The sequence below is a fragment of the Bradyrhizobium sp. 26S5 genome, assembly GCF_036923295.1.
GTDB classification, from domain to species: Bacteria; Pseudomonadota; Alphaproteobacteria; order Rhizobiales; family Xanthobacteraceae; genus Bradyrhizobium; species Bradyrhizobium septentrionale.
Genome location: NZ_CP145948.1, coordinates 6,047,982 through 6,105,652 on the forward strand (window position 1 = coordinate 6,047,982; position 57,671 = coordinate 6,105,652).

Genomic DNA, 57,671 nt, shown 5'->3' on the forward strand with positions numbered 1-57,671 from the left:
GGCGCGGGCATATTCTCCGGAAAGATTAAGCGAAAGTGCCCAGAAGTGCGGTGGCGTCCAAAGGAAGATGATCAGGAACAGGATGAGCGGCTCGAGCCCAACATTTCCGGTGACCGCAACCCAGCCGATCACCGGAGGGAGCGCACCGGCGGCACCGCCAATGACGATGTTTTGCGGTGTTCGGCGCTTGAGCCACATCGTGTAGACGACGACGTAGAAGAAAATTGTGAAAGCAAGCAGTGCAGCAGCGGCCATGTTCAGCAAAGTGCCGAGGGCCAGGACGGCGCACGCGCCGAGCATCAATCCGAAAACCAATGCTTCCGAGCGCGATACGCGGCCGCTAGGAATTGGACGGATGGCGGTACGCGCCATCACCGCATCGATGTCGGCGTCGTACCACATATTGAGCGCAGCCGCGGCGCCGGCTCCGGCAGCAATGCAAACCAGAGCAGCGACGCCGGTGACGGGATCGATGCCGCCTGGTGCGACCATGAGACCGACCAGGGCGGTAAAGACGACCAGCGACATGACGCGCGGTTTCGTCAGTGCGACGTAGTCTCCGATGTTGGCATAGCTCCGGCGAAGAATTGAACGATTGATTTGCACGAGATTGATTCCTCGTCAGTTCGATACTCAAAAGGCCATCGGTTGAAGGCCTTGTTCGCAGCACAACCGTCCTGCTTCTAGCTCGCTGACGCGAAAAACATGACCCGAAGCAGATGCGTATAGTCGGATTCGAACACCATGATCGCTACAAAAACCAGCACCAGCACCGGCGGCAACAGGATGGCGTAGGCCAACGCCAACCGCTCCCAGGCCATGTGCATGAACACAGCAACGATCAGGCCGGCCTTCAGCACCATGAACAGCAGGATCAATGACCAACGGAGATGGCCATGGATGCCAAAGAAGTCGACAAGGTATGAGCAGGTGCTGAGCACGAACAACCATCCCCAGACCACGAGATAGAGCTTGATCGGGTGCTGCTGGCCCTCGGCGTGCGTGGCTCCCGATGCGACTGCGTCATGCACATAAGTGTGGAGCGCATGTTGCGTTGCCTGCCCTTCCACATGTACCGCTGCGTTTGTCATGCGCTTACCTCACCAGAGATAGAAGAAGGCAAAGATGAACACCCACACGAGATCGACGAAGTGCCAGTACAGGCCCATGATCTCGACGATCTCGTAATGCCCCTTCCGGCTCGTGAAGAAGCCACGCCGCTCGACGTCGAAATCGCCCCGCCAGACCTTTCGCGCAATCGCGATCAGGAAGATCACGCCGATCGTCACGTGCGTGCCGTGGAAGCCGGTTATCATGAAGAAGCATGAACCAAACTGCGCCGCGCCCCACGGGTTGCCCCATGGCCGCACGCCCTCCATGATCAGCTTGGTCCATTCGAAGGCCTGCATTCCGACGAAGGTTGCGCCGAACGCTGCGGTGGCCAGCATCAAGGCCGCCGTTTTGACGCGATCGCGGCGATAACCGAAATTGACCGCCATCGCCATCGTCCCGCTGCTCGAGATCAGGATGAAGGTCATGATGGCGATCAGGATCAGCGGGATGTGCTGGCCCGCGATATTGAGGGCGAAGACTTCGCTCGGGTTCGGCCACGGCACGGTCGTCGACATCCGCGCGGTCATGTACGACAGCAGGAAGCAGCTGAAGATGAACGTGTCGCTCAAGAGGAAGATCCACATCATGGCCTTGCCCCAGGACACGTGCTTGAAGGCACGCTGGTCCGAGGCCCAGTCGGCGGCGATGCCGCGCCATCCGGGTAGCGTTCCGGGCGGCGCGTTGGGGGTTGCCAGTGTGGTTTCCGTCATCGCTTCCTGCCCTCGCTAGCTGAGCAACTGGCGACAGATGTCGACGATATTGTCGGTCCAGCCCGTCAGCAGACCGAGCAAGACCAGCCAGACCAACAACAGGAAATGCCAATAGATCGCGCACAGCTCGACGCTCAGGCGCACCTGCATCATCGGCGCGCCGCGCCACACCTTTGCGGTCGTCCTGCCGAGCGCCACCAGTCCGCCCGTCAGATGCAGTCCGTGCACCGCGGTGATCAGGTAGAAGAAGGAATTGGCAGGATTGGACGCCACGAAATACCCGGCGACGTTCAGTTGCTGCCACACCCATAACTGCCCAACCAGGAAGGTTACAGCGGACGCGCCGCCGATCAGCAGGCCGACGATCAAGCCGTCAATGTCGTCGCGTCGCGCGGCGATCAGCGCCCATTGCAGCGCCACACTGCTTATGACCAGGACGCCGGTATTGAACCACAACAGTCTGGGCAGGGGCAGCTCCCGCCAGTCCACCATGCTGTTGCGCATGGAGTAGGCGCTGATCAGGAGCGCGAACAACGAGCCGACGACCGCGAGAAACACGCCCAGTCCGATCTTCGCCGTCGGCACCGACGAACCGCGCTCACCGCGAAGATCGACGTCCACGCCTTGCTCCAGCCACGGCTTGGCCGCCAGCCGCTGCTGCGAGAGCCACCATCCCGCGATCGCTGCAATTGTAGCAATGAACAGGATGATGGCGCTCACGGGTGGGCTCCCTGCGCCACCAATCCGGCCGGTGGTTCATTCTGCGGCACAAAGTCCCTGGCAGCACCGGGCACGCTGTAATCGTAGGCCCAGCGATAGACGATCGGGAGTTCTTTTCCCCAGTTGCCATGTCCCGGCGGGGTTTCCGGTGTCTGCCATTCCAGCGAGGCGGCTCCCCACGGATTGCCGCCAGCCTCTTTTCCTTTGAACAGGCTCCAGATCATATTGAACAGGAAGACAAGCTGGGCGAAGCCGACGATCAGCGCCGCCACGCTCATGAACGCATTGAGGTCATGGGCGGATGCCGGGACGAAGGTTGTCTCGCCGATGTCGTGATAGCGGCGGGGCATCCCGAGCAGGCCGAGATAGTGCATCGGGAAGAACACGGCATAGGCCCCGATGAACGTCACCCAGAAATGGAATCGCCCAAGCGCCTCGTTGAGCATGCGTCCGGTGATTTTGGGATACCAGTGATAGATTCCGCCAAACACGGCCATGATCGGCGCGATACCCATCACCATGTGGAAGTGCGCGACGACGAACATCGTGTCGGACAGCGGAACGTCCACGACCACGTTGCCGAGAAACAGCCCGGTGAGACCGCCATTGACGAATGTGATGATGAACGCGAGGGCGAACAGCATCGGCGTCGTGAGATGGATGTCGCCGCGCCACAACGTCAGCACCCAGTTGTAGACCTTGATGGCGGTGGGGACCGCGATGATGAGCGTCGTGGTGGCGAAGAAGAACCCGAAATACGGGTTCATGCCGCTCACATACATGTGGTGCGCCCACACGACGAAGCTGAGCGCACCGATGGCCACGATCGCCCAAACCATCATGCGATAGCCGAAGATGTTTTTTCGCGCGTGGACGCTGATCAGATCGGAAATGATGCCGAAGGCCGGCAAGGCGACGATGTAGACTTCGGGGTGGCCGAAGAACCAGAACAGATGCTGGAACAGGATCGGGCTGCCGCCGCCATACTTCGTCAGCTGGCCCATCTCGACCAGCGTCGGCATGAAGAAGCTGGTTCCCAGCAGGCGGTCCAGCAACAGCATCACTGAGGCGACGAACAGCGCCGGGAAGGCCAACAGCGCCATCACGGTGGCCGTGAAGATGCCCCACACCGTCAGAGGCATGCGCATCAACGTCATGCCGCGCGTACGCGCCTGCAGCACCGTCACGACGTAATTGAGCCCGCCCATCGTGAAGCCGATGATGAACAGGATCAGCGAGGCCAGCATGAGAACGATGCCCCAGTCCTGCCCGGGGGTGCCGGAGAGAATCGCCTGCGGCGGATAGAGCGTCCAGCCGGCGCCGGTCGGCCCGCCCGGCACGAAGAACGTCGCGGCCAGCACCAGCACGGCGAGCAGGTAGACCCAGTAGCTCAGCATGTTCACGTAGGGGAAGACCATATCCCGCGCGCCGACCATCAGCGGGATGAGGTAGTTGCCGAAGCCGCCAAGGAACAAGGCGGTGAGCAGGTAGATCACCATGATCATGCCGTGCATGGTGATGAACTGAAGGTACTCATTGGCATCGATAAAGGAGAATGTACCGGGAAATCCCAGTTGCAGGCGCATCATCCACGACAGCACCAGCGCCACCATTCCGATCGACATTGCCGTGATCGAATACTGGACGGCGATCACCTTGGCGTCCTGCGAAAAGACGTACCTCGTCCACCAGCTCTTCGGGTGATAGAGCTCGACCTCACTCACTTCGGCGGGCGGTATACCTGCGACCTGATCAAACGGGATATCGACCATCGGAATTCCCTCCTTGGTCTTCTGCTCAGCGACGAGTTCGCTTCACAATATCCGGCGCATCCGCGTCGGCATGTTCATTCGCTACCGGTCTTGTACGCGGCCTTCGCGACGTCGCGCTGGCCTGACAATTCCGCGAACGTCCGCTGCTTCTCGAGCCACGCGTGATATTCCTTCTCTTCCTCCACGACGACCTTGCTCCGCATTTGCGCGTGCGCGGCGCCGCACAGCTCCGCACAGAGGACGTCGAATGTTCCGGTACGCGTGGGCGTGAGCCAGTAATACGTCACCGAGCCCGGGATCATGTCCATCTTCGCCCGGAACTCGGGCACATAGAAATCATGCAGAACGTCGATCGAGCGGAGCAGCACCTTCACCGGCTTTCCAATCGGCAGATGCAGATCCTCGTTTTGAACGACGACGTCGTCCTGTCCGTTCGGATCATTGGGATTCAACCCGAGTGGATTGTCGGAACTGATCAGGCGCGCATCTGACGTGCCGAGCCGGCCGTCCTTTCCGGGAAGCCGATAACTCCACGTCCACTGTTGTCCAACGACCTCGACGTCGGTCGCGTCGTCGGGAACGGTGACGAACTGGTGCCAGACGACCAGGCCGGGCGCCAACATGGCGGCGACGCCGACCGCCGTCACGATGCTGAGCCACCATTCGAGCTTCTTGTTTTCGGGATTGTAGGCGGCCCGCCGTCCCTCCTTGTGGTGGAAGCGGAACACGCAGTAAGCCATGAACGCGATGACCGCGCAGAAAACCGCCCCGGTGATCCAGAACGTCAGGTTGATCGTGTCGTCGATGTAGCGCCAGTTCGAGGCGATCGGCGTCCACCACCACGGGCTGTAGATGTGAAACAGCACCGAGGCGACTGCAACCAGGAGCAGTACGAGCGCGACAGCCATCCCTCATTCCTCCTTGCCATTTAAGGCTGCGGAGACGAACGAAAGGGCGGAGCTCACGTCAAAGGTATGGTGTCAAGGTATGGTGTCACGTACACCATCACCGTGCCTTTTGCCTCGCCCATTCTGCCGGTCGCGACGCTGGGACATCATGACAAAGGGTCAACGTCACGACCGCAATCTCATCGGAGCTTGGGGGCGTTCAGTGCATTCAAGATGGTACTCGTCGAGCCCGGCGTCAATAGAGGAGTATGCCCCGCCTCGGTCCGGCGCGTGTTGGCGCGAATGCGTTGCATGCCGGAGAGCACCGATCGGGACCCACCATCAGATGGTGCATCGCAAAACCTGGCTTTGTGCGATTGCACAATTCTCCCGACGCGTTCGCCATCTTGCTTCTGCTGCATATCGGACTAGTTTGATTGGACCGGTTGCGACAGATGTCGTCCGGCAAGCTCCTTCTGGTTGAATCTGATTTGCCGGACTCGGTCGCGATTTTCGCGCATGAGGCGGATGTGCGTGTTTTGAGGGCGCTCCGTTCCCCTGCGACCACCAGCAAGGAGGCCGGAACCATGACCACAGTATTCGCACGGCCCAAACTGCAATTGTTTGGCGTCTCTACCGCCTTTGTCGTACGCAAGATCAGCCTTTCCGATTTGGGCGACGCGCTGCGCCTCGGCTGGGAAGACTTCAAAGCCATCCCGACCCACGCAATCGTCCTGTGCGTGATGTATCCCGTCCTCGGACTTTTCCTGTTCAGACTTGTGATCGGCTATTCGGTGCTGCCGCTGCTGTTTCCGCTCGCCGCCGGCTTCGCCCTGATCGGTCCTTTCGCCGGACTCGGCCTCTACGAACTGAGCCGCCGCCGCGAGCGGGGAGAGGAGCCGGGAGCCTGGGACGCAATGCAGGTGCTGCGCGCGCCGTCGTTCGGCGCCATGCTCGAACTTGGGTTTCTCCTGTTCGTTCTGTTCGGGGTCTGGATCGCCGCCGCGAACGCGATCTACGTTGCGACTTTCGGCTATGCTCCGGCTGCGAGCATCCCTGATTTCGCACAGCGCGTGTTGACGACGCCCGAAGGCTGGTCGCTCATCATCATCGGATGCGGCGTCGGCTTCCTTTTCGCCCTGATTGCCCTGTGCGTCAGCGTCGTCTCATTTCCACTGATGCTCGACCGCCATGCAACAGCGATCGATGCGATCCGCACCTCGATACGGGCCGTGAAGATGAATCCAGTTGAGATGGCTGCGTGGGGATTGATCGTTGCGGTACTGCTGGCCGTGGGCTCACTGCCATTCTTCGTCGGTCTCTGCGTCGTTCTGCCGGTGCTTGGTCATGCGACCTGGCATCTTTACAGGAAGGTGGTCGAGCCTGACCCGAATCCCCCGCAAGAAGAGCCCCGCCCGCCGATCGGTCACCGCTACGCGGCTGATTTCCCGGCCTCTCTCTTCCCGTGGAGCCGTGAGCGTTAGTGATACCGGCGCGAGCCAGAGATTCGCGAACCGCCTCACATGCATGCCCGCTTGTCGGATCAATGCGGGGCGCAAATCCGCTTGGCTTCACGATCGCGCCAGCATTCCGTCATTTCCCGGGCATAGCCGTCCGAAGGACGGCGTCGCTTGCGCTCGCCTATGCCCGGGCATGACGGCCGGTAGCTTACGTTTGCTTCAACAATGCCGGGTCGACCGGCATCTTTCGCAGCCGCTTGCCGGTCGCCGCGAAGATCGCATTGCCGATCGCAGGCACGATGCCCGATGTCCCGGTCTCACCCATGCCGCCGGGCGGCTCCGAACTCGGCACGATGTGGACCTCGATGGCCGGGGCCTGATCGATGCGCAACATCTGGTAGCTGTCGAAGTTGGTCTGCTCGATGCGCCCGTCCTTCAGCGTGATCTCGCCATAGAGTGCGGCAGTGACGCCGAAATTGATGCCGCTTTGAAGCTGCGCCTGCACCGTGTCGGGATTGACCACGGTGCCGCAATCCATCGCGCAGACGACGCGGTGGACGCGAACCGAACCGTCCTTGGCAACCTCAACCTCGGCAACCTGCGCAAGGTAGCTGCCGAACACGAATTGCAGCGACACGCCGCGTCCGCGCCCGGCAGGTAGCTTCCCGTCCCAGCCGGCCTTGGCCGCCGCAAGTTCCAGCGCCGCCTTGGCGCGCGGCGACTTGCCCAGCAGCGCCTTGCGATAGTCGACCGGATCCTGCTTGGCGGCCGCCGCCATCTCGTCGATCACGCTTTCGGTGACGAACACATTGTGCGAGGGACCGACGCTGCGCCAGAACGCGGTCGGAATGCCGGGCGGCTCGACCCGGACATATTCGACGTGGAAATTCGGGATGTCGTAGACGAGATCGATCGCGCCCTCGGTCGTGTCGGGATCGAGACCATTGCGGAACGCCGGCGGCGCCCATCGCGCCAGCACCGACGAGCCGGCGAAGCGGTTGTTCCAGGCGATCGGCTTGCCGGATGCATCGAGTCCGACCGCAATCCGGTCGCACCAGTAGGGACGATACATGTCGTGCTGGATGTCCTCCTCGCGGGTCCACACCAGCTTGACCGGCGCATCGACCTGCTTTGCGATTTGCACGGCGCGAATGACACCATCGACCTCGAGCCTGCGGCCAAAGCCGCCGCCGAGCAGATGATTGTGCACCACGACGTTCTCCGGCGGCAGGTCCAGTACCTTCGCGGCCACCGCCTGGGCGCGCGAAAGCGCCTGGCTGCCGACCCAGATCTCGCAAGCATCGGGGCGCACGTGCACGGTGCAGTTCATCGGCTCCATCGTCGCATGGGCGAGGAACGGCAGCTGATAGGTCGCCTCGACTTTCGTCACAGCGCCCGCCATCGCCTTGTCGGCGTCACCGATGTTTTGCGCGACCGTGCCCGGCTTGGTGGTGGCGGCTTCGAGCTCGCGCGCGATATCTGACGTGGCGAGCTTGGCGTGGGGCCCCTCGTCCCACTCGATCACGAGCGCCGCGAGACCTTTCTTCGCCGCTCCCATATGATCGGCCACCACGGCGACTGCGTCATCGAGCTTCACGATCTGGCGCACGCCGTTGACGGCTTTTGCCGCTGCGTCATCCACGCGCTTCACCCGCCCGCCGAACACCGGCGACTGCGCCAGCGTCGCGATCTTCACCCCGGGCGGCCGTGCGTCGATGCCGTAGACCGCCGAGCCGTCGATCTTGGAGGGTGTGTCGAGCCGCCTGGCCGGCGTGCCGATCAGCTTGAACTCGGCCGGGCTCTTCAGCGTCACATTCTCCGGCACAGGCATCTGCGCCGCGTCAGTCGCCAGCTCGCCGTAACCCAGCTTGCGTCCGGAGGCTGCATGATGCACCTCGCCGTTCTCGGCGCGACACGAAGCGGGCTCGACGTTCCAGCGTTTCGCCGCGGCTGCGACCAGCATCGCCTTCGCGGTGGCGCCGGCTTTCCGCATCGGCTGCCAGCCGCCGCGCATCGCGTTCGAATTGCCGGTGGCCTGCACGCCGAGCAGCGGGTTGGCATAGAGCTTGTCGCTCGGCGGCGCGTGCTCGAGTTGCACCTGCTTCAGGCCGATCTCGAGCTCCTCGGCGATCAGCATCGGGATCGAGGTGTAGGTGCCCTGCCCCATCTCGACATAGGGCATGGTCAGCACGACCTTGCCGTCGCCGCCGATCCGGATGAAGGCATTCGGCGCGAAGCCATCGGCGGCCGCGGCTTCGCTCTCGCGGCCCGCGAACGGCAGGCTCACGCTGAGCAGCAGGCCTCCGCCTGCGATCGCGCTCGCGCGGAGGAAGTTGCGCCGCGACAGATCGGCGGAGCGCTCAGACACATTGTCCATCAGCGTCATGATCAACCTCCCGACTGCGCGGCTTGCTTGATGGCTTCGCGAATGCGGACATAGGTGCCGCAGCGGCAGATGTTGCCCGACATCGCGTCGTCGATATCGGCGTCGGTCGGCTTCGGCTTGCTTGCGAGCAAGGCGGAGGCGGACATGATCTGCCCGGATTGGCAGTAGCCGCATTGCGGCACCTCATGCGCAAGCCAGGCGTCCTGGATCTTCTTGCCGGCGGGCGTGGTGCCGACCGCCTCGATGGTCGTGATCTTGGAGTCCCCGACGCTGTCGATCGTCGTGATGCAGGAGCGCACCGCCGCGTCGTCGAGATGCACCGTGCAGGCGCCGCACAGCGCCATGCCGCAGCCGAACTTGGTGCCGGTCATGCCGAGCACGTCGCGCAGCACCCACAGCAGCGGCGTATCGCCGTCGGCGTCGACCGAATGGCTGGTCCCATTGATGGTGAGCTGGAAAGGCATCGTGACACTCCTGTCCTGGTTCGAGACCTCGCGCGGACTGCGCCCCTCCGGGCGCAACCGGCCACATTCCAAAGCGATCGCACGCGCATTCGCGCTGATTGCTCACTCGTGGTAATAAATACAAATGCCACGCCCTATAAGCGGCGCTTTGATCCGCAATGAAATAACCATTGGTTTATAATCATGGACCGACTGACCAGCATGTCCGTGTTCGCCCGCGTCGCCGATCTCGGCTCCTTCACCGCGGCCGCCAAGGAGTTGCGGATGTCGCCGACCATGATCGGCAAGCATATCCGCTTTCTCGAGGATCGGCTCGGCTCGCAATTGATCAACCGGTCGACGCGGCGGCAGGGCCTCACCGAGCTTGGCCGCAGCTATCTCGATCACTGCAAGCATTTGCTGGAACAGGCCGAGGCCGGCGATGCGCTGGTCGAGGAGGCCTTGAGCGCGCCGCGCGGCAAGCTCCGCGTGGCGACCTCGGTCGCCTTCGGGTCGTACAGCCTGGCGCCCGCGCTCGTCCGCTTCATGAAGAGATATCCGGAAGTCTCGGTCGACCTCATCCTCAGCGACAGGATGGTCGATCTGCTCGAGGAAGGGCTGGATGCCGCGATCCGGGTCGGCACGCTGACCGACTCCACCATGATGTCGCGCTCGCTGTCGCCCTATACCGGCGTGGTTTGCGCCGCGCCGGGCTATCTCGCCGAACACGGCACGCCGACCCATCCGGCGGATCTCGCCAGCCATGAGTGCCTGCGTTATCCCGGCTGGTCGGACGGACAGCGATGGACCTTCTTCGGGCCGGAGGGCGAGGTGCATGTCGATGTCGAGAGCCGCCTCTTCATCAACAGCGCATTCGGCATCCGCTATGCGGCGCTCGCCGGCGCAGGCATCGTGCTGATGCGCGACGAGTTGCTCGCCGACGATATCGCCGCGGGGCGGCTGCAACTGCTGCTGCCGAACTACACGACGCAAAGCCGGGCGCGCCAGATCCTGTGGCCGAAGAACCGCAAAATGACCCCGAAGCTGCGGGCGCTGATCGACTTCATCGTCGAGACGTATGGGTGACCGGTGCGGCATGCCGAGTGCGCCCCGCGAATTCAATCACTGAGTTGCCCGACGGCGCAAGCTCGCTCCACAAAAATATTTCGATTTTTCGGAAGCACAACTTGGTGTATGGTCCGCTCGTCTCACCCGATCGAGGGGCGCTTCGCGATCGTCACGGGTGTTGTGGTGAGATGCGGTGGACGCCCAGCGTGCGACTGACGAGAGCACGTGAGGCGGACGGTGAAGTCGTGTGGTCCTGACGCCCTAGTGGCCGGTGTCCCCTTGGAAGACGCAATTGCGTCTTACGAAGGCGGTGACAAAAAAGCCAAGTCTCGCCGGGGAGAGCACGAAGTAAGCCGTAACCCATCGCGCAGGGAAAGCCGGAGTTCCCGGTTACACCTGTGGTCCTACCCCCGTGCTTTCTACTTTTGCACGGGGCCCATGGGTGCGATCGGCACCCGGCTTTCCCTGCGCCCTCTGCTCAAGATGAGGGCGGAACGAGATGCAAAACTCGGACGCTTCATGTCGCGAGAACGCGAAGCTACGTCCCCACCCACACCTGTCATCGCCCGCGAAGGCGGGCGATCCAGTACGCCGCGGCTTATCCGTTCGAGTACCATCGTCTCTGGAATACTGGATCGCCCGGTCCCGTCTACGCCAAGGCTTCGACGAGGCCACGAATCCCAGGCACGCCGAAGCTTTAGCGAAGGCGGCAAGCCGGGCGATGACAGCGAGAATGCGGATGTTTGACTTTTGATGCCGCAACACATTCGATGTCGTCCTGGCGAAAACCAGGACCCATTACCCCAAATGGAAATTGTTGCGCGACGCCGGGGCCACGGTCACGTTCACAATCAAATTTGGTGGTTATGGGTCATGGCTCCCGTGCGCAATTGCGTACTAGGCCAGGACGACGACAACATTTGCAGCGGACAGCGCAATCCACGCAGCCATCCCCCTCACCTCATCAGCGCCTCTGCCTCCTTGCGGAACGCCTGGCGGGAGCCGTCGCGGGAGTAGAACATGTGGCCGCCGGGATAGACCACGAGCCTGGTGCGGCTCGGACCGGCAAAAGCCGGCAGCTGGTCGAGGATGATCTTCGAGGCGAAGTATGGCGTGGCGAGATCGAACAGGCCGTGGCCGATCAGAAGCTTCAGCTTCGGGTCGAGCGCCAGCATCTGGCGCAGCTGCGTCACCGACTCCGCCGGGCTGATGCCGTGACCGAACTCCCAGGCCTTGTTCACGCTCTCGCTGAGCAGATGATAGGAGCCGTCCGGCCGCCAGTTCAGCTTGCGCGTGGTGAGGTCGACGGCGGCGCTGGTCAAGGGCGCCATCAAGGGATCGCCGGACGGATCGTTGAAATGGAAGTAGCTGGAATCCGGATAGGGATCGAAGCCCTCGACCGAGGCGTCGTAGCGGCCGGTCACCTTGCCGTTCTTGCGATCGAACTCGCGGCGGAATTCGCCGATGTCGAAACGGCCGGCCAGCCTGCGGCTCACCGCCTGATCGATGCCGGTCAGGCTCGCGACCCTGTCGGCGAGCCGCGTGGTGGCCTCGGCATCGGCCTGGCCCTTGACGAGATCGAGCAGGAAATCGCTCTGCGCGTAGCGCTCGACGTCGGCGAGATCCTCCCGCGTCACCGCTCCCTTGGCCTGCCGCGCGACCGCCGTCATGGTCGGCAGGCTTGCGACATATTGCAGGAGGCTGGAGCCGGTATATTCGCGGAAATCGAGCACCGGCGAGATCAGGATCAGGCCGCGCGGGCCGACGCCCTGCTGCATTTGCAGGTTGCGCACCACCTTGGGCCCGCGAATGCCGCCATAGCTTTCGCCGACGATATATTTCGGCGAGGTCAGCCGGTCGTATTTCTCCAGCCAGCGGCGGATCACCAGCGCGACCGAATTGGCGTCGCCGTCGACCGTGAAGAAGCGCTTGCGCGCATCCTCGGACGTGGTGACGAAGCGGCTGTAGCCGGTGCCGACCGGATCGATGAAGACGAGATCGGTGAAATCGAGCCAGGTGTCGGCATTCGCCTGCAGCTCGGGCGAGGCCGAGGACACCGCGCCGTCGCCATCGAACGGCAGCCGCCACGGCCCGACATTGCCGAATTGCAGCCAGGCCGACGCCGAGCCCGGACCGCCATTGAACAGGAAGGTCACCGGACGGCTCGCCTTCTCGGCGCCGTCGAGCTGGTAGGAGGTGTAGGCGATGTCGGCGAGCGGCTCGCCCTTGTCGTCGAACACGCGGATCGAGCCCGCGGTCGCGCTGAAGGCAAGCATGCGGCCGGGCAGCGCGACGGATTGCTTTGTGGTGGAGTCCGGCGGCAGGCGGTGCTGCTCGGCGGCGGGCGTGCTGGCCGCGGCGTTGGCGCCGGAGCCGGCCTCGCCGCGTCCTCCCCGGCCCTTCTGGCCGCTGGGAGCCTGCGCGCTCGGCGACGGCGAAGGCTGCGGGGTCTCGTCATCGGCCCGCGCCGCGGTCGCAAGACAGGCCACCAACAGCGCCGCAGCACACCGTGTCGCAAAACTGTTAGCCATGTCGTTCACTCCCTGGGCCGGCGTTTACGCATTCCACCTGGAAATTGCGCTAGCTTGGCGGCACCTGTGGGGCATGCGGTCCTTTTCCGGACCATCTCGACAAGGCCGCCGGGGATGTATAGACGAGCGCGGCGTATTCCGTGCCAAACGAGTTCGTGAGCGATGGCCAGCCCCAAGCGGTATGACAAGATCGCCTTCGTCGCCAGCGCAAGCGCGGAAGCGCAGTCGGCGCTCGAGGCGCTGACCGCGATGTACGGCAACCTTCCACCCGCCGATGCCGACGTCGTGGTTGCGCTCGGCGGCGACGGATTGATGCTGCAGACGCTGCACGCCAACATGCGCAGCGGCAAGCCGATCTACGGCATGCACCGCGGCACCGTCGGCTTCCTGATGAACGAATACTCGACGCATGATCTGCGCACGCGGCTGGCGGCCTCGCGGGAGTCGCTGATCAATCCGCTCCTGATGCGCGCGACCGACATCCACGGCGCGGTGCACCTGCATCATGCCATCAACGAGGTCGCGCTGTTCCGGCAGACCTACCAGGTCGCCAAGCTGCGCATCCTGATCGACGAGCATGAGCGGATGGCGGAGCTGATGGCCGACGGCATTTTGGTGGCGACGCCGGCCGGATCGACCGCCTACAACCTGTCCGCCCAGGGTCCGATCCTGCCGATCAACGCGGCGCTGTTGGCGCTGACCCCGATCAGCGCGTTCCGGCCGCGGCGCTGGCGCGGCGCGCTGTTGCCGAATTCCGCCTTCGTCGTGATCGAGGTGATCGAGGGCGAGAAGCGCCCGGTCGCGGCGGTGGCCGACCATGACGAGGTCCGCGACGTCCGCCGGGTCGAGGTCTTGTCCGACAAGACGATCGCGATGCGGATGCTGTTCGACCCCGGCCACTCCTTGGAAGAGCGCATCCTGCGCGAGCAGTTCGGCTACTGAGGACGGCGGCTTGCCCCTTGCTCCCCTTACCCGGCAACCAATCATTAACCCCGGGCAGGATATGGTTAACGTCGGGTAATACCGCGTTGGCCCGGTATGCCCTTTCGGGACCGGACCATGTATCGCATCGATTTCAACAAGCTGCGATTTTTGATTTGCGACGACAATCCGCACATGCGCCGCATCCTGCGGACGCTTTTGCATTCGTTCGGCGCGCGCGAGGTGTATGAGGCCGAGGACGGCGCCACCGCGCTCGAGATGTATACCCATTACGTGCCCGACATCGTCATCACCGACTGGTCGATGCCGATCTTCGACGGGCTCGAGCTCGCGCAGATGATCCGGCAGCCGGAATCCAAGGGCAATCCCTACGCGCCGATCATCATGCTGACCGGGCATTCCGAGAAGCGCCGTGTCACGGTGGCGCGCGACGCCGGGGTCACCGAGTTTTTGGCCAAGCCGATCTCGGCCAAGGGCCTCTACCAGCGGATCATGAACGTGGTCGCCAATCCGCGCCCGTTCATCAAGACCAAGACCTATTTCGGCCCCGACCGCCGCCGCAACACCACCAACACCTATATCGGCCCCGAGCGCCGCGGCAGCGGCGAGGTCGAGGTGCTGCAACAGCCGTCGCTGCTCGAAAAGGCGCGCTCGACCATCTAGGACACCGTCATGGCGAAAGACAAACCCGGGACGATCGAGGTCAAGAGCTTCGGCACGCACCATGTCATCACGCAGCCGAACCCGCTGCGCAAGATGCTGCTGCGCGTCCCCGAGAGCGATCTCGACGATCCGGTCGGCCGCGCCGAGAAGGCGCTCGCCGGGCTGTCGGGCGAGTTCAAGGAATGGATGACGATCGAGGCCGACCGCCTCTCCGCCGCGCACGCCGCGGTGCAGCGCGAGGGCTTCAACGACAAGACGCGCGAGGAGCTGTTCTGCGCCGCGCACGACATCAAGGGCGATGCCGCGACATTCGGTTATCCGTCGGCGGCCGTAGCCGCCGAGAGCCTGTGCCGCATCATCGAGCACGCGCCTGACCTAAGCGCGGTGCCGCCGCAGCTGATTTCCCACCACATCAACGCGGTGCAGGCGATCGTGCGCGAGCGCACCAAGCTCGACACCGCGGTCGTCGCCGGCGTGCTGAGCAAGCAGCTCCGCGGCATCACCGATGAATTCCTGACCCACGCCAACCGCGACCGGCCCGAGCATCTCGAGGCGATCCTCGCGCCGAGCATCGCACCGAGCGAATAGCCGCGCGGCCGGCTGCCGCGCCGCGGCAACCTCTCAAGCTTCCATCAATCGCTGGAAACGCAGCCCTCAGGCCGCGACGAGATCGTCGTAAGGCAGCACCGCGACCGCGTCTTCCGCGGCGAGCTCCTCGCAGAACATCCGCGCATCCTCGCGCGCCGATTCCGTCGCGAAGCGGCGGAGCAGGATCAAGAGCGGCTCGGCCGCCGAATGGTCGGTCTCGCAATGGGTCAGCACGCGCTCGACCATACGGCGATGCAACCGCGCTGCGCCGTCGCCGCTGTCGACATAGCCGACCTCGTGGCTGGCCTCGAGCGCGACGCGGAACGCGACATAGGTGGATTCCGGCAACCCCGCGCGACGTAGCAGCGCCTGCAGGCCGTTGCCGCCGCGGTCGTTCACAAGCGCGGAGACGCGGCCATAGGGCAGTCCGGACAGTTCGGCGAGCGCAGCCCCGAACAGATCGAGATTGCCCGACAGCAGCGCGCGCAGGATCAGGCCTGCGGTCAGTTGCCCGGTGGCGCGCAGATGCGTGATCAGGCCATGCATATCGTCGCCGAAGGCGCGCGCGGCGATATTCACCGTGGAACGCTCGCGCGCCTCGCCGGCGATCCGGTCGGCCCGGTCGGCGCCGAGCCAGTTTCGCGCGACGACGAACTGCGCCAGCGTGTCGGAGAGCTTTGCGACCAGAGCCAGCCGTGTCGCGGACGGCAGGTCTTCGAGCTGCAGCATCGATTCCCGGATGGCCGCGAGATGGCCGTGGCGCTCGACGATGCGGTCCCAGGAGAACGGCGCGAGGCCCGCATACGGGTTCTCGATCAGCTCCAGCGCGGCTGCCGCCGAGCCGACCTCGGCAATCGCGGCGGCGACGGAGGCCGGCAGGTTGATGCGGCGCGCGATCGCGCACTGCATCTCGTCCGAGCCGGTCGCGACGATGTCGACGAGGTCGGCATCGATCAGGAGCGGTGAATGTTCCAGCACCGGCAGCGCGATCGCCGGCTGGTCGGCCGACAGCGCCTGGACGATCGCAGCCGGCGCTTCCGCGCTGCGTGCAAACACCTCGGCCATCGCCTGCCGCACCAGCGGCGACGGGTCGTCGAGCAGCATCAGCAGCGCGCCTTCGGCTGCGATGCGATCCTCCTCGGCGAGATCCGAAATGAGCCAGGCCCGGGCCAACGCCCGCGTCGCCTCTGCCCGCTCGCCTGCCGGAGCGGTCCTAATCCAACTAATGAACTGCCGAACGATCATGGTCCTTCCGGCTTACGCAACGAAACGGCATCGACTTACGACGCCAACTACAAGGAAAAATAAACCATGACGCTTAACAAAGGGTTCACCATAAACGTTTGGGATTATTGACGTTTCGTTAAGACGGCCGAGGCGCCACGACTTCGCGCGCGCAGCAAGGCGGTGCTAGCCGCTGCTGTAGGTGCCGTTGGGATCGCTGAACAGATCCAGCCGCCCCGGCGCGCGGACCTTCGGCGTCGCCGAGCTGGTCAGCGCGGAGGAACTGCCCCACAGCTCCTGCACCGCCGGCGAGATCGGCTGTGAGCGGTCGCCGCCCTGATAGAGCGAGCGAAACGCTGGCGCCGGCTGCGCGGATGCGACGGTCGAGGTCGCACTGACCGTCGTGGCCGAACGGGCGTCCGGGAAGGTCGAGAGATAGGACGCGGTGTCCATGGTCAGCGCCGGTGTCGGCGCCGCGCTTGCGATCGCGTAGGGACTCATCGTGTCGCCGCCCGCCGCGGCAAACGCGGTGCGCGTATCCGTCGAATCCGCGGCCGCGGCGTAGCGCGTGGTCAACACCGAATAGACCTGCGAGACGCTGCGCGCGCTGCCCGACTTGTCGTAGAAGATCGACTGGTTCGCCGCCGCCGCCTTTGGAAACATCGCAGCCGCACTGGCGCTCGGACTATCCTCGGCACTCGAGATCAGCTTGCCGGCGCCGCCCACCCCCATGAAGTGAGCCATATAGAGTTCGGCATCGGTCGGGCGACGGCCGAGCTTGCCGGTGAGCTTGAAGCTGTTGGATTGCGTCAGCACCGCCGCCATCGAGGACGCCGCATCGGGATCGTCGCGCAGCTTCATGATCGCATTGCGCGCGGTGGGATCGCTGACCGAATAGCTGCCGTCGGAATTCTTGGTGATGGCGTCGGCATACTGGCCGTAGCCGAGCTGGCTTCCGGCCTCCTTGACGGTGCCGAGCCAGGTCTGGTCGATGAATTGATAAAGCCCATGCGCCGACGAGGTGGTGGCGCCGGCCCGCGGATTGAAATTGGATTCCATCTTCGCGGTCGTGAGCAGATATTCGAAGCTCGTGCCGGTGGTCGCGGCCGCCTGCTTGATCGAGCTTGCAACTTTCAGGCGCGAGGAATCGACACCTGCCGCAGCCGTGGCATTGTAGAGGTCGACCGCCATCGATCCGGTGCCTTGCAGGCGCCGGCAATCGGCACCCATGTCATGTCAACCTGCCGTAATTATGGTTAACGGCACGTTAACATCCCGCTCAGGGCTGGGCCTCGTAGTAGTGCGCGACCTGGTCGATCTCCTCGGCCGTCATCTGGCGGGCGATGTTGCGCATCTGCTGGCTGATGTCGTTGCGCCGGGTGCCCGACGCGAAGGCGTCGAGCTGCGCCTTGATGTAGACCGCCGACTGGCCGCCGAGCCAAGGGCTCCCCGCCTTGTTGTCGATATCGCCGTGGCAGGAGCCGCAGGGCGGGATGTTACGCATCGGGGCGCCTGTCACCACGATCGCCGGCGCAGGACGGCCAGTATCCAGATTGTTCGAGGGCACGCGCGGCAGATAGGCGTAATAGGCCGCAACGTCCTTCATGTCCTGATCGCTCATCGTCGCCGCGAACGGGCTCATCACCACGCTCACTCGCGCGCCGGTCTTGAAGTCGGCGAGCTCCTTGTACGTCACCGCGGCAAACTGCCCGGCGAGGTTCGGTGAATGGGCGTCGCTGACGCCCTGCGGTCCGTGGCAGATCGCACAGCGCTGAGCCAACGTCGCGCCCCGCCCGATCGAGACCTGATTCACCTTGGTCAGCATCTCCGACGTCATGACGACATTGGAGGTCTTGAAGTCCGGCTTGACGCCAGCCTCCTGCACGGCGGCGCGCGGAACACCGGCCGCACTGCAGATCGCGTCCCAGACGCCGGCAAGCTTGAGATCCGGTTGCGCCAGCGGCAACCAGATCAGGCCCGCGATGGCCGACAGCACGGCGATAGCGACCGTGATGCCGACGCTGGTGGCGAACCACGGATTGCGCAGCGAGAACAGCGGCTGATCGCTCATCGGCCCGCTCCGACATAGACCGCAGGCACACTGGTCTCGTTCAGCGCCATCAGTTGCGCGATCGGGAAACCATAGTTCACCACGGTGAGACCGACCATCAATGCGAGCCACAGGCCGAACGAGTTGAGCGCGACCGGAATCCGCGCCGGCATGTGCAGCGGCACCGCAAAGCGGTACGCGCCGGCCTCGCCTCGCGCGCCGAATTGCCCGCGGATCAGCACCAGCAGGAACAGAAAGCCCGAGATCAGCAGGATGAAGCCGCCGATCGCCGACATCGTGACCGACAAGGCCTGCGGCGAGATCGCCGGGTTGGCATAGTCATAATACGCCATGCGGCGCGGCATGCCGAGAATGCCGACATAGTGCCATGGGAAGGTGGTCACGATCATGCCGATGAACCACAGCCAGAGCTGCGCGCGCATCAGGCCAAAGCTGTCCAGCGCACGGCCAGTCAGATGCGGCCACAGATCATAGGCGATGGCAAAGTACATGATGACGATAGCGCCACCGAAGATCAGGTGGAAATGGCCGGTGATCCACTGCGTGTTGTGCACGCTGGCGTCGAGCTGATAGCTCATGTTGATCAGGCCGCCGGCGCCGCCGAAGCCGAGCATGACCAGCGACAGCGCCGTCGCCAGCATGATCGGATTGGACCATGGCAGAGCGCCGATCCAGCCGAAGGCGCCGCGGCCGCCACGCAGGCGGCTCGCAATCTCCGCCGACGCGCAGATCGTGAACACCGTAAGCAGCGTCGGCAGTGCGACGAGGCCGGTGAACACCGAGTGCATGAACTTGAATCCGGCGCCGACCTGCGGGTCGGCAAACAGATGATGCACGCCGATCGGCATCGCCACCACGACGAACAGGATGAACGAAATCCGCGCCATCGCATCGCTAAAGAGCCGGCCGCCGATCGCGCGCGGGAAGATCGTGTAGTAGGCGATGTAGGTCGGGATCAGCCAGAAATAGACAATGGCATGCAGGGTCCAGGAGAAGAAGACGCGCGCCAGCCCCGCATCGATCGTGGACTTGAGCCCGAGCGCCACTGGCAGGATCTGGAACAGGATTTCGAGCGCCGCACCGACCGCGGTCCAGCCCCAGAGCAATGAGCCCGCGACATTGGCATACATCGCAAGCGGCACCGGCTTGCCGGGGTTCTCGCGCTTCCAGATCACGAAGTTGATGACCATCAGTGCGACCCAGATCCATGAGCCGACCACGACCATCACGACGCCGATGTAATAGAAGGGATTGCCGACCATCGGCGGATAGAAGGTGTAGAGCACCGAGGCGAGCCCGAGCGACACCGGGATCATCGCGACAACGGCGCCGACGGCGACCAGGAAGAAGCCGGCCCAGGCCCAGCGCCGCCCAATCAGCGCCTTCTCCAGCGACGCTTCGGTGATCGCATAACCGAATCCCATCGCGATCAGCGTCGGGAATACGTATCCCATCGCCGAGCCATGGGCGGTGACCGAGCGATAGTAGAACTCCGGATTGAAATGCCAGGCATTCAACGGACTGCGCACGAACATCTGCCAGGCACCGAGCACCAGCGCCACGCCGAACACGATGAAGGCGAGCCAGAAATGCGCCGCTATCAGCCGCTTGTTAGTCAACACAGGTCAGCCTCCGCTTCGCTGGCGCCATGTCGCGGAACGCGCTCTTGTCGACCACCTTGACCTTGCCCCACATGCCTTGGTGACCGATGCCGCAGAATTCCTGGCACGGCATCACATGATCGCCAGGCGCCTTGAAACGCACCGGCAGGTCCGTGACGTAGCCCGGCACCAGCATCGTGTTGACGTTGGTGCCCTCGATCAGGAAACCGTGGACGACATCCGCGCTGGTGACGCGGAGGGTGATCGGAGTCTCCGCGGGCACCACGATGCATTGCGGCGTGAAGGAATATTGCTGACCGATCGCACGCACCGTGACCGAGCCGTCGGCCTCCACGGCAGTGCCGAGATTGCTCTCGACGAACTCGCCGGACAGATGCAGCGTCTTGGGATCGGCGGTTTCGACCCGGCCCTGCGGCATCGTCGCCTGATGGATGCCGATATAGGCCGCCATGCCGACCAGGAGGCCGACAATGACGATCGACAGCGTCGCCCAGCGCCGCTCGATCCGTGCGGCAACGGCTTCGCCAAGGCTGTGATCCGTCTCGGTCGCCATCAGGGAGCGCTCCGCGGCAGGAAGACGAGCAGGTAGAATGCAAACCACAATCCGACCACGACGGCCGTCGCAATGCCCGCGACCGCGATCGCGCCACCCGGACCAACGCGCACGATGGTCTCGACGGCCTCGTCTTCGGAGCCGGATGCCGGCGGTTGCGGCGAAGATGAGTTGATCATGATCGCGCCTCTAGTTCAGCGTTGCCGCACGCAGTTCGTTGGCCTGCCGCGCCGACACCGGCTCGCCGCGATTGCCCCAGGCCGTTCGAATGTAGGTCACGACGGCCGCGACTTCGTCGTCCGACAGCTTCTGCGCGAATGGCGGCATGCCGTGCGGCATCGGATTGCCTGACGTGCCCGGCGGATAGCCGCCATTGAGCACCATCCGGATCGCGTTGACCGCCGAGACCATCTGGATCGACTGGTTGCCGGCGAGCGGCGGATAATCCGGCGGCATCCCCAGCCCGGTCGCGCCATGGCAGCTCGCGCATTCGCGGTCATAGAGCTGCTTGCCGAAAGAGTGCAGCAGGCTGCTCTCGGCCGTAGGCAGTGCCGTGGACGCCTTTTCGGGCGATGTGCCCTGCGCAAGGCCCTTCAGATAGATCGCCATCGCGCGCACGTCATCGTCATTGAGATATTGCAGGCTGTTGTAGACGACCTCGGCCATCGGGCCGTACACCGCGCCCTTGGCGGAGACGCCCTTGCGCAGATAGTCGACGATCTCCTCGAGCGACCAGTCACCGAGCCCCGCCTCCTTGTTCGAGGTCAAGGATGGCGCGTACCAGTTCTGCATCGGGATCAGGCCGCCTTCGAAGGCCTGCGACTGCGAGCTGCCGCCGAGCGCATTGATCGCGGTGTGGCACATGCCGCAATGGCCAAGGCCCTCGACCAGATAGGCGCCCCTGTTCCACTCCGCGGATTTGGTCGGATCCGGCTTGAACTCGCCTTCCCTGAAGTAAAGCGTGCGCCAGCCGAGGATCAGCGAGCGGTTGTTGAACGGGAACGTCAGGTCATGCGGCTTGTTGAGCTGCCTGACCGGCGGCACCGTGCGCAGATAGGCGTAGATCGCGTCGCTGTCCTCGCGCGTCACCTTGGTATAGGAGGCGAACGGCATCGCCGGATAGACCAGGCCGCCATCGGGGAAGCGGCCATTGTGCATCATCTGGTAGAACTGGTCGGACGTCCACGTGCCGATCCCGGTCTGCGGGTCGGGCGTGATGTTCGAGGTGTAGAGCGTGCCGAACGGCGTCTTCATCGGAAGGCCGCCGGCGAAGGTCTTGCCTTCGCGCGCGGTATGGCAGGCGATGCAATCGCCGGCACGCGCGAGATACTCGCCCTTGGCGATGACCGCCGGATCGGCTGCCTTCTGCTGCGCCGAAGCCGCGAGCGGCGACAGCGACAGCACCAGCCCGACAAGCAGTCCTATTGAGGTTCGCGACATCGGCACGATCCCTTCAGTGCGGTTCGCTGCCGCATTCGAGCGGCATCGGAAGGCTACCTCGCGGCGCGAAGGACGGATCTGTTGGTGCCGGACGCGACGACAGGTAGGCGGCCACCGCCTTCACGTCGTCCTCGGTCAGGAGGCCTGCGACGATCTGCATACAATCGGGAGCGAGCGCCGTCCGCGTGCCGTAGCGCCAGCCGCCGAGCTGGCCGCTGATATAGGCCGCGCGCAGGCCCAGCAGACCGGGAATACCGGGCTCCATGCCGCCCAATGCCGGACCATGACAGGCCGAACAGGGTGGAATGCCGTGTTGTGGATCGCCGTTCTTCACGATCGATTCCCCGCGTGCCAGGATCTCCTTGCTGTCGACCGGCGGGACCGGCGGCGGAAATGCCGGCCTGAGCGAAGCGAAATACTCGGCGATCTTCTTCAAGTAGTCGTCGGTCTGAAACTCCAGCAGATAGTTCATCGGCGGATATTTCCGCCGTCCGTCCCTGAACGCGATCAGCTGATTGTAGAGATAGCCCGCCGGCTTGCCGGCCAGCCGCGGGAAATAAGCGTCGCTGGTGCCCTCGCCGTCGGCGCCGTGACAGGGCGCACAGGCGAGGACGCGCGCGGCCATCGTGTCCGGCGCACGCTCCGCCGTTTGCGCTTGCGCCGCACCGATCGGCCACACAGCCCAGGCAATAAACCCAACAAGCGGTATCAGGCGATGCGCCACAGTTCACCCCCAGTGACGACGATGCGCAATGGCTTGCGCATGGCGTAACAGGAGGCCACGAAGTGCACGACTTCGACGCGTTGTACTTTGATTCAGATCAATGATCTATTTGCGATAGACCTGCGCCGGATCGAACAGCCGCTCGGCATCGACAAAGGACAGGCTGACATTGCCGCCCTCGCCCTTCACTGCCCGATAGAAGCAGGAGCGCCGGCCGGTGTGGCAGGCGGCGCCGATCTGCTCGACCTTGAGCCACACCGCGTCCTGATCGCAATCCATCCGCATCTCGACCACGCGCTGGGTCTGGCCCGAGCTCTCGCCCTTGCGCCATAGCGCATTGCGCGAGCGGCTGAAGTACCAGCCTTCGCCGGTCGCGATCGTCTTGCGCAGGGCCTCGTCGTTCATGTGCGCGACCATCAGCACATCGCCGGTCGCGACATCGGTCGCAACGCAGGTCACGAGACCTGCCGCGTCGAATTTCGGCTGGAAGTCCAGCCCCTCTTCGCGGTCGTGGTCGTGGGTCGATGCGGACACGGAAAACCTCGCTTAAGAAAACGCGAGGTTACCGGTTCGGTCCTCGCACCAGGGACAGGAAGCGCTGCTGCTCGGCCGGGTTGTCGCGGAACATGCCGGTGAAGCGGCTGGTGAAGGTCGATGCGCCATGCTTGGCGACGCCGCGCACCGACATGCAGGTATGCTCCGCCTCGATCAGCACCGCAACGCCGCGCGGCTTCAGGACCTCGTCGATCGCAGCCGCGACCTGGGCGGTGAGATGCTCCTGGGTCTGCAGGCGGCGGGCGAAGATGTCGGTCAGCCGCGCCAGCTTGGAGAGGCCCACGACGCGCTCCACCGGCGTATAGGCGATATGCGCCCTGCCGTAGAACGGCATCATGTGATGCTCGCACTGCGAGGTGAATTCGATGTCGCGGACGAGGACGAAATCGTCGTAGCCGGCGGTCTCACCGAAGGTGCGGTTCAGCACCTCGGCCGGGCACTGATGATAGCCCTGATAGAGCTCGTCATAGGCCTCGACGACGCGGCGCGGCGTGTCGAGCAGGCCCTCGCGGCCGGTGTTCTCACCGATATAAGCGAGCAGCGTCTTTACGGCATCCTCGGCTTCCGCCCGCGACGGGCGCGGCTGGTCGGCACGGACGGCCGCCGCCATAAATTCTGCGGGGTCGAGCTCGCTGGCTTTGGCGTCGGTCGGCTTGTTGGGGCGGATCGATTTGATCAAGGCGTCCATGTCTTCTCCGTTCGACCGGCCCTGGCATTTGCCCTCGGGGCCGGATGTGTCACCGGGCAGACGGGGCGGATCATCGAGCCGCCGGGCGCCTGAGTCCCATCGTTATAGCACCGCCGCGGCGCAGCTGTGCCGCGGTCGCTGCATTGCCGGGCTATGTTTCCGGCGCTGCCGTCCATATATAGGACGGTGAAACCCAGCCGCCAAGAGCGCCCGGCGTCGCCGGAACCAGGCATCTGTCCCCATGCTGAACGACATTTACAACAAGCGGATCATCGAGTTGGCCGGCAATATTCCGCGCCTCGGACGGCTGGCCGAGCCGGACGCCAGCGCCACCGCCCACTCCAAATTGTGCGGTTCGACCGTCAAGGTCGACCTCAAGATGGACGGCCCGGTGGTGACGGACTTCGCCCATGACGTGAAGGCCTGCGCGCTCGGCCAGGCCTCCTCCTCGATCATGGCAAGCCATGTGGTGGGCTCGACCGCGGACGAGCTGCGCGAATTGCGCGAGACGGTCCGCAAGATGCTGAAGGAAAACGGCCAGCCCCCGCAGGGCGGCAAATGGGCCGATATCGCGCTGCTCGAGCCGGTACGCGACTACAAGGCCCGCCACGCCTCGACGCTCCTGACCTTCGATGCCGTGGTCGATGCGATCGGCCAGATCGAGGCCAAGGCAAAACAGCCGGCGTAGACCTTACTGCCAGCCTAGACCTTACTGAGACGGCTGGACCGGCGCCGGCGCGGCGGTGCCGCCGGTCGGCACCACGGCCTCGGCGGTCTTGGTCGCCTTGGCGACCTGCGGCTGCCCCTCACCTTCCATCGCGCTACTCACGAAGCGATCGGCGTTCTTCGGCTTCGCTTCGGAGACAGGGATCGCACTGTCCTGCCGCGGCAGCACGTCGGCGACCGCATCTGTCGTGACGAGATTGGTCAGTCGCAATTCGGCCGCCGACAATTCATGCAGGTCTTCCCACGGCGGCACGCTGAGCGCGAGCGACAGCAGCTCACCGGCGCCGCCCATGTCGAAGGTGTACTTGGCAAGGCGGCCGATATCGCGCTCGACGATCATCAGGTCCTGAGCGGTGTAGCTCGCGGCCTTGGCATCGTCGGCGCGGTCGCCCATCCAGATCTGATGCACGCGGACATGGGCGGCCGGCGGAACGTAACGCGTCTTGCCCGACAGCAGCAGGAACACGCACATCGATTCGCAATAGGCATCCGGCAGCACGCTCGCGCGGTCGCCCGCCGCCGCCTGATCGACGATGCTGGTGCCGACCGTGGTCAGCGCGCCGAGACCGCGGAAGCGGCGGCCGAGCGCGATCGCGTCGTTGACCGAGCCGCCGCTGGAGTCGAGCACGATGGTGGCGCCGCTGAGCTGGCGCCCGCGCGCGAACTCGTCGAAATCCTTGGGGCTGTCGGCCGTGATGATGCCGACCGCCGACACCCAGCCCCGGCAATTCGGCTGGCATGCGATCCAGCTGAACTTCATCGGCAGCTTGCGTTCTTCGAGGGTCGAGCCAGCCTGCGCCGAATGACCCGGCGTCGTCACGGAACCGGTAGCTGCGAAGCAAAGGGCAACGGCGCCGATAAGCGCCCGACTGCGCGACGAAAGCGAGTTCACGAGCCTCAATTTGGTTCCTTCCCCCAAGCCCTTGGTGACGCGAGCGGCGGCAATGGCCCCATGGCAATACGCCGCGATTCTGTCATCGGCGCGTTATGAGAACGGTAGCGTTGCTGACCCGGACCGTCCATAGAGCCCTTTGCTGCAGCGCGACCCGCGCTGTGCGATAATTGCGAACTGTGGCGTAAATATCTGCAGCAGAACAGTTCCTTGGCTTGGAACCCCCGCAAGACTACGTAAATACTTGCGTATGCCGCAGACAGATCATTCAACGTCACACCATCCGCGATGCATGGACTGTGCCACCTCCATGCGCCGCCTGCCGCGCAATTTCGGACGCGCCTTGATCTGGATCTACCGGCACACGCTGTCGCCGCTGGTCGGCTACAACTGCCGGCATCTGCCGACCTGCTCGGTCTATGGCGATGAAGCGATCGAACGCTTCGGATTGTGGGGTGGCGGGTGGATGACGCTGGCAAGACTGCTGCGCTGCCAGCCCTGGGGCACCTCCGGGATCGACAATGTCCCGCAGACGAGGCCTCCCGGGGCACACTGGTATCTGCCATGGCGCTATGGCCGTTGGCGCGGCGTCAACGAGGGTTGACGCCAGCGTCAACGAGAATTGAGGAGTTGCTGCGGCGCTGCCAAGCGCGACGCGCATTGCTGTCCGGCGGAACTGTGGCGATACTTGGTGCATTGTTTCATCGCCCCCGTGTTGTCCCTTGGGGAGGAAACAACAATGCGCTGGAAAATCAGCCACAACGGTCACGATCCCCGGCAGATCGATTTGCTGGCCGTGCTTGCCTTGCTGGTCGTGATCGTCGCGGCCTACGGCTACTTCACCCACAATCCGAACAGGCCGAGCACGACGGCGTTCATCGTGCCGAGCCAAAGCGTGAAGTGGTGATGGACGAGGCGTCGGCCTCCGGTCTGGAGCAAAACCGGAAGTCGCTGCAGAGGCCGGTCGAGCAACGAACTGCACTCCCCGCGAACAACCTCAGCGCCGCGTCAAAAAGGAAGCTCACTCGGCGGCGGCGCGCGCGGCCGACCGCGGCCGCGTGACGACCACGATCGCAAGCGCCGCCGCGACGAACGCCGTGGCCACATAGCCCGCACTGAGGAGCCATTCGCGCGCGAACAGCAATCCGCCGATCGCGGAGCCGATGGCCTGGCCGATATACAGCACCGAGGTATTGAGCGAGACCGACGCCGCGGCGAGCGCCGGCGCCGCACCGACCAGGCGCACCTGCTGCATCGAATTCGTCGACGCAAATCCGAGGCCCCACACCGCAACCGAGGCGGCCATCAATGCATAGGCGCCGGCGCTCAGCGCCCAGCCGGCCACGCCGGTGAGCAGCAGTGCGGTGAACAGCACCGACGTCTTCCAGGCGCCCCAGGAGTCCACGATGCGCGTTGCGATCGCGATGCCGACAAAGCCGAAGATGCCGTAGAGCGCGAACACGATGCCGATGGCGTCGGCATTGGCGCCGGTCAGCTTGGCGAGCAGCGGCCCCATGAAAGTGAACACCACGAACTGGCCGGACATCTGCAACGTCGTGATCGACAGCAGCATGATGACGGTCGGGTTGCGGGCGAGATCGGCCCAGGTCCTCAAGTCGACCGGCGCGCCATGCAATCCGCCAGGCAGCCGCCACCACAGCAGCAAAGAGCTTGCGAGCCCGGTCAGCGCGATCGCGCCGTAGGTCGCGCGAAAGCCGTAACGGCTTGCGATGAAGGCAATCAACGGCAGCCCGATCGCAGCCGCAAGCGACCAGCCGAGGAAGATATAGGCGATCGTGCTGCCGCGCTTCTCCACCGGCACGATCAACGCCGCGGTGCCGGCCGCCTGCGGCGTGTAGAGCACGCCGACTGCGAGCATCACCATGCGGATGATCAGGAGACTGTTGTAATCCGGTGCGAAGGCGGATGCCGCATTGGTCAGCGTCAGCACCAGAAGCGTCGCCGTCAGCAGCGCGCGCCGTTCGATCCGGCTGGTCAGCCACGCCGTCACCGGCGATCCCACGCACAGCACGATCGCGCCGAAGGTGATCAGAAGACCCGCGGTGTGGATCGTGACGCCGAGCCCGCCGGACAGTTCCGCCAGCATGCCTGCCGGCGCCAGCACCGAGCAGCCGGTGACGATGTTGCCGAGCATCAATGCAGTGGGAGCGAAGCGTTTCACGCCGCGTTGATAGCAGACCCCAAAATCAATGCAACTGCATCTAAATGCATGGCACTTGACCGATATGACACGTGATCGATTGCGCTCACGGCGACGGCGATGCCGCCGGCGCGGCGTTGACGCTCGGCGACACAACGGCCGGGAACGGGCTCGCAGGCTTCGGGCCGGCAGTTGCCGCCGGGCACGACGCCAACAGCTGCGTCCATCCCTGCTCCAGCCCGGTGGTGTCGATGTCGAATGTCACCAAGCCGGGCTTAGGGTCAGACTTGGCGTCGGACTTGGGATCGGATTTGGCATCGGAGGACGGTGTGCTCTCGCCGACCTGCAGATGCGGCGCCGCCAGCATCGCCTTGACGGTGTCCGAGCTCACCGCGTCGCTCCAGACCTCGTATTTGCCGAACCGTGCCGGCAATCTGCCGAAGGCGACAGTCTTGTCGGCGCCGGCCGTCATCACTACCGTGCTCTTGCCGGCGGCGCCCTCGTCGAACTCGCGCACGAACATCAGCCGCCCGCGGTCCTTGTTCTCGCAAAGCAGGCGCCACTCCATCATGCGGAACGCGCTGCCGTCGGCCTTCTTCTGCTGGGCGATCTTGCGGACATAGGGCCGTGTTTCCTTCTCCACCGCCCACAGGGTTTCCGGCAACGGCCGCGTATCGATTCCAAATCGATAGAGTTCCGGCCGCGTCAGCACATGCAGGTTCTCGTATTTCACGGTCCGGATCAGCTCGCTGAGCTCACGGCTGATCCCCATCGCGGCGAGGAATGCATTGCGGTCGCGATCGGCGCTCACCATCTCGCGCCTCCTGAAGTCCGCAACGACCTGCGGCGGCGGATGCCCGTGAACCACGAACATCAGCTTGGAGTTATGCACCGCGACCACCGAATCGGGCGCCACTTCGCGGCTGGTCGCGCCCAGGAACAGATAGGCGCAGGCCGAAACGCACATCGCGTTGCGCGTGGCGAGCTCGGCCTCGACCTCCCCCTTCGCACTCTTGATCTTCAGGCAGGCGGCATCGACCTGCGTGCCGGTGGAACATGCCGGCACGCTGGTGCGGCCGACCCGAGCGACCGCCTTGCGCGCGCGCAGCAGCCGCGCGATCGCGTAGGACTGCTCGACGTTGCCGCCCGGTGAATGAAGGTAGATCGGAAGCTGGGTGTCCTTGACGCCGGCGAGGAAACGACGAATCCGCGCCGCGGCGTCCCGATCGATCTCGCCTTCGATGGCGATCCAGCGATCGCAGCCGGCGCCGCAGGCGTTTGCCGGTCCCCTTGCAAGATAGATCGTGAGCCGCTTCGCAAATCCGGCCTTCTCGACCGGTGTTTCTTCCGCCCGCAAAACGGCGGGGATCAGAAGCAACGCCACGAAAAACAGGAGACGGGAAAACATGAACCTTGCGGATCGCGCGATGGCGGAAAACGGGCTTTCGACGTTAGACGATGATGGCCGCGGTCGCAATGTTGGGCGGCATCCGGTGCAGGCGAGCTTCGCTCGATTCGGTGCGGCCAGAGGCCCATTTTCTTGATATTGTCGGATTGCAGGCGCCAAATCCCCTGCTATACCGCTGCTTTCCCGCTTACCTGCGCTCGTTCGCAGGAGTGAGCTCCAGGAGCCTTCGATGACTGATACGCCCAAATCCGAATCCGGATTCCAGTACAGCCTCTCCAACCTCAAGCCCGCAGAACCCTTGCACAAGATCGCCCTCACCTTTCCAGACGGGGCGACCCGCGAATTCGCCAGAGGCACCACCGGCCTCGACATCGCCAGGGGCATCTCGCCCTCACTCGCCAAGCGCACCGTCGCGATGGCGCTCGACGGCACGCTTGCCGATCTCAACGATCCGATCGAAACCGACGCCAGGATCGAACTGGTCAACCGCGACGACCCGCGCGCGCTGGAACTGATCCGGCACGATGCCGCGCATGTGCTTGCCGAAGCCGTGCAGTCGCTGTGGCCGGGCACCCAGGTCACGATCGGCCCGGTGATCGAGAACGGCTTCTACTACGACTTCTTCCGCAACGAGCCGTTCACGCCGGAAGATTTTGCCGCCATCGAGAAGCGGATGCGCGAGATCATCGCGCGCGACAAGCCGTTCACCAAGGAAGTCTGGGATCGCGAGAAGACCAAGCAGGTGTTCCGCGACAAGGGCGAGGCCTTCAAGGTCGAGCTGGTCGACGCCATTCCCGGCAGCGAGCCGATCAAGATCTATTTCCAGGGCGACTGGTTCGATCTCTGCCGCGGCCCGCACATGACCTCGACCGGCAAGATCGGCAACGCCTTCAAGCTGATGAAGGTGGCCGGCGCCTATTGGCGCGGCGATTCCAACAATCCGATGCTGACCCGCATCTACGGCACGGCCTTCGCCAAGCAGGAAGACCTCGACGCTTACCTCAAGCAGATCGAGGAAGCCGAGAAGCGCGACCATCGCAAGCTCGGCCGCGAGCTCGACCTGTTCCACTTCCAGGAGGAAGGCCCCGGCGTGGTGTTCTGGCACCCGAAGGGCTGGACCATCTTCCAGCAGCTGATCGCCTATATGCGGCGCCGGCTGCTCGGCGACTACAACGAGGTCAACGCCCCGCAGATCCTCGACAAGGCGCTGTGGGAAACGTCTGGCCACTGGGACTGGTACCGCGAGAACATGTTCGCGGCGCAATCCGCCGGCGACGAGGCCGAGGACAAGCGCTGGTTCGCGCTGAAGCCGATGAACTGCCCGGGCCATGTGCAGATATTCAAGCACGGGCTGAAGAGCTATCGCGACCTGCCGCTGCGGCTTGCCGAGTTCGGCGTGGTGCATCGCTACGAGCCGTCGGGCGCGATGCACGGCCTGATGCGGGTGCGCGGCTTCACCCAGGACGACGCCCATGTGTTCTGCACCGAGCAGCAGCTCGCCGAGGAGTGCCTCAAGATCAACGACCTGATCCTGTCGACCTACGCCGATTTCGGCTTCGACGGCGAACTCACGGTGAAACTCTCGACCCGGCCGGAGAAGCGGGTCGGCACCGACGAGATGTGGGATCACGCCGAGCGCGTGATGGCGACCGTGCTGTCGGAGATCAAGGCCAAGGGCAGCAACCGGATCCGGACCGAGATCAATCCGGGCGAAGGCGCGTTTTACGGGCCGAAGTTCGAGTACGTGCTGCGCGACGCCATCGGCCGCGACTGGCAGTGCGGTACGACCCAGGTCGATTTCAACCTGCCGGAGCGGTTCGGCGCGTTCTACATCGATCACGACGGCTCGAAGAAGGCGCCGGTGATGGTGCACCGCGCGATCTGCGGTTCGATGGAACGCTTCATCGGCATCCTGATCGAGCACTATGCCGGCAACTTCCCGCTCTGGCTGGCGCCGACGCAGCTTGTGGTCACGACCATCACCTCCGAAGGCGACGAGTACGCCAAGGTGGTGGCGGCAGCGGCGCGCCGCGCCGGCCTGCGGGTCGAGATCGACCTGCGCAACGAGAAGATCAACTACAAGGTCCGCGAGCATTCGCTGGCCAAGATCCCGGCCCTGCTCGTGGTCGGCAAGAAGGAAGCCGAGACACATTCGGTCTCGGTCCGCCGCCTCGGCAGCGAGCGCCAGACCGTGATGCCGACCGACGAGGCGATCGCCGCGCTGGTCGACGAAGCGACGCCGCCGGACGTGAAACGGGCGCGAACCGTCGCCTGATCTTCACAATCGGTCTAAACTGGCTTTCGTCTGACAGCTCGTGCCCCCATCTTGGGGGCACGACTCCCCCTGAAGGACATTTCCGTGCCCGATGCCATTGAACTGTTGAAGACACGCCGCTCGATGAAACCTCGCGAGATGACCGGGCCCGGCCCGTCCGCGGCCGAGCTCGAGACCATTTTGACGATCGGCGCGCGCGTGCCGGACCACGGCAAGCTTGCGCCGTGGCGCTTCATCGTGTTCGAGGGCGACGCCCGCTCGCGCGCCGGCGACGTGATCGCAAAGGTGTTCGCCCGCAAGAATCCCGGCGCACCGGCCGCCGACATCGAGGTCGAGAAGAAGCGCCTGACCGACGCGCCGCTGGTGATCGGCGTGGTCTCCTTCACCAAGCCGCACCCGAAGGTGCCGCCGTGGGAGCAGGAATTGTCGGCGGGCGCGAGCGCCATGAACATCGTCACGGCGGCGACCGCGCTCGGCTACGGCGCCTGCTGGCTGACCGGCTGGTTTGCCTTCGACCGCGACGTGCTCGACGGTCTCGGCCTGAAGCCGGATGAGAAGCTCGCCGGCCTGATCCACATCGGCACGCCGACCAAACCGAGCGAGGATCGCCCGCGCCCGGCGCTGTCGGATATCGTGACGCGGTTTTGAAACCGTAGACCTGTCATTGCCGGGCTTGACCCGGCAATCCATCACCGAAAGACTCTTCTGAAGAACGATGGATGGCCCGGTCAAGCCCGGCCATGACGCGTGGAGGCTCACGCCGCCTTCGACGCGCGTGCCGCAAAGCCGCTCAGCAGCGCCGCGATCTCGCCCGCCGGCCTCGCCGCGCTGAACAGGAAACCCTGCACCTCGTTGCAGCCTTCGGCGCGCAGCCAGTCGAGCTGGTCCGTTGTCTCGACCCCTTCCGCCGTCGTGGTGATCTTGAGGCTGCGGCCGAGGCCGGAGATCGCGCGCACGATGGCGAGGCAGTCGGAGCGCCGCGCCAGATCCTTCACGAAGGAGCGGTCGATCTTGATCTTGTCGAACGGGAAGCTGCGCAGATAGCTGAGGCTGGAATAGCCGGTGCCGAAATCGTCCATCGAGATGCTGACGCCGAGCTCGCGCAGCTGGTGCAGGATCGCCAGGTTGGCTTCGGTCTCCGCCAGGAACACCGACTCGGTGATCTCGAGCTCGAGCCGCCGAGCCGGCAGGCCGGAATGCGCCAGCGCCGAGATCACGGCCTGGACCAGATGGCGGCTGCGAAACTGCACCGGCGACAGATTGACCGCGACCTTGACGTCGGCGGGCCACTTCATCGCCTCGGCGCAGGCTTCGCGCAGCACCCATTCGCCGAGCGCGACGATCAGGCCGATGTCTTCCGCAACCGGGATGAACTCCGCCGGCGAGACCATGCCCTTTTGCGGGTGCTGCCAGCGCAGCAGCGACTCGAAGCCGCTGATGCGGTCGGCTTCAATGTCGACCAGCGGCTGGTAGTGCAGCTCGAACTCGCCGTTGTTGAAGGCCGCGCGCAAATCGCGCTCCATGTCGCGGCGCTTCTGCGCCTGCTGGTCCATCTCGGGTTCGAAGAAATGGTGCACGCCGCCGCCCTCGGACTTGGCGCGATACAACGCCATGTCGGCATTGCGCATCAACTCTTCGGAAGTCGTGCCGTCGCCCGGCGACAGCGCGATCCCGATGCTGGCGCCGACCACGACCTCGAGCCCGTCGATCCTGTAGGGCGCACTCAGCACGTCGATCAGCCGTTCGGCAAAGCCGCTCGCTTCGTTCGGCGAGACGTCGGCGGCGAGCACGACCGCGAACTCGTCGCCGCCGAGACGGGCCGCCACATTGTCGTCGCGGACCACCTCGCGCAGCCGCTCCGCCACCAGCTTGAGCAGCCTGTCGCCCATCGGATGCCCGAACGAATCGTTGACGTTCTTGAACAGGTCGAGATCGAGGCACATCACCGCAACGCGCTTGCTACTGGGCCGGCCGCGCTCCAGCGCCTCGCGCAAGCGCTCCTGGTAGAAGTCGCGGTTCGGCAAATTGGTGAGCCCGTCATGGTGAGCCATGTGCGCGATCCGCGCTTCGGCGGCCCGGCGCTCGGTGATGTCGACCACCGCGACCAGATAGCCGTCGCGGCCCTCGAAGGTCACCTTGCGTCCGAAGGTCAGCACGTGGATCTCGGTGCCGTCGGCCCTGATATGCCGCCAGTCGCGGCTCGATTGATAGACGTCGCCGATCTCGCGCAGCGCGGCGCTGTGCACGCTCCACTCATCTTCCGGCCAGATCTCGCGCAGCGTCATGCCGAGGAATCGGTCGCGGCTGTAGCCATAGTGCTGAACGGCAGCGTCGTTGACGCTGAGGAATTCCATCGTGTCGGCGGCGAACACCCACATCGGCATCGGGTTGTTCTCGAACAGCAGACGGAACGACTCTTCGCGCCGCTTCAACGCGGTGACGTCGGAGACCGTCAGCGACAGCATGTCGCCGAACGCTGTGACGCCGAGCCGCAGACAGCGATCGCCGCTGTCGATCTCGAACTGGCCGCCGGGACCGCTTCCGACGAATCGACGCAGACGGTTCATCACCAATGGCGCCGCAAGCGGATTGCCGCCGGCGCTGAGCCGGCGCCACAGCAAGTCGGTCGCGGGCTGCATCAGCAGCCTTGCCGCGCCCTGGTTGAGATGCACGATCTGGAAGTCGGCCGCTTCGCCCCGCGCATCGCGGATGGCGGCAAGCGACAGCACGCCCTCGTCGGTGGCCGAGAAAATCGTATCGAGAAGATTGTACTGCGCATTGCGCTCGTTGACATAGACGCCGACCAGGATGCCGCCCCAGCGCGACCGCGTCGGCAGCGCCAGCACGTCAAAGGTCCGCACCAGACCGTCGCGCACGCAATGCGCCGACGCGAGATAGGGCCTGCAGTTCTCGCGCGCGTTTGCAGCGGCTTCGGTCAACGCGGTTGCGCAATCCGGCGGCAGCGCGCTGAGCGGAATGTCCCAGCGCTCATCGTTCAGCCAGGTCTGGACGTAGCGGCCGGTGTGAGACACGCTGAGCACGCCGTCAACGTTGCGCAGCAGCACGATGTGATCCGCGAGCCGGCCGAGGCTGCCGAGCATGACGTCTTCATAGTGCGGCAGCTTGTCACCGGGACGGACCGCGGCCTGCCACTTGCGCTGCAGAACCGGAACGTCGGCGAACATCTCCGAATTGAGTTTGGCCGATGTCTTTACTGATTTCTTGTTGGCCATGATCATGGCACGCCCCGTTCACGCAAACGCAAATCCCCATGGCATCCAAGTCATGCCGCGGCTTAACGTCATGTAAAAATAGCGAGGCCGCGCGTCGCGGCGAGCGATTGTGACGGCTCAAATTCGCGCGATGGTTAGCTCGGATTAGAGACTATGACAGCTGCATGAAATGCAGCCCTGTCAGGCGTCAACGCGCCACGACCTCGACTTCGCCATCGACGCCGTTGACGACGTTGAAGGGACGCTCGAACACCTTGCCCTCGTTCTTGGCGATCGCGCGATACTCGCCTTCGGACAGCACGACACGTGGGAACGCGCCGATCGATTCCTTGATCACGTCGCCGCCCGGCGTGATCACCGACCACGCGGTGTTGGCGAGCGCCTCGCCGCCCTTCTCGCTAACCAGCTTGAGCGTGATGACGGCCGCGCGATGGGTGACGGTGACATCGGTCAGCTTGCCGGCCGCGACGCGGATGTCGGAACGCGCCACCGAGTTGGCGTCACCATAGTTGGAGATGATGTAGTAGGTGCCCTCGGGCAGCAGCGCGACGTCGCCGGCGGCGACGTTGGGCACCAGCGCACCGCGATCGGAGCCGTCGAACTGGCTGCCCTTGTAGATCGCGAACGAAATCTGGTTGGCCGGGATCTTGCTGGTGCCGACCCGGCCTTCGATCCGCAGGCCCCCGGCCGGCAGCACGAAGGACTCGCGGTCGGTCTCCGACTTCAGGCTGACCGCGCGCACCGCGCTGACGAGGCCGAGCGCGACGTGGACGACGTAATTGCCGGGCGGCAGCACGAGGTTGGGCGTCGCCCCCCGTTCCTCGCGGATCAGCTTGTAGGTGCCGTTGTCGTCGGGCTTGTCGGCGAACACCCGCCACACCAGCCCGGCATTGATCACCGGCAGGTCCTTGCCGTAGCGCGCCGTCAACGAGAGCACCGCCTGCCCCGCAGTCGGCGCGGCGCCGGTCGGAGGCGGCGCCGCCGGCGGCGTGGTCGCAATCGACGGCTGGACGATGGTCGGCTGGGTCAGCGGACCGGGCAGAACGGGCCCCGAACCGGACCCCGAGGGCGGCGCCAGATTCAGCGCCGGGCCGGACGGCGCCACCTCGGGCACCGAGGCCGGCGGGATCGGCGGCGGCCGGTCGCTGAAGAATTGCGCCGAGACGGAAGCAGGGATCAGGGCGAGCAAAAATGCCGCAAGCGCCAGCTGCGGAAGGAGCCGCGCGCCCCGCCCGCATCCGCCGATGCCGTTGCCCCTCGAAGTCATCACCATGCTTTTCAACGAAAACGCGGCAAATTCAAGCCTTCGTCCAAGGGGCGTCCAAGGCTTTGTCACAGTCCTGGGGCCGCCGTCCCCCATTTGGAACCGGCCGATCAGCCGATGTTAGCCGCAAGGTCGCGGTCCAGTCACAATCCCTGCCTACCGCGATCGGGCCGGGCATGAATTATGCCTTCGGGAATAACCATGAAGTTGGACGACGCTGGCGCAGCCCTGCTGCGGGGCCTAGTCTCGCGCTGGCAGGAGATTTGTCGTGTTGGATAGCTGGATGGGCCGAGGCCACAAGAGCTCCGACGGCCCCGACAAGGTAGGACTGGGAACGGTTCGCCGGCCGGTGATCGGGCTTGCGCTCGGCGGCGGCGCCGCTCGCGGCTTTGCCCATATCGGCATCATCAAGACCCTGCTGGCCCACGGCATCGTCCCCAACGTCGTGGTCGGCACCTCGATCGGCTCGGTGGTCGGTGGCGCCTATGCGGCCGGCCATATTGATACTTTGGAGAAATGGGCCCGCAGCCTGCAGCCGCGCAGCGTGCTCGGCTACCTCGACATCCGCCTCAACGGCTCCGGACTGATCGGCGGCGCCAAACTGGCCGCCGAGATCGAGGGCGCCCTCGGAAAATCCATGATCGAGGACCTCGCGGTCAAGTTCGCAAGCGTTGCCACCGAGGTGCGGACCGGCCACGAGATCTGGCTGACCCAGGGGCCCCTGGTCGACGCCATGCGCGCCTCCTACGCCCTGCCCGGCATCTTCGCACCGGTCCTGATCGGCGACCGCTGGCTGGTCGACGGCGCGCTGGTCAACCCGGTGCCGGTCTCGGCCGCGCGTGCGCTCGGCGCCGAGATCGTGATCGCGGCGAACCTTTCCAGCGACGTGTTCGCGCACTCGACCACGATCTACAATCACGGCGCGACGGCCCCAGCCCCCGAAGTGACGGTCGCGGTGACTGCCGAGGCAGAAATCGAACCGGAGCCGCCGAAGCGGCGCTTCGGCCGCTTCTTCTCGGCCGAACGCACCGTGAAACGGGAGTTTTTCGGCAGCGCCAGCCGTCCCGGGATCTCCAGCGTCATGGTCGACGCCTTCAACATCATGCAGGACCGTATCACCCGCGCACGCCTCGCCGGCGATCCGCCCGACATGCTGATCTCGCCGCGGGTCGGCCAGATCGGCTGGTTCGACTTCCACCGCGCCGACGACCTGATCGCGCATGGCATCCGCGCGGCCGAGCGCGCCATCGGCGCGATCGAGGAAGCGATCGAGATCCTGGCGCCGCCGTCGACCGGCGCCGGCACGTCAGGGAAATAGCGCTCAGGCGGTCTTGATGTAGTCGCGCAGCGCCTCCTGCTCGTGCTCGTATTCCTGCACGCGGCGCTTGACGACGTCACCGATCGAGATCAGCCCGACCACCTTGCCGTCCTCGACAACAGGGAGATGGCGGAACTTGCCGGTGGTCATCACCTCCATGAGGCCGCTGACAGTGTCGGACTCGCGGCAGCTCACGACCTTCCTGGTCATCACCGCGCTCACCGGCTCGTCCAGTGCGCCTGCGCCGCGCTCGCTGATCACGCGAACGATGTCGCGCTCCGACAGGATACCCTCCATGCGGCCCTGCTCAATCACCAGCACCGCACCGATCTTGCGCTCGCCGAGCAGCTTGACCGCGGCCGAGAGCTTCGCGCCTGGCGCGACGCTCATCACCTGATGGCCCTTTGCATCGAGAATGGAACGTACCGTCATTGTCGTCTCCCTGAATCCGTCGGCGCCCCTTTGAGGAGGTCGCGCCTGTTCGCCAGAGTCTTCAATCAACAGTTCCGCGCCGATTTCGGTTCCGGGGCGCGGTCAGTAGCAGGGCTCTATCTGTCGGCCCGCTTTGTTTCTGCGTCGCAAAGATGATGGAGGAATTCGATCCGAGCCGCAAGCGGCGATCAGACGCGCCCCGACTGATCCACCGACGACGCATCTGCAGCATCGTCCCGCCCGCGCGGGACCGGATCGAACAGCGAGAACAGCAACAGCCCGGCGAGGAAGCCGCCGATATGGGCCTGCCAGGCGACGCTCGCGCCCTCACCGCCGAGCGACAACGAGGTGGCGCCGAACAGGATGTTGACGCCGAACCAGATCGCCAGGAACGCGAGCACCCGTCCGTTGCGCAGCGCCCGCCACAGCGACAGCGCAGGCACCTTGGCGGCCGCCTCGGCGTCGCCCCGGTTGAATGACAGGAAGCTACCCTTCACGAAGGCAAAGCGGATCGCCGCCGCCATCGTGCCCGACACCGACGCCGATGCGCCGATCATCGGCGCAATCGCGTGCTCATGGGTCAGCAGATGCGCGAGCGCGCCCGCGGCCGCCGTCACCGCCATGAAGACGAAGAAGCGCACCGCGCCGAAGCGCCGCGCCAGCGCGCTGCCGAACGGCAGCAGCCACAGCACGTTGAAGGCGATGTGGGTGAGGTTGGCGTGCAGCAGCGAATAGGTGACGAAGGTCCAGACCTTGGCGCCGTCCCCGCCCGGGAAGGTGATGTCGAGCAGCGTCGAATCGTAGCGCTTCGGGATGAAGCCGAAGACGTCGATGGTCCAGTTTTCCATCTCCGGCGGCAGCAGCACCCGCAGATGGATCACCGCGATCAGGAGGATGTAGGCGGTGAGCGCCGGCGGCAACGTCAGGATCGGCTCGCGCGGCGCCTCCGGCGGCGGCGCGAGCGGGGATTCGGGATGGGAGTCCAAGGGGTCGGCGACCTCGCATGCGGCGGTGAATCAGAGATAGGCGGCTTTGACACCACTGTGCAAGTGCACAATCCCGAAATCGGACACCTCTCGTGTCCCGGACGCGTCGCAGCACGCAGTGGTGCGATGCAGAGCCGGGACCCATGGAAATTGGCAATGCTCCCTAAACTTGCGAAACTTAGGGCGCTTTCCGCATCCATTGCTCCAAGATGAGCACGCAATTCTTCGTTTACATCCTCGCGAGCGGGCAAAATGGGACCCTCTATGTAGGCGTTACAAACAATCTTGCGCGCCGAATCGCTGAGCACAAGGCGAAGCTCGTCCCGGGCTTCACGCGACAATACAACGTCGATCAGCTGGTCTACTTCGAGGTATTCGAATCCGTTCTGGAGGCGCGCTCGCGTGAACATGCCCTCAAACGATGGCGTCGTGCCTGGAAGATCAAGCTGATTGAGGGGCTCAATCCGGATTGGCGAGATCTGTCTGATCAGCTCAATTCTTGATTGGGGTCTGGCATAGGTCCCGGCTCTGCAGCGCGCCGCTTCGCGCCGCACTGCGTCCGGGACACGATATCCTGGCGAAAAGAAAAGGGAGGACGCTGAGAACGCCCTCCCTGATCGGCTGGTCTTCTCGTGTCCCAGAGGGATCGGGAGAACATCCCCACCCCTCCCCGCACGATGACCAAGCTGTTTGACGCCACCTGTGTACCAACCACGCCGGCGCTTGGGGCAGCCGGCGAACGGGAACGCGCGGACCCTACGCGGAGGTTCCACGGGCGCCAAGGACATAGTTAAATTTACGTTAACAACACAAAGCTGCCGATAAGCCGCCCAAAGCGCGGCCGCGGCATGGACGCTGCACAGCCTTCCCTGCACAACAGAGAAGGGAAGGCGCCTGAGCAAAACCGGGACAGATGTGTCCCGCCGAGACAGGCGCCGGGCAAGGTTCTTTAGATGAAACACAGCTCCAGCCGCGAGTACTTCGCTTATTGGAATGCGAAGCGCGGCACCGCACGTGCACCTGACCGGAGTGAGTTTGAGCCGTCCGCGGTGCGCGAGCTGCTGTCCGACATCTTCGTGCTGGCCTATGACGGCGAAACCCGCTTTCCGTTCCGCGTCGCCGGCACCCGCACCTCCGCCCTGCTCGGCTGCGACCTCAAGAACCGCAGTTTTTCCGCCCTGTTCACCGATACCAGTCGCGGCGAGATCGAAGACATCATCACCTGCGTCGTCGAAGAGACCCTGCCGGCCATCGCCGGCGTCACCGCCACGACCGAGACCGGGTCCAAGGCGCATCTTGAGTTGCTGCTGCTCCCCTTCACCGCCCGCGTCCATACGCCGGCGAGCCTGACCGGCCTGCTCGCCCCGTTCGAGGACGACGTCACCCGGCTGCGCGACCTGGTGCTGACCTCGTGGCGTTACCTGCATCCCCAGGAACGGTTTGTGCCACGGGCCCTGCGCAAGCTCGCGATCGCCCGCGGCCTGATGGTCTACGAAGGCCTGCGCTAGCTCCGCGCCCCGAACCGGGCCCGGGGACAGGGACGGGATAGCGGGCGCCGGTCGTCGCTTGCACCGCAGCCCGCGGAACTCTATTAGCTGTTTCGCCGCCACGGCGGGATACACCCGCCTATTGCAGCCGCGGCAGGGCCGGGCATGTTTCGAAATTCGATCAGGCAGAAGATCGTCGGCATCGCCACGGGGCTCATCATCCTCGCGGTGATCACCTCGCTGCTGTCGATGGTGATGGCGGGTCAGGTCGGCCATCTCCTCGACGAGCTCACCAACCGCTACATCCCCGCCTACGGCCATCTCGCCCGCGTCAACATCCGCGCGCTGGAGCGGTCTTTGGCGATGCGCCGGATGATGATGGCGAAGATGCAGGCGCCCGGCGAAGAGACCGGCTACGACAGCGCGCGCAAGACCTTCGACGAGATCGAGCCGCTGATCAAGCGCGAGGCCGATGCCGCGCGGGTGCTGATCGATGCGATCATCGCCGATCCCTCGACCCCCTCCGACAATGCCGCGCTCGGGCGCCTCGATGACCGCATCGACAATGCCGTCAACGACCTCCTGATGCGTCTGAACGCGGAGAACAAGACGCTGCTCGGGCAACTCGACGCCAAGGACTTTACGGCCGCGCGCGAGACCACGCTTCGCGCCGACGCGCTGCGCGACGAATTCAATGCCAGGATCGAGGGCATCCGTTCCGACATGCTGGCGCAGGTCGGCTCGGCCGCGGCCAAGGTGATGTCCGCGCAGCAAAGGGCGATCATCATCTCGGGCGTCGTCACCGCGATTGCCGCGATCCTCGGCTTCGTGTTCGCGATGCTGGTCGGCAGCGGCATCACGCGCCCGGTGATGCGCCTGCTGGAGGGCACCCGCGAGGTCGAGGCCGGCCGCCTCGACGGCGCCATCGCCATCACGACCCAGGACGAGATCGGCCAGCTCTCCGCCGCCTTCAACCGCATGATCGAGACGCTGCGCCACAACCAGCGCATCCGCGAGACCTTCGGCCGCTACATCAATCCGCGGATCGCGGAGGGCCTGCTCGAACAGCCGGCGATCGCCGCCACCGAAGGACAGCGCCGCGTCATGACGGTGATGTTCTGCGACATGAAGGGCTTCACCAGCCTGAGCGAAGGCGTGACGCCGAGCGGCCTCGTCAAGATCATGAATCTTTATCTGTCGACGATGTCCGCGCCGGTCCATGCGCATCACGGCATCATCGACAAATATATCGGCGACGCCATCATGGCCTATTGGGGCGCCCCCTTCGTCGAGGAGGCCGAGCAGACCCATCTGGCCGCGCTTGCCGCCATCGACATGATCGGCCAGGTCAGCCAGCTCCGCAAGGATCTGCCCGAACTGCTCGGCGTGCGCGCGATCCCGACCGACTGCGACATCAGGATCGGGATCGCCACCGGCGAGGCGCTGGTCGGCAGCATCGGCTCCGAGTTCATGATGAGCTACACGGTGCTCGGCGATACCGTGAACCTCGCCTCGCGGCTCGAAGGCGCCAACAAGTTCTACGGCAGCCGCAGCCTGATCTCGGAGGCCACCGCGAGCGCCTGCGCCGCGACCATCGAGCTGCGCGAGATCGACCGTCTCGTCGTGATGGGCCAGAGCCAGCCGGTCGCGGTGTTCGAGATCATCGGCAAGAAGGACGAGCTGACGCCGGCGCAGACCGAGTTGCGGCAGCACTACGCGGATGGTCTCGCCGCCTATCGCGACCGGCGCTGGGATGACGCCGAGACCGCCTTTGCCGCGGCGCTCGCTGCAGTGCCCGGCGACGGACCGTCGATCGCCATGAAGACGCGTGTCGCAGGCTTCATGCAAAATCCGCCGGCCGCGGATTGGGACGGCGCCTGGCATATGGAGCAGAAGTAGCGACGGTTGTCGCCCGCATGAGCCGATGGGTCGCGCGAAGGCGCACCCGATGACAGGCTCCGCGATATGCGGCGAAGTGAGACCCCGGATATCGCTACGCTCATCCGGGCTACACGCGTTGACGCTGGCTCGCCCTTCGCACAGACCTCGCACGACCGGCGCAATTCTAACACCGATGTTAGTTTCGACTCTGCCGTTCGATGGTGCGAACAACACACTCGGCCAGCAGGCATGTGCAGCCGCGACGTCCTGAAGCGACAGTGGGATTGCCGCATCGGCTGCCGCGCAGACAATCTTTCAGAACGAGCGGAATGTCTCCCGCGATCGGGAGTTAGTGCTTCTGACCAACGACTGTCCACGTCGAATCGGGAGGTGTGCATGATCAAGTCACCGATGAAGCTCGCAATGCTTGCGGCATTTCTGACAGCGCCGATCATCCTGTTTCCACCGCAGACTGCCGTCGCGGCCGGTGGAGGTGGTGGAGGCGGAGGTGGCGGCGGAAATCCCTACGGATCGAGCTACGACACTCCGGCGCCATCCTACCCTCAGGAGAAAGGCAGGAAGAGCACGCACCGGGTCAAGAAGCCGACCAAGCAATCCGGCTTCGACGATCCGGCATTCCGCGATGCCTATCGCGCGGCCTATGCGACGATCTACGAACGCAACGACTACGCCGCCGCGATCGACCAGCTGCACGCGCTCGGCCGTGACGATCATCCGAACGTCGCGAATCTGATCGGCTATTCCTATCGCAAGCTCGGCGACTACAAGCAGTCGCAGGTCTGGTACGAGCGCGCGCTGAAGGCCGATCCGAACCACGTGCTGACGTGGAACTATTACGGCCTGTGGCAGATCGAACAGGGCAACCGCGACCAGGCGCAGTATCATCTGAGCCGGATCGCCGATATCTGCGGCACCGACTGCGAGGAGTATCGCACGCTGGCGGCGGCGCTCGAGAAGCCGCCGGGCACGAACCTGGTCTACTGAGCGCGTCAGCGTGTAGCCCGCATGAGCCAACGGGTCGCGCAAAGTGCGCGACTGATGACAGGCTCCACGACATGCGCGGCAGGACCGCCCCCGCATGTCGCTGCCGCTCATCCAGGCTACCAATTGCGGCGGACACGCCGCTTGTGCGCGGACATCCGCGTGTCCGGTTTTACGGAATTGTGCCATTTCGATTGATGTCTTCGCCGGCTAGCTTCCGCGCGCCCCAACGGATTCGTCGAGACACTGACACGCCCGCCCAGCGCGATTCGCCTCGCCGCACACCATCCGCTATCGTGGCCCGCGAACCACACGCGAGGACACCATGCCCGAACTGATCGATATTGGCGCGCTGCAGCTCAAATTCCTGGAGAGCAAGGACACGACCGGCGGCAGCATCGACCTGTTCGAGATGACGCTGGCGCCGAATGCACGAATGCCGATCCCGCATTATCACGAGAGCTGGGACGAGACGATCTACGGCCTGTCCGGCGTCTCGACCTGGCGGGTCGACGGCAAGGACATCGACCTCGCTCCCGGCGAGACCGTGTTCATCAAGCGCGGCATCGTGCACGGTTTCACCAACCGCTCGAACGGTCCGGCGACCTGTCTGTGCCTGCTGAGCCCCGGTGCGCTGGGCCCGCAATATTTCAAAGAGATGGCCGCGCTGATGGCCGGCGGCGCGCCCGATCCGGCGAAGATGAAGGAGACGATGCTGCGCTACGGCCTGGTGGTGCCGGTGGCGGGATAACATACGGATTCTTCGCTGCGCCGGAGCCATCCCGCCCATTGTCATCTGATTGTCATGAATTGTGCCGACAGGTTCAGCCGGACCAGTTCGGGGACACGCATGGACTATTTCAAACGCTTCAACTTCCTGTTCGCCGCGCCGGTGTTCGAGGCCGACGACCTCGAGGGCATCCGCTTCAACCAGATCATCGCCGAGATCGAGCGCTCCGGCTTCGAGGTGGTCCGCACCCGCAAGCTGGAAGACGCCGAGATCGCGGTGCAGACTGATGCTGCGATCGGCTGCATGGTGGTCGACTGGGGCAAGAAGGGACTTGAAGGCAAGACCGCAGCGCTGATCAACCTGATGCGCCGGCGCGGCCTCGACTTCCCGATCATCCTGTTGATCCGCCGCAAGCGGTTCGAGGACCTGCCGGTCGAGGTGCTCGATTTCATCGACGGCTATGTGTTCCTGTCCGAGGAAACCCCGCCCTTCATCGCCAAGAACCTGATCTCCAGGCTCAAGCAATATGCCGAGAACCTCAAGACGCCGTTCTTCGGCGCCCTGGTCGACTATGCCGAGGAAGGCAACCAGCTCTGGACCTGCCCGGGCCACAATGGCGGCGTGTTCTACAGCCGCAGCCCGATCGGCCGCGTGTTCGTCGAACATCTCGGCGAAGCCGTGTTCCGCGACGACCTCGACAATTCCGTGCTCGACCTCGGCGACCTGCTCACCCATGAGGGGCCGGCGCTGAAGGCGCAGAAGGAGGCAGCGCGGATCTTCGGCGCCGAGAAGACCTATTTCGTGCTCAACGGCACCTCGACCTCCAACAAGGTCGCGCTGGGATCGTTGGTCACCGATGGCGACCTCGTGCTGTTCGACCGCAACAACCACAAGGCCGCGCATCACGGCGCGCTTTTGATCGGCGGCGGCATCCCGGTCTACGTGCCCACCGTGCGCAACGCCTGGGGCCTGATCGGCCCGATGCGCTGGGACCTGCTCGACGAGGGGAGCTTGCGCGACCACATCCGCAAGCACCCGCTGGTCAAGGACGAGAACGCCTGGAAGAAGGAACGCCCGTTCCGCGTCGCCGTGGTCGAGCAGTGCACCTATGACGGCACCATCCATTCGGCCGAGATGATCCTGAAGCGGATCGGCCATCTCTGCGACTACATCCTGTTCGACGAGGCCTGGGCCGGCTTCATGAAATTCCACCCGATCTATTCCGGCCGCTTCGCGATGGGGCTGTCCGATCTCGGCCCCGAGGCGCCCGGCATCATCGCCACCCAATCGACCCACAAGCAGCTCGCGAGCTTCTCGCAGGCCTCGCAGATCCACATCCGCGACCGCCACATCAAGGGGCAGAAGCGCCGCGTCGAGCACCGCCGCTTCAACGAAAGCTTCATGCAGCACGCCTCGACCTCGCCGTTCTATCCCATCTTCGCCTCGCTCGACGTCGGCGCGCAGATGATGAAGGGCCGCTCCGGCGAAGTGCTGTGGGACGATACGATCCGGCTCGGCATCGAGCTGCGCAAGAAGATCCGTGCCGTCAAACGCGAGTTCGAGGAGAAGGAGACGCGCGCGGAGCGGCGCTGGTTCTTCGAACCTTTCGTGCCCGATCGCGTCATGATCCCGGACGTCGCGCGCGAGAACGGCGTCCACAATGTCGCCTGGGAGACGATCTCGACCGATCAGCTTGCGACCAATCCGTCCTACTGGCAGCTCAACCCTGGCGAGGCGTGGCACGGCTTCCCTGAGCTGACGGCGGGCTTTGCCATGACCGACCCGAACAAGCTCACATTGCTGACGCCCGGCTTTGACCATGCCACCGGTGCCTATGCCGACCACGGCATCCCCGCCCCCGTGGTGGCGCAATATCTGCGCGAGAACCGCATCGTCGCCGAGAAGAACGACCTCAACTCCCTGCTCTTCCTGCTGACACCCGGCGTCGAGGCCAGCAAGGCCGGCACGCGGGTCTCTGGACTCGTCGCCTTCAAGAAGCTGCATGACGACAACGCGCTGGTCGAGGATGTCATCCCCGAATTCTTCCGCCGCCGCCCCCAACGCTACACCGGGGTTCGGCTGCGCGACCTCTGCGGCGACATGCACCGTTTCTTCCGGGACGGGGGCGTCAGCACACTGCAGGCCAAGCAATTCCTGCCTGAACATCTCCCCGAGATCGCGATGTCGCCGCGCGAGGCGGCGCAATATCTGATCCGCAACGACGTCGACTACCTGCCGATCGACCAGATTTTCGGCCGCACCGCCGCGACTCCGTTCGTGGTCTATCCGCCCGGCATTGCCACCATCGTGCCCGGCGAACGGCTGTCGGAACGCAGCAAGCCGATGATCGATTACTTGCGGATGTTCGAGGCGAGCTTCAACGCGTTCCCCGGCTTCGAGGTCGAGGTGCAGGGCATCTACAAGGAGATCGATGATTCCGGCCGCGTCCGCTTCTACACCTATGTCGTGTCCGAATAGGCGAACGGACGCTGTGCGCAATGGAGAATGATCACAAGATCACCGTCCGTCCCTCGCGCGACGGCGACGTCGACGCGATGCTGTCGATCTACCGGCACCATATCCGCCACGGCATCGACGAGAGCGTGGACGATAGCGGCACGCCCGAGCCCGACGATCTGCGCGACCGCCGCAAGAATCTGCGCAATACCCGCCTGCCGCATCTGGTCGCGGTGTGCGACGGCGAGGTGGTTGGCTACGCCTATGTCGTGCAGTTCCGCAAACGCCCGGCCTATCGCTACACGGTGAAGCATTCGATCTATGTGCATCATCGATTCACCGGCAAGGGCGTCGGCGGGCGGCTGCTGCAGGAATTGGTCGACACCTGCGCCGCGGCCGGCTTTCGCCAGATGATCGGCTATATCGACAGCGACAATTCCGCATCGCTCGCGCTGCACGACCGCTTCGGCTTCGTCCGCGTCGGCCACTTGCCGGGTGTCGCCTACCGCTACGGCCGCTGGTCCGACACCGTGATGGTGCAGCGCTCGCTCGCCGCCGGCGCCACCGCTCCGCCCCCGCCCGCGCCGCTGTCGCGAAGGTGATGGGTAAACAGCTTGCTCAGTGTCATCACCCGCGCATGCAGGTGATCCAGTATTCCAGAGACGCCAGTGTTTGAGCCGAGAGGCCGCGGCGTACTGGATCGCCCGGTCAAGCCGAGCGATGACAGTGTGGGTGGGGACGCAGCTTCGCGTTCTCGCGACATCACTTGCCCGAGCCTTGCTCTTCGTTCCGCCCTCCTCAAGCAGAGGGCGCAGGGAAAGCCGGGTGCCGATCGCACCCATGGGCCCCGAGCAAAGGTAGAAAGCTCGGGGGTAGGACCACAGGTGTAACCGGGAACTCCGGCTTTCCCTGCGCGATGGGTTACGACTTATTTCGTGCTCTCCCCGGCGAGACTTGGCTTGTTTGTCACCGCCTTCGCAAAACGCCTTCGCGTCCTGCGGCGAGACACCGGCCACTAGGGCGTCAGGACCACACGACTTCGCCGTCCGCCTTGCGTGTTTTCGTCAGTGCCACGCCCGGCGTCCACCGCATCTCACACCGCGTTCGTGACGATCGCGAAGCGCCCCTCGATCGGGTGAGACCGGCGAACCCTACACTGAGTTGCACTTCTGATAAAGCGAAATATTTTTGACGGAGGGGCTTGCGCCGTCGGGCAACTCAGTGATTGGCGTGTGAGGAAGGCAGCGGCGGCAGGGTTCCCTCTCCCCTTGCGGGAGCGGGTTAGGGAGAGGGGTGCCACACGACGAACTCTCTCCGTATTTTTCGAGGTGACAAGCACCGCATTTGCGAGGACGATGCGTTCATCAATCATCATCTCGCCCGGGGCCACCCCTCTCCCCAACCCTCCCCCGCAAGGGGGGAGGGAGCCTGAGTCGCGCGCTCACCTCACCGTCATTCCAACGCATGGCGAGGTGTCGGGCCCGGAATCCGCCGGGCCGTGCCTTGCGCCGATCTGCGTGACTAGCAAACCGCCCGACGCGCCCTACTCCAGCGTGAAGCCGACCCGCAAGGTCACCTGGTAGTGCCGGACCTTGTTATCTTCGATATGGCCGCGCGTCTGCACCACCTCGAACCATTTCATCTCGCGGATCGTCTTCGACGCGCGGGTGACGGCGTTCTCGATCGCCGCCTCGATGCTTTTGTCCGACGATCCGACCAGTTCCAGGATTTTGTAGGTGTGATCCGCGTCGTGCGTGGTGGGCATGTCGACCTCCTTGGGTGGATGCGCGATCCGGATAATATGCTCTCCGATCCGGACAGTCCGTCGTCCGATGCGGACCGGCTGCCGCCGAGCGGGACGAATGCTGCGCGGCAACACATCGATTGATTTGAATCAACGTCTCCGGGCGCCGAAGGTGCCACCAAGCATGCATTTCGTGCCACCTCGGCACCCGACCTTGTCCGCGCCTTCACCTATGGTAGCATGGTTTTGGTTCAGCATTCGGGAGCGATACGATGTCCAGCGCGTCCAGCTCACCCGCTACACCTCCTCACAGCCTCGGATCCGGGCTTGCCAACCTTCGCGCGAAGTGGGGCTGGATCGTCGCCCTCGGCGTGATCTATCTGATCGCGGGCGTGCTCGCGTTCGGCAGCGTGTTGTTCGCCACCGTCGTCAGCGTGCTGTTCGTCGGCGCCATGATGATCGTGGCGGGCGCCGCCGAGATCGTCAACGCGTTCCAGTTCAAGTCGTGGGGCAAGTTCCTGTTCTGGCTGCTGCTCGGCGCGCTCTATGTCGTGGCGGGCTTCATCACCTTCGAGAATCCCCTGCTCGCCGCGGCGACGCTGACGCTGTTCCTCGGCATCGCCCTGGTCGTCTCCGGCATCGTCCGCATCTTCCTCGCCTTCGGCATGAACTCGGCGGCGCCGTGGGGCATGGTCGCGATCTCCGGCCTGATCACGCTGGTGCTCGGCGTCATGATCCTGGCGCGCTGGCCGGTGTCGAGCCTCTACGTGCTCGGCATCTTCCTCAGCGTCGATCTGATCTGCGCCGGCGTCAGCTGGATCAGCATGGGCATGGCGCTGAAGAGCAGGACGTAGGCGCGATTGTAGGGCGGGTTAGCGATAGCGTAACCCGCCGCAAAATCTCACGCGCGGAGAGATGGCGGGTTACGCTTGCGCTAACCCGCCCTACGAACCTGCAAAAATCCTCACGGCTGCGCGAGGTGCCAGGCGCCGTTGAGAAAACCGTCGCCGGTGATGTCGCCGGCCTTCTGGTCCTTGGCGAAGGTATAGAGCGGCTTGCCCTTGTAGGCCCACTGCTTGGAGCCGTCGTCACGCGAGATGATGGTGTAGCCGCCTTCGGCCTTGTCGCTGGCCTCCGCCTTCAGCACCGGCCAGTTCGTCGCACACGGGCCGTTGCAGGCCGACTTGCCGTCCGAGTCCTTGTCGAAGGTGTAGAGCGTCATCCCCTTGGCGTCGGTCAGCACCGAGCCCTTTGCCGTGGTGCCGGTCTTGGTCGGCGGGGCGGCAAAGGCGGCGGATGCGAGTGCGAACGACATGGCGGTGGCGAGTGCGAGCGAGATCGATGTCTTCATAATGTCTCCTTTTCGAATGCAAACGACTTGCATGCGTAAGGACGCCCGACGCCGCACCATATTCCGCCAGCGGCGCTGAAAGAATTTCGCGCTTGTTCGCGATCGAAGCGGAATAAAGCCTGAAGCGCGCGCCAATACCGGCGTGTAGCCCGCATGAGCCAACGGGTCGCGCGAATGCGCGCCCGATGACAGGCTCCGCGACATGCGGGAACCGTCCCGGATATCGCTTCGCTCGTCCGGGCTACATCTTGCTAGCGCCTGATCTCCTCGGCGGCGCGCACCAGCGGGCGGTCGGAGAGCTGGATCGGGCCGGAGAACGGCGTGCTCATTTCAAGGATCAGGTAGATCGCGGCCGAGATCAGCGCCGCGGCGGCGATGTAGGTCGCGATCACCACCGCGTTGCGCGGCGCGCGGAAGCCGAGCGTCACGAACATCAGTGTCAGCCAGGCGACCAGGATGCAGATCAGCGGCGACGGAAACGAACCGTCGGACTGCTCGACGAAGGTCCAGCGCTGCTGCACCGCCTGCCGGTAGACCGACCTTGCGTCGTTCCACAGCGCGACCTTCTGCTCGTCGTCGAACCGCAGCTCGCGGAGGCTGGTGCCGACCTCGTCGAGCAAATGTTCGGACACTTCGCTCGCCCGCGAGATCGGCACGTCCTTGAGCACCTGCTCGACATAGGCGAGCAGCCGGCGGCGCGGCTCGTCGGCGCTGGGGCCGAGCGGCCGCAGGCCGCGGTCGAGCAGGATGATGTCGGTGGCGAACACATGCAGGTTGCGGTCGACTGCCACATAGGTGTTGGCGGCATTGTTCATCATCAGGCCGAGCAGCAGCGACGGCATGGTGACGAACAGCGTCGCGACCAGGCGCACCGAGGTGTTGGTCTCGTCGCTGCGATGATGGTCCTTGAGCCGGGCATGGATCGCCATGGTCCCAAGCGCGGCGCCGCTCAACAGCATGAAAATCAGGATAGCGACGACGACTGCAACCACGGATTGCAAAGACCTGCGAGAGAATCAGTCAACAGGATAGCAAGTGACGGGCGGCGGTGCATGTCCGGTTGACTGGCCTTGTTGACTAACCTTGCCCACGCGCTATCCAGTCCGGACCGGTTTTTGGCGCGCCGGTCGCGCCTGGGCGGAGCGCAGGGGCGCCCTGGGAGAGCAACACGTGCATATTGTCGACGACAACGAGGTCAACCGCGTCCTGACCTTTCCGATCCTGATCGAGGCGATCGAGGCCGCGCACCGGCGGCCGAAGATCGCGGTACGCGACGGCTATCTCGGCGACGACAAGGGCCAGCAGCTGGTCACCCGCAGCGCGGTCGATGCCGGCCGCTTCATGATGACCAAGCTGTACACCAGCTTTCCGGGCAACCTTGCGCATGGCAAGCTGCCGGCCGTGCAGGCGGTCTGCGTGCTGTTCGACGGCGATGACGGGCGGCCGCTCGCGGTGATGGACGCCGCCGAGATCACCCATTGGAAGACCGCCGCGGATTCCGCGCTGGGGGCCAAACATCTCGCCCGGCCCGATGCCGAGACGCTGCTGGTTGTCGGCGCCGGCGAGATGGCGCACTGGCTGGTGCGCGGGCACCGCACGGTGCGGCCGCAGCTGAAGCGGGTGCGGATCTGGAACCGGACCGTGGAGCGCGCGCAAGAGCTGGCGACGCTGCTGGAGGCCGACGGCATCGCCGCCGATGTTGTCACCGACCTCGACGCCGCAACTCGCGAGGCCGACATCATCACCACCTGCACCCGTTCGCGCGAGCCGCTGGTCAAGGGCGCCAATTTGCGGCCCGGCACCCATCTCGACCTGGTCGGCGGCTTTACCCCGGAGACCCGGGAATCCGACGACGAGGCGGCGCGCCGTTCACGCGTGTTCGTTGACCGCCGCGAATCCGCCTTCGACGGCGTCGGCGACATCCTGCAGCCGATCAAGAGCGGCGCCATCAAGGAGAGCGACGTGCTCGGCGACCATTACGACCTCGCTAGCGGTGCGGTCAAAGGCCGGCTCTCAGCCGACGACATCACCTTCTTCAAGAACGCCGGCGGCGGACATCTGGATTTGATGACCTGCGAGACGGTGTTCGCGCAGTTGGGGAAGGAGTTGCGGTAAGCGTCGCTGCCGTAGGGCGGGTTAGCGAAGCGTAACCCGCCGCAGCTCGTTGCGCCGAAAGACGGCGGGTTACGGCTTCGCCTAACCCGCCCTACGCCGCTATGCTGCTACGTCTCCCGCAACCAGACCTCCCCGATCGAATGGTCGGCGCGCTTGCGCAGCACGACGTCGGCCCGGGTCCGCGTCGGGTGGATGTTCTCGCGCAGATTGGCGCGGTGATGCTCGCGCCACAGCCGCTCCGCAACCTCCCGCGCGTCGCCGGGCGGCAGGTCCCTGTAGTGGTGGAAATAGGAAGCGGGATTTCGGAACGCGGTCGGCTGCAGCCTGAGGAAGCGCTCGACATACCAGGTCTGGATGTCGGCCTCATCGGCATCGAGGTAGATCGAGAAGTCGAAGAAATCCGACACCACCACCGGCGCGGTGCCGCGCGCCAGCAGCACGTTGAGGCCCTCGAACACCAGGATGTCCGGCTGCCGGATCACCTGACGTTCCGACGGCACGATATCGCCGATCAGATGCGAGTAGACCGGCAGCTCGAGCTCGCGTTCGCCCGCCTTGACGGCAGCGAGAAACCGCAGCATGCGCGGCAGGTCGTAGCTCTCGGGAAAGCCCTTGCGCCGCATCAGACCGCGTTCTTCCAGCACGGCGTTGGCATGCAGGAAGCCGTCGGTGGTCACCAGCTCGACTCGCGGATGATCGGCCCATCGCGCCAGCAGCGCGCACAGCACGCGGGCAAAGGTGCTCTTACCGACGCCCACGCTGCCGGCCAGCGCGACGATGTAGGGCGAACGGCGCGCCGGCCGGCCGAGGAACTCCGCCTTGACCCGCGCGAGGTTGCGCGCCGCCGCGAAATGCAGGTTCAAGAGGCGGGTTAGCGGCAGGTAGACGTCGGCGACTTCGGCAGCATTGATCGGCTCGTTCAAGCCGCGCAGCGCCGCGAGATCGGCGTCCGACAGCGTCAGCGACGTGCTGGCGCGCAAGGCCGCCCAATCGCTGCGACCGAACACCATATAGGCGGAGAGCTCGTCGGGCTGGGCCATCCTCATCCGTTCAGGGTGAGCTTGATGCATCCGATCGATCTTGCCGAAGCGAAGCCAGCTACGTCAATGGCCGTTGTTCGGAACGGAATCGTAGGGCGGGTTAGCGTCAGCGTAACCCGCCGCTACTCGTTGTGCGGAAAGATGGCGGGTTAGGGCTTTCCGCCTTCGCTCGTTGAGCTACGGCGGACGCAGTCGCCTAACCCGCCCTACGCTCCCTACTCCGCGGCCTGCTGCGTCGGCGCATCGAGCGCCGCCGAGACCTTTGGCGGCGACATCGGCAGGCTGTAGAAGCGTTTGCCCAGCGCGTTGTGCACGGCGTTGGCGACCGCGGCCATGACAGGCACCAGCGGCACCTCGCCGACGCCCTTGACGCCCTGCGGATGCTTCGGGTTCGGCACCTCGACTAGCGCGCAATCGAGCATCGGCAGGTCGGAACAGACCGGCATGCGATAATCGAGGAAGCCCGGGTTATCGACCTTGCCGTCCTTGTTGTAGATGTACTCCTCGTTCAGCGCCCAGCCGATGCCCTGCGCGACCCCGCCCTGCAGCTGGCCCTCGACATAGCTCGGATGCACGGCGCGGCCGACATCCTGCACCGCGGTGTATCTGACAACCCTGACGATGCCGAGATCGACATCGACCTCGACGTCGCAAATATGCGTGCCGAAGCCGCCCTCCGCGCCCTGGGTGTTGAGCTGCACGCTGGCGCCGATCGGGCCGCCCTGCGACGGCGCCTTCTCGGCTAGGTCGGCGAGCGTCAACGGCTCGAACTGGCCGGCATTCGGGCTCACCGGATGCGCGGCGCCGTTCTCCCACTTCACGGCTTCAGGATCGATCTCCCAGATCTTTGCCGCGCGCTCGCGCAAGGTCGCGATCACCTTGTCGGCCGCCTGCGTCACCACCATTGCGGAGGCGAACAGCACGCGGCTGCCGCCGGTGAGGTTGGAGAAGCCGACCGTCTGGGTGTCGCCGATGATGACGGAGATGCGCTTGTAGTCGATGCCGAGCAGCTCGGCGCAGATGTTGGCGATGCCGGCGCGCGAGCCGCCGATATCGGGATGCCCTGTCGTGACGACGACGTTGCCGTCCTCGGTGATGTTGACCTGGGCGGAGGACTCACCGCCGGCGTTGAACCAGAAGCCGGAGGCGACGCCCCTGCCCTGATATTTGCCGAGCGGCGCGGCGTAATGCGGATGGTTCCTGGCGGCTTCCAGCGTCTCGATATAGCCGATGCGCGGAAACACCGGGCCGTGCGCCGCCTTGGTGCCTTCCTTGGCTGCGTTCTTCAGCCGCAACTCCAGCGGGTCCATCTTGAGGCTATCTGCGAGCTCGTCGAACACGCATTCCACCGCATAGGCGCCGATCGGCGCGCCGGGCGCGCGATAGGCCGCGACCTTGGAGCGGTTGGAGCAGACGTCAAACCCTTCCGACAGCACATGCGGAATGTCGTAGGGCGCAAAGCTGCAACCGACCGCGCCGCGGATCGGCGAACCCGGGAAGGCGCCGGCCTGCAGGTAGAAGCTACCGTGGGCGGCGACGATGGTGCCGTCCTTCTTCGCGCCGATCCTGACCGTGCTCTTGGAGCCCGAGGTCGGTCCGGTGGCGCGCATCACCTCCTCGCGCGTCATCACCATCTTGACCGGGCGGCCGGACTTCTTGGCAAGCATTGTCGCGAGCGGCTCGAGATAGACGATGGTCTTGCCGCCAAAACCGCCGCCGATCTCGGCGGGGATGGCGCGGATATCGTTCTGCGGGATGCCCGTCAGCATCGAGGTCATCGCGCGCACCATGAACTGGCCCTGGCTCGACGACCAGATCGTGGTCTTGCCGTCGGCGGCGACCGAGATCAGGCAGGCATGCGGCTCGATATAGCCCTGGTGCACCGGGCGCGTGGTGAAGGAGCGCTCGATCACGACATCGGCGTCCTTGAATCCTTGCGCGATGTCGCCCTTCTTGGATTCGATCCGGCCCATGATGTTCGAGGGCTTGCCGTCGAATTTGTTGAACTCGTGCAGGATCGGCGCATCAGGCTTGAGCGCGTCGTCTATCTCGATCGCCCAGGGCAGCACCTCGTAGTCGACCTCGATCAGTTGGCAGGCTTCCGCGGCGATCGCTTCCGTGGTCGCCGCGACAGCAGCGACGGGATGGCCGGGAAACAGCGCCTTGTCGCGCGCCATCACGTTGCGGCACATCCAGCGCATGTCCTGGATGCCGAGCATCACGGCACCCTTCTCGATCGTGAAGTCGACGATGTCACGCGAGGTGACGACCGCCTTGACGCCGGGCAACGCCTCGGCCTTGGTGGTGTTGATCGACCTGATCCGGGCATGCGGATGCGGGCTGCGGAGCACCTTGCCCCAGATCATGCCGGGCATGGTGGTGTCGGCGGCAAACGCCGCGCGGCCCGTCACCTTGTCGACGCCATCGGGCCTGATGGTGCGCTGGCCGATCCATTTGTTGTTGACGACGTTCATCGAGCAATCTCCCGCATTTCAGCCGCGGTCTCCATCACCGCGCGGACGATCTTGTCGTAACCGGTGCACCGGCAGAGATTGCCGGCGAGCCAGAAGCGGACTTCCTCTTCGGTCGGATTGGAATTCCTGGCGAGCAGCGCCTCGGAGGCGACCAGCATCCCCGAGGTGCAGATGCCGCACTGGAGCGCGGCATGCTCGAGGAATTTCTGCTGCAGGGGATGCAGCTCGCCGCCCTTGGCCATGCCCTCGATGGTCCTGATCTCATGGCCCTCGGCCTCGGCCGCGAGCATCAGGCAGGAGCAGACCAGGCGGCCGTCGAGCGTGATCGAGCAGGCGCCGCAATCGCCGGAGGCGCAGCCCTCCTTGGAGCCGGTGAGCGCCAATTGCCCGCGCAAGGCGTCGAGCATGGTCTCATAGGGCTCGCAGAGAAATTCGACCGGCTCGCCGTTGACGGACGTGGAAACGTGCAGTTTCGCCATGGTGCTAGTGTCCTCCGGCGCGCTGGGCGGCGATCGCGGCCGTGCGCTTGAGCAGCACGCCCGCGGTTTTGATGCGGTAGGCGATGGTGCCGCGCTTGTCGTCGATCGGACGGCAGGCGGCGCGGCATGCAGCGGCGGCGGCCTCCAGCGCTGTAGCGTCGAGTTTCGAGCCAACAAGCGCCTGCGCAGCCGGCGCGACCAGCAGCACGGTCGGTGCCACTGCGCCGAGCCCAACGCGGGCCGCGGTGCAGACGCCGTCCTTCAAGGTCAGGCTGACGCCGATGCCGACCACGGCGATGTCCATCTCGGTGCGCGGGATCATCCGCAAGTAAGCGTCGCTCGAGCCTTTGGGCCGCGGCGGCAAGGTGAAGCTGACGAGGATCTCGCCCGGCTTGAGGTTGGTCCGTCCCGGCCCGGCCGGCACATCCTCGACCTTGAGCTCGCGGCGGCCGTTCGGGCCCTGCACCGTGACGACGGCGCCGGCCGCGATCATCGCCGGCACGCTGTCGCCGGCCGGCGAGCCGTTGCAGAGATTGCCGCCGGCGGATGCGCGGCCCTGAACCTGCTTGGAGCCGATCAGGTTCACGGCCTCGAGCACGCCGGGCCAGACCTTGCCGAAGCGTGCGTGCTCGGCGAGCTCCATGCCGGAGACGGCAGCACCCACGCGGAAACCGCCGTCGGCGGTTTCGGTAATCTCGGTCATCTCGCCGATCTTCTTGATGTCGACGATCAATCCCGGCCGCACCAGGCCGGCGCGCATTTGCACCAACAAATCGGTACCCCCTGCCATAATGCGGGCGGCACTTCCGGCGGCAGCGAATGCGCCAATCGCTTCATCAAGCGAGCGCGGTGCTACGTATCGGATATCGGTCATGTGGCTTTTCTGGACTCCCTCGGCTGCTTGTTCCCATAAATTGGCGGGATATGGCCTTATTGCTGGCGGCCTTATTGACGGCTTGCAGATCGCAAGCCTACACGGCCGAGCACGCTCCGAACAGCCGTCGAGGTGCGGTGGAAAGCGCAGGCTCCTATGCAGGATGCGCGCTTGCGCGGCCACGGCGCAGCCCGCGCCACGGCGGCGGTCATGGAACGTTCACGTCCAGAGCCCGGGCGAATCCGGCGCCGGGGCCCGGCTTGTGCGCGTCCGAGACCGGCGGCATGAGGCTTGCTTGCGCTGGGCAGCGGATTGGTGAAGCATGCCGATCGCTGCGGCATGCGTGCCGGCGCAACGACAAATCGGGAGACGGCGAATGGTCGATGTTTCGCGCAGAACGCTCCTCAAGCTCGCGGCCAGCGTGCCGCCGGCGATCGCGGTCCCGGCTATCCTCCCATCGCGCGCGATCGCCGCGGCCAAGGGCAAGACCATCACCGCGGTGATGCATTCGGATTTGCGCATCATCGATCCCGGCTTCACCACCGCCTACATCACCCGCGACCATGGCTACATGGTCTACGACACGCTGCTCGGCATCGATGCGAGCTTCAAGGTCCGGCCGCAGATGGCGGAGTGGACGATCTCCGAGGACAAGCTCACCTACACCTTCACCTTGCGCGACGGACTGAAATGGCACGACGGCGCGCCTGTCACGGCGGAAGACTGCATCGCCTCGCTGAAGCGCTGGGCCACCAATGACGGCACGGGACAGAAGCTGATGGACTTCACGGCGTCGCTCGAGGCCGCCGGTCCCAGGACGATCGTGCTCAAGCTGAAGGAGCCCTATGGCCTGGTGCTGGAGAGCATCGCAAAGCCCTCCTCCTATGTCGCCTTCATGATGCCGAAGCGGCTTGCGGAGACGCCACCCGGCAAGCAGATCGCCGAACAGATCGGCTCCGGCCCGTTCAAGTTCTTGACCGCCGAATTCCAGCCGGGCGTCAAGGCGGTCTATGAGCGCAACGCCGATTACGTGCCGCGCAAGGAGAAGCCGGAATGGACCTCCGGCGGCAAGGTGGCGAAGGTCGATCGCATCGAATGGATCACGATGCCCGACGCACAGACCGCGATCAACGCGCTGCAATCCGGCGACATCGATTTCCTGGAGCAGCCCTCGATCGACAT

54 protein-coding genes (2 of these 54 cut by a window edge) are annotated in these 57,671 nt (G+C 64.8%); 21 read left to right on the forward strand and 33 right to left on the reverse strand.

Going from position 1 to position 57,671, the window contains the following annotated elements:
- From V5279_RS28440 to coxB, 6 genes are all read right to left on the reverse strand, one after another.
- Positions 1-606 carry the 5' portion of a heme o synthase gene (locus V5279_RS28440; RefSeq protein ID WP_338690224.1) on the reverse strand. The gene continues 303 nt to the left of window position 1, outside the view, so only the first 606 of its 909 coding nucleotides appear in the window; the start codon lies at positions 604-606; its stop codon lies beyond the left edge, outside the window.
- Positions 607-683: 77 nt separating this feature from the next.
- A complete protein-coding gene (locus V5279_RS28445; RefSeq protein WP_029080150.1) occupies positions 684-1,091 on the reverse strand; it encodes a cytochrome C oxidase subunit IV family protein in 408 nt (135 codons plus the stop codon).
- Between the two features lie 9 nt (positions 1,092-1,100).
- On the reverse strand, positions 1,101-1,823 hold the full coding sequence (locus V5279_RS28450; RefSeq protein WP_166297619.1) for a heme-copper oxidase subunit III family protein: 723 nt from the start codon (positions 1,821-1,823) through the stop codon (positions 1,101-1,103).
- A 15-nt stretch (positions 1,824-1,838) separates the two neighbouring features.
- The gene (locus V5279_RS28455) at positions 1,839-2,543 is read right to left on the reverse strand and encodes a cytochrome c oxidase subunit 3 (RefSeq protein ID WP_166297621.1); all 705 of its coding nucleotides are present in this window, start codon (positions 2,541-2,543) and stop codon (positions 1,839-1,841) included.
- Positions 2,540-4,315 carry a cytochrome c oxidase subunit I gene (gene ctaD / locus V5279_RS28460; RefSeq protein ID WP_166297623.1) on the reverse strand — a complete coding sequence of 592 codons (1,776 nt, stop codon included), beginning with the start codon at positions 4,313-4,315 and terminating at the stop codon, positions 2,540-2,542. The genes V5279_RS28455 and ctaD overlap by 4 nt, the downstream gene beginning before the upstream one ends.
- Before the next feature lie 74 nt (positions 4,316-4,389).
- Positions 4,390-5,223, reverse strand: coding sequence for a cytochrome c oxidase subunit II (coxB, locus tag V5279_RS28465; protein ID WP_338690231.1), 834 nt, complete (start codon positions 5,221-5,223; stop codon positions 4,390-4,392).
- A 566-nt stretch (positions 5,224-5,789) separates the two neighbouring features.
- Between coxB and V5279_RS28470 the strand changes: the two genes are divergently transcribed.
- Positions 5,790-6,686: a DUF2189 domain-containing protein gene (locus V5279_RS28470; protein ID WP_166307029.1), complete on the forward strand. Its 897-nt coding sequence runs from the start codon at positions 5,790-5,792 to the stop codon at positions 6,684-6,686.
- Between the two features lie 184 nt (positions 6,687-6,870).
- Here V5279_RS28470 and V5279_RS28475 read toward each other — a convergent pair whose 3' ends face one another.
- On the reverse strand, positions 6,871-9,048 hold the full coding sequence (locus tag V5279_RS28475; protein WP_338690233.1) for a xanthine dehydrogenase family protein molybdopterin-binding subunit: 2,178 nt from the start codon (positions 9,046-9,048) through the stop codon (positions 6,871-6,873).
- Positions 9,049-9,050: 2 nt separating this feature from the next.
- A complete protein-coding gene (locus V5279_RS28480; RefSeq protein WP_338690235.1) occupies positions 9,051-9,512 on the reverse strand; it encodes a (2Fe-2S)-binding protein in 462 nt (153 codons plus the stop codon).
- Positions 9,513-9,695: 183 nt separating this feature from the next.
- On the opposite strand from V5279_RS28480, the gene V5279_RS28485 reads away from it, so the two are divergent.
- The gene (locus tag V5279_RS28485) at positions 9,696-10,577 is read left to right on the forward strand and encodes a LysR substrate-binding domain-containing protein (RefSeq protein ID WP_338690237.1); all 882 of its coding nucleotides are present in this window, start codon (positions 9,696-9,698) and stop codon (positions 10,575-10,577) included.
- 938 nt (positions 10,578-11,515) lie between these two features.
- On the opposite strand, the gene V5279_RS28490 is transcribed toward V5279_RS28485, so the two are convergent.
- Positions 11,516-13,090: a S10 family peptidase gene (locus tag V5279_RS28490; RefSeq protein ID WP_338690239.1), complete on the reverse strand. Its 1,575-nt coding sequence runs from the start codon at positions 13,088-13,090 to the stop codon at positions 11,516-11,518.
- A gap of 162 nt (positions 13,091-13,252) precedes the next feature.
- Between V5279_RS28490 and V5279_RS28495 the strand changes: the two genes are divergently transcribed.
- The 3 genes from V5279_RS28495 (at position 13,253) to V5279_RS28505 (ending at position 15,283) form a co-directional block, all read left to right on the forward strand.
- A complete protein-coding gene (locus V5279_RS28495) occupies positions 13,253-14,032 on the forward strand; it encodes an NAD kinase (RefSeq protein WP_166297633.1) in 780 nt (259 codons plus the stop codon).
- Between the two features lie 117 nt (positions 14,033-14,149).
- On the forward strand, positions 14,150-14,695 hold the full coding sequence (locus V5279_RS28500; protein WP_024582417.1) for a response regulator: 546 nt from the start codon (positions 14,150-14,152) through the stop codon (positions 14,693-14,695).
- Positions 14,696-14,704: 9 nt separating this feature from the next.
- Positions 14,705-15,283: an Hpt domain-containing protein gene (locus tag V5279_RS28505; protein ID WP_338690252.1), complete on the forward strand. Its 579-nt coding sequence runs from the start codon at positions 14,705-14,707 to the stop codon at positions 15,281-15,283.
- 66 nt (positions 15,284-15,349) lie between these two features.
- Here the strand turns inward: V5279_RS28505 and V5279_RS28510 are convergent, their stop codons facing one another.
- The 10 genes from V5279_RS28510 to folE all read right to left on the reverse strand — a co-directional run bounded on the left by V5279_RS28510 (position 15,350) and on the right by folE (position 24,160).
- The gene (locus tag V5279_RS28510) at positions 15,350-16,528 is read right to left on the reverse strand and encodes a DUF2336 domain-containing protein (RefSeq protein WP_338690254.1); all 1,179 of its coding nucleotides are present in this window, start codon (positions 16,526-16,528) and stop codon (positions 15,350-15,352) included.
- 165 nt (positions 16,529-16,693) lie between these two features.
- On the reverse strand, positions 16,694-17,698 hold the full coding sequence (locus tag V5279_RS28515; RefSeq protein WP_338701418.1) for a transglycosylase SLT domain-containing protein: 1,005 nt from the start codon (positions 17,696-17,698) through the stop codon (positions 16,694-16,696).
- 88 nt (positions 17,699-17,786) lie between these two features.
- Entirely contained in the window at positions 17,787-18,578 is a 792-nt protein-coding gene (locus V5279_RS28520; RefSeq protein ID WP_338690256.1) for a c-type cytochrome, read from the reverse strand.
- A complete protein-coding gene (locus V5279_RS28525) occupies positions 18,575-20,200 on the reverse strand; it encodes a b(o/a)3-type cytochrome-c oxidase subunit 1 (RefSeq protein WP_338690258.1) in 1,626 nt (541 codons plus the stop codon). Before V5279_RS28525 ends, V5279_RS28520 begins: the two co-directional genes overlap by 4 nt.
- On the reverse strand, positions 20,190-20,753 hold the full coding sequence (locus V5279_RS28530) for a cytochrome C oxidase subunit II (RefSeq protein ID WP_338690260.1): 564 nt from the start codon (positions 20,751-20,753) through the stop codon (positions 20,190-20,192). Before V5279_RS28530 ends, V5279_RS28525 begins: the two co-directional genes overlap by 11 nt.
- On the reverse strand, positions 20,753-20,932 hold the full coding sequence (locus V5279_RS28535; RefSeq protein ID WP_338690262.1) for a hypothetical protein: 180 nt from the start codon (positions 20,930-20,932) through the stop codon (positions 20,753-20,755). Before V5279_RS28535 ends, V5279_RS28530 begins: the two co-directional genes overlap by 1 nt.
- Before the next feature lie 10 nt (positions 20,933-20,942).
- On the reverse strand, positions 20,943-22,193 hold the full coding sequence (locus V5279_RS28540) for a cytochrome c (protein ID WP_338690264.1): 1,251 nt from the start codon (positions 22,191-22,193) through the stop codon (positions 20,943-20,945).
- Positions 22,194-22,206: 13 nt separating this feature from the next.
- Positions 22,207-22,818, reverse strand: coding sequence for a c-type cytochrome (locus V5279_RS28545; RefSeq protein ID WP_338690266.1), 612 nt, complete (start codon positions 22,816-22,818; stop codon positions 22,207-22,209).
- A 204-nt stretch (positions 22,819-23,022) separates the two neighbouring features.
- Positions 23,023-23,451 carry a phosphoribosyl-AMP cyclohydrolase gene (gene hisI, locus V5279_RS28550; RefSeq protein WP_338690268.1) on the reverse strand — a complete coding sequence of 143 codons (429 nt, stop codon included), beginning with the start codon at positions 23,449-23,451 and terminating at the stop codon, positions 23,023-23,025.
- 28 nt (positions 23,452-23,479) lie between these two features.
- Positions 23,480-24,160, reverse strand: a complete 681-nt coding sequence (gene folE / locus V5279_RS28555) for a GTP cyclohydrolase I FolE (RefSeq protein WP_338690270.1) — start codon at positions 24,158-24,160, stop codon at positions 23,480-23,482.
- A 241-nt stretch (positions 24,161-24,401) separates the two neighbouring features.
- Between folE and V5279_RS28560 the strand changes: the two genes are divergently transcribed.
- On the forward strand, positions 24,402-24,848 hold the full coding sequence (locus V5279_RS28560; protein WP_029080129.1) for an iron-sulfur cluster assembly scaffold protein: 447 nt from the start codon (positions 24,402-24,404) through the stop codon (positions 24,846-24,848).
- Between the two features lie 21 nt (positions 24,849-24,869).
- Here the strand turns inward: V5279_RS28560 and V5279_RS28565 are convergent, their stop codons facing one another.
- Complete coding sequence (locus V5279_RS28565; protein WP_414645843.1) at positions 24,870-25,787, reverse strand: hypothetical protein; 918 nt, start codon at positions 25,785-25,787, stop codon at positions 24,870-24,872.
- A 283-nt stretch (positions 25,788-26,070) separates the two neighbouring features.
- Here V5279_RS28565 and yidD point away from each other — a divergent pair, with 283 nt between their 5' ends.
- A complete protein-coding gene (gene yidD / locus V5279_RS28570) occupies positions 26,071-26,382 on the forward strand; it encodes a membrane protein insertion efficiency factor YidD (protein WP_029080127.1) in 312 nt (103 codons plus the stop codon).
- Positions 26,383-26,517: 135 nt separating this feature from the next.
- The gene (locus V5279_RS28575; protein WP_338690280.1) at positions 26,518-26,685 is read left to right on the forward strand and encodes a hypothetical protein; all 168 of its coding nucleotides are present in this window, start codon (positions 26,518-26,520) and stop codon (positions 26,683-26,685) included.
- A gap of 114 nt (positions 26,686-26,799) precedes the next feature.
- On the opposite strand, the gene V5279_RS28580 is transcribed toward V5279_RS28575, so the two are convergent.
- Entirely contained in the window at positions 26,800-27,933 is a 1,134-nt protein-coding gene (locus V5279_RS28580) for an MFS transporter (RefSeq protein ID WP_338701420.1), read from the reverse strand.
- A 112-nt stretch (positions 27,934-28,045) separates the two neighbouring features.
- A complete protein-coding gene (locus tag V5279_RS28585) occupies positions 28,046-29,347 on the reverse strand; it encodes a hypothetical protein (RefSeq protein ID WP_338690282.1) in 1,302 nt (433 codons plus the stop codon).
- A gap of 229 nt (positions 29,348-29,576) precedes the next feature.
- Here V5279_RS28585 and thrS point away from each other — a divergent pair, with 229 nt between their 5' ends.
- Together thrS and V5279_RS28595 are read left to right on the forward strand one after the other, a co-directional pair.
- Positions 29,577-31,622 (forward strand): threonine--tRNA ligase, encoded by a 2,046-nt coding sequence (gene thrS, locus V5279_RS28590; RefSeq protein ID WP_338690285.1) that lies wholly within the window; start codon positions 29,577-29,579, stop codon positions 31,620-31,622.
- 84 nt (positions 31,623-31,706) lie between these two features.
- A complete protein-coding gene (locus V5279_RS28595; protein WP_338690288.1) occupies positions 31,707-32,270 on the forward strand; it encodes a nitroreductase in 564 nt (187 codons plus the stop codon).
- Positions 32,271-32,377: 107 nt separating this feature from the next.
- Here V5279_RS28595 and V5279_RS28600 read toward each other — a convergent pair whose 3' ends face one another.
- Together V5279_RS28600 and V5279_RS28605 are read right to left on the reverse strand one after the other, a co-directional pair.
- Positions 32,378-34,861 carry a putative bifunctional diguanylate cyclase/phosphodiesterase gene (locus V5279_RS28600; RefSeq protein WP_338690290.1) on the reverse strand — a complete coding sequence of 828 codons (2,484 nt, stop codon included), beginning with the start codon at positions 34,859-34,861 and terminating at the stop codon, positions 32,378-32,380.
- 181 nt (positions 34,862-35,042) lie between these two features.
- Positions 35,043-36,122, reverse strand: a complete 1,080-nt coding sequence (locus tag V5279_RS28605; protein WP_338690292.1) for a hypothetical protein — start codon at positions 36,120-36,122, stop codon at positions 35,043-35,045.
- Between the two features lie 265 nt (positions 36,123-36,387).
- On the opposite strand from V5279_RS28605, the gene V5279_RS28610 reads away from it, so the two are divergent.
- Entirely contained in the window at positions 36,388-37,437 is a 1,050-nt protein-coding gene (locus V5279_RS28610) for a patatin-like phospholipase family protein (RefSeq protein WP_035976625.1), read from the forward strand.
- 3 nt (positions 37,438-37,440) lie between these two features.
- Here the strand turns inward: V5279_RS28610 and V5279_RS28615 are convergent, their stop codons facing one another.
- Together V5279_RS28615 and V5279_RS28620 are read right to left on the reverse strand one after the other, a co-directional pair.
- Positions 37,441-37,869 carry a CBS domain-containing protein gene (locus tag V5279_RS28615; RefSeq protein WP_166297671.1) on the reverse strand — a complete coding sequence of 143 codons (429 nt, stop codon included), beginning with the start codon at positions 37,867-37,869 and terminating at the stop codon, positions 37,441-37,443.
- A 188-nt stretch (positions 37,870-38,057) separates the two neighbouring features.
- Positions 38,058-38,855 carry a rhomboid family intramembrane serine protease gene (locus V5279_RS28620; RefSeq protein ID WP_338690299.1) on the reverse strand — a complete coding sequence of 266 codons (798 nt, stop codon included), beginning with the start codon at positions 38,853-38,855 and terminating at the stop codon, positions 38,058-38,060.
- Between the two features lie 209 nt (positions 38,856-39,064).
- Here V5279_RS28620 and V5279_RS28625 point away from each other — a divergent pair, with 209 nt between their 5' ends.
- From V5279_RS28625 to V5279_RS28655, 7 genes are all read left to right on the forward strand, one after another.
- Positions 39,065-39,358: a GIY-YIG nuclease family protein gene (locus tag V5279_RS28625; protein WP_338690301.1), complete on the forward strand. Its 294-nt coding sequence runs from the start codon at positions 39,065-39,067 to the stop codon at positions 39,356-39,358.
- Between the two features lie 450 nt (positions 39,359-39,808).
- Positions 39,809-40,363, forward strand: a complete 555-nt coding sequence (locus V5279_RS28630) for a PAS domain-containing protein (RefSeq protein WP_029080117.1) — start codon at positions 39,809-39,811, stop codon at positions 40,361-40,363.
- 144 nt (positions 40,364-40,507) lie between these two features.
- Positions 40,508-42,241, forward strand: a complete 1,734-nt coding sequence (locus V5279_RS28635) for an adenylate/guanylate cyclase domain-containing protein (protein ID WP_338690305.1) — start codon at positions 40,508-40,510, stop codon at positions 42,239-42,241.
- A 378-nt stretch (positions 42,242-42,619) separates the two neighbouring features.
- Positions 42,620-43,228: a tetratricopeptide repeat protein gene (locus V5279_RS28640; RefSeq protein ID WP_338690307.1), complete on the forward strand. Its 609-nt coding sequence runs from the start codon at positions 42,620-42,622 to the stop codon at positions 43,226-43,228.
- Between the two features lie 322 nt (positions 43,229-43,550).
- Complete coding sequence (locus tag V5279_RS28645) at positions 43,551-43,976, forward strand: cupin domain-containing protein (protein ID WP_338690309.1); 426 nt, start codon at positions 43,551-43,553, stop codon at positions 43,974-43,976.
- A gap of 99 nt (positions 43,977-44,075) precedes the next feature.
- A complete protein-coding gene (locus tag V5279_RS28650) occupies positions 44,076-46,433 on the forward strand; it encodes an Orn/Lys/Arg decarboxylase N-terminal domain-containing protein (RefSeq protein ID WP_338690311.1) in 2,358 nt (785 codons plus the stop codon).
- A 20-nt stretch (positions 46,434-46,453) separates the two neighbouring features.
- Entirely contained in the window at positions 46,454-47,014 is a 561-nt protein-coding gene (locus V5279_RS28655; RefSeq protein WP_338690313.1) for an N-acetyltransferase family protein, read from the forward strand.
- A gap of 941 nt (positions 47,015-47,955) precedes the next feature.
- Here V5279_RS28655 and V5279_RS28660 read toward each other — a convergent pair.
- Positions 47,956-48,177 carry a dodecin gene (locus V5279_RS28660; RefSeq protein ID WP_166297682.1) on the reverse strand — a complete coding sequence of 74 codons (222 nt, stop codon included), beginning with the start codon at positions 48,175-48,177 and terminating at the stop codon, positions 47,956-47,958.
- Between the two features lie 251 nt (positions 48,178-48,428).
- On the opposite strand from V5279_RS28660, the gene V5279_RS28665 reads away from it, so the two are divergent.
- Positions 48,429-49,010, forward strand: a complete 582-nt coding sequence (locus V5279_RS28665; RefSeq protein ID WP_166206548.1) for an HdeD family acid-resistance protein — start codon at positions 48,429-48,431, stop codon at positions 49,008-49,010.
- Between the two features lie 110 nt (positions 49,011-49,120).
- Here V5279_RS28665 and V5279_RS28670 read toward each other — a convergent pair whose 3' ends face one another.
- Positions 49,121-49,507, reverse strand: coding sequence for a hypothetical protein (locus tag V5279_RS28670; protein WP_338690322.1), 387 nt, complete (start codon positions 49,505-49,507; stop codon positions 49,121-49,123).
- Between the two features lie 251 nt (positions 49,508-49,758).
- Entirely contained in the window at positions 49,759-50,499 is a 741-nt protein-coding gene (locus tag V5279_RS28675; RefSeq protein WP_338690325.1) for a hypothetical protein, read from the reverse strand.
- Between the two features lie 178 nt (positions 50,500-50,677).
- Here V5279_RS28675 and V5279_RS28680 point away from each other — a divergent pair, with 178 nt between their 5' ends.
- Positions 50,678-51,622: a dehydrogenase gene (locus V5279_RS28680; protein ID WP_338690327.1), complete on the forward strand. Its 945-nt coding sequence runs from the start codon at positions 50,678-50,680 to the stop codon at positions 51,620-51,622.
- Positions 51,623-51,729: 107 nt separating this feature from the next.
- On the opposite strand, the gene coaA is transcribed toward V5279_RS28680, so the two are convergent.
- The 4 genes from coaA to V5279_RS28700 form a co-directional block, all read right to left on the reverse strand.
- Positions 51,730-52,662, reverse strand: coding sequence for a type I pantothenate kinase (coaA, locus tag V5279_RS28685; protein WP_338690329.1), 933 nt, complete (start codon positions 52,660-52,662; stop codon positions 51,730-51,732).
- Positions 52,663-52,877: 215 nt separating this feature from the next.
- Positions 52,878-55,136 carry a xanthine dehydrogenase family protein molybdopterin-binding subunit gene (locus V5279_RS28690; protein ID WP_338690331.1) on the reverse strand — a complete coding sequence of 753 codons (2,259 nt, stop codon included), beginning with the start codon at positions 55,134-55,136 and terminating at the stop codon, positions 52,878-52,880.
- On the reverse strand, positions 55,133-55,615 hold the full coding sequence (locus tag V5279_RS28695) for a (2Fe-2S)-binding protein (RefSeq protein ID WP_338690333.1): 483 nt from the start codon (positions 55,613-55,615) through the stop codon (positions 55,133-55,135). The genes V5279_RS28690 and V5279_RS28695 overlap by 4 nt, the downstream gene beginning before the upstream one ends.
- A 4-nt stretch (positions 55,616-55,619) precedes the next feature.
- Complete coding sequence (locus V5279_RS28700; RefSeq protein WP_166307041.1) at positions 55,620-56,480, reverse strand: FAD binding domain-containing protein; 861 nt, start codon at positions 56,478-56,480, stop codon at positions 55,620-55,622.
- A gap of 385 nt (positions 56,481-56,865) precedes the next feature.
- Between V5279_RS28700 and V5279_RS28705 the strand changes: the two genes are divergently transcribed.
- Positions 56,866-57,671, forward strand: the 5' portion of a protein-coding gene (locus V5279_RS28705; protein ID WP_338690335.1) for an ABC transporter substrate-binding protein. It continues 805 nt past the right edge of the window; only the first 806 of its 1,611 coding nucleotides appear in the window; the start codon lies at positions 56,866-56,868; the stop codon falls past the right edge of the window.

Coding starts and splice junctions, on each gene's coding strand:
- coaA (WP_338690329.1), bottom strand. CDS start 52,662: ATGGCCCAGCCCGACGAGCTCTCCGCCTATATGGTGTTCGGTCGCAGC.
- V5279_RS28515 (WP_338701418.1), bottom strand. CDS start 17,698: ATGGCGGTCGACCTCTACAATGCCACGGCTGCGGCAGGTGTCGATTCC.
- V5279_RS28470 (WP_166307029.1), top strand. CDS start 5,790: ATGACCACAGTATTCGCACGGCCCAAACTGCAATTGTTTGGCGTCTCT.
- V5279_RS28600 (WP_338690290.1), bottom strand. CDS start 34,861: ATGATCATGGCCAACAAGAAATCAGTAAAGACATCGGCCAAACTCAAT.
- V5279_RS28445 (WP_029080150.1), bottom strand. CDS start 1,091: ATGACAAACGCAGCGGTACATGTGGAAGGGCAGGCAACGCAACATGCG.
- V5279_RS28560 (WP_029080129.1), top strand. CDS start 24,402: ATGCTGAACGACATTTACAACAAGCGGATCATCGAGTTGGCCGGCAAT.
- V5279_RS28650 (WP_338690311.1), top strand. CDS start 44,076: ATGGACTATTTCAAACGCTTCAACTTCCTGTTCGCCGCGCCGGTGTTC.
- V5279_RS28615 (WP_166297671.1), bottom strand. CDS start 37,869: ATGACGGTACGTTCCATTCTCGATGCAAAGGGCCATCAGGTGATGAGC.
- V5279_RS28625 (WP_338690301.1), top strand. CDS start 39,065: ATGAGCACGCAATTCTTCGTTTACATCCTCGCGAGCGGGCAAAATGGG.
- V5279_RS28640 (WP_338690307.1), top strand. CDS start 42,620: ATGATCAAGTCACCGATGAAGCTCGCAATGCTTGCGGCATTTCTGACA.
- V5279_RS28665 (WP_166206548.1), top strand. CDS start 48,429: ATGTCCAGCGCGTCCAGCTCACCCGCTACACCTCCTCACAGCCTCGGA.
- V5279_RS28530 (WP_338690260.1), bottom strand. CDS start 20,753: ATGGCGACCGAGACGGATCACAGCCTTGGCGAAGCCGTTGCCGCACGG.
- V5279_RS28635 (WP_338690305.1), top strand. CDS start 40,508: ATGTTTCGAAATTCGATCAGGCAGAAGATCGTCGGCATCGCCACGGGG.
- V5279_RS28540 (WP_338690264.1), bottom strand. CDS start 22,193: ATGTCGCGAACCTCAATAGGACTGCTTGTCGGGCTGGTGCTGTCGCTG.
- V5279_RS28630 (WP_029080117.1), top strand. CDS start 39,809: ATGAAACACAGCTCCAGCCGCGAGTACTTCGCTTATTGGAATGCGAAG.
- ctaD (WP_166297623.1), bottom strand. CDS start 4,315: ATGGTCGATATCCCGTTTGATCAGGTCGCAGGTATACCGCCCGCCGAA.
- V5279_RS28450 (WP_166297619.1), bottom strand. CDS start 1,823: ATGACGGAAACCACACTGGCAACCCCCAACGCGCCGCCCGGAACGCTA.
- V5279_RS28505 (WP_338690252.1), top strand. CDS start 14,705: ATGGCGAAAGACAAACCCGGGACGATCGAGGTCAAGAGCTTCGGCACG.
- coxB (WP_338690231.1), bottom strand. CDS start 5,223: ATGGCTGTCGCGCTCGTACTGCTCCTGGTTGCAGTCGCCTCGGTGCTG.
- V5279_RS28480 (WP_338690235.1), bottom strand. CDS start 9,512: ATGCCTTTCCAGCTCACCATCAATGGGACCAGCCATTCGGTCGACGCC.
- V5279_RS28575 (WP_338690280.1), top strand. CDS start 26,518: ATGCGCTGGAAAATCAGCCACAACGGTCACGATCCCCGGCAGATCGAT.
- folE (WP_338690270.1), bottom strand. CDS start 24,160: ATGGACGCCTTGATCAAATCGATCCGCCCCAACAAGCCGACCGACGCC.
- V5279_RS28495 (WP_166297633.1), top strand. CDS start 13,253: ATGGCCAGCCCCAAGCGGTATGACAAGATCGCCTTCGTCGCCAGCGCA.
- V5279_RS28660 (WP_166297682.1), bottom strand. CDS start 48,177: ATGCCCACCACGCACGACGCGGATCACACCTACAAAATCCTGGAACTG.
- V5279_RS28490 (WP_338690239.1), bottom strand. CDS start 13,090: ATGGCTAACAGTTTTGCGACACGGTGTGCTGCGGCGCTGTTGGTGGCC.
- V5279_RS28580 (WP_338701420.1), bottom strand. CDS start 27,933: ATGCTCGGCAACATCGTCACCGGCTGCTCGGTGCTGGCGCCGGCAGGC.
- V5279_RS28500 (WP_024582417.1), top strand. CDS start 14,150: ATGTATCGCATCGATTTCAACAAGCTGCGATTTTTGATTTGCGACGAC.
- V5279_RS28605 (WP_338690292.1), bottom strand. CDS start 36,122: ATGACTTCGAGGGGCAACGGCATCGGCGGATGCGGGCGGGGCGCGCGG.
- V5279_RS28545 (WP_338690266.1), bottom strand. CDS start 22,818: ATGGCCGCGCGCGTCCTCGCCTGTGCGCCCTGTCACGGCGCCGACGGC.
- thrS (WP_338690285.1), top strand. CDS start 29,577: ATGACTGATACGCCCAAATCCGAATCCGGATTCCAGTACAGCCTCTCC.
- V5279_RS28535 (WP_338690262.1), bottom strand. CDS start 20,932: ATGATCAACTCATCTTCGCCGCAACCGCCGGCATCCGGCTCCGAAGAC.
- V5279_RS28475 (WP_338690233.1), bottom strand. CDS start 9,048: ATGACGCTGATGGACAATGTGTCTGAGCGCTCCGCCGATCTGTCGCGG.
- V5279_RS28670 (WP_338690322.1), bottom strand. CDS start 49,507: ATGAAGACATCGATCTCGCTCGCACTCGCCACCGCCATGTCGTTCGCA.
- V5279_RS28645 (WP_338690309.1), top strand. CDS start 43,551: ATGCCCGAACTGATCGATATTGGCGCGCTGCAGCTCAAATTCCTGGAG.
- V5279_RS28690 (WP_338690331.1), bottom strand. CDS start 55,136: ATGAACGTCGTCAACAACAAATGGATCGGCCAGCGCACCATCAGGCCC.
- V5279_RS28695 (WP_338690333.1), bottom strand. CDS start 55,615: ATGGCGAAACTGCACGTTTCCACGTCCGTCAACGGCGAGCCGGTCGAA.
- V5279_RS28585 (WP_338690282.1), bottom strand. CDS start 29,347: ATGTTTTCCCGTCTCCTGTTTTTCGTGGCGTTGCTTCTGATCCCCGCC.
- V5279_RS28520 (WP_338690256.1), bottom strand. CDS start 18,578: ATGAGCGATCAGCCGCTGTTCTCGCTGCGCAATCCGTGGTTCGCCACC.
- V5279_RS28655 (WP_338690313.1), top strand. CDS start 46,454: ATGGAGAATGATCACAAGATCACCGTCCGTCCCTCGCGCGACGGCGAC.
- V5279_RS28485 (WP_338690237.1), top strand. CDS start 9,696: ATGGACCGACTGACCAGCATGTCCGTGTTCGCCCGCGTCGCCGATCTC.
- yidD (WP_029080127.1), top strand. CDS start 26,071: ATGGACTGTGCCACCTCCATGCGCCGCCTGCCGCGCAATTTCGGACGC.
- V5279_RS28510 (WP_338690254.1), bottom strand. CDS start 16,528: ATGATCGTTCGGCAGTTCATTAGTTGGATTAGGACCGCTCCGGCAGGC.